We start from the raw sequence: 57671 nt of genomic DNA, 5'->3' as shown, positions 1-57671 counted from the left end.
GAAATCGGCTGGGATCTCTACTACTTTGTCGCCATGGCTCATCCAAACGTCTTGAGTTGCTTCAAGGTCTTTAAATAGAGCACATTCACCAGAAACTTTAACCTGAGCGTAGCCAAACTCACGTTCGTTAGAGCCCGCCACTTTGCCTCCTAGCTGTTCCGCCATGGTTTGCATGCCGTAACATACGCCAAGCAAAGGAACACCAGAATCAAACACATATTGAGGCGCGCGTGGAGAGTTCTCTTCCGTTACGCTTTCTGGACCGCCAGATAGGATAATGCCATCTGGGTTGAATTCGCGAATATCCGCTTCTTCTACATCCCAGCTCCATAGTTCACAGTAAACGCCGATTTCACGTACGCGGCGTGCTACTAATTGAGTGTACTGAGAACCGAAGTCCAAGATCAGAATACGTTGGTCATGGATATTTTTAGTCATTTTGAGCAGTCTTTTTAAGGCTAAGTGATTAAAACCGAGGCGAGTGTACTCGCCTCTTCTTAATGCTTCAAGGAAAAAGCAAACGTTTCCGTTAGGTAATTAGTTCCCTAGACGGTAGTTCGGTGCTTCCTTAGTAATTTGAACATCGTGTACATGAGACTCTTGCATACCAGCACCAGAGATACGTACAAATTCAGCTTTCGTACGCATATCTTCGATAGTTGCAGAACCAGTTAGACCCATGCTTGAACGTAGACCACCCATTTGTTGGTGTACGATCTCTTTTAGACGGCCTTTGTATGCGATACGACCTTCGATACCTTCTGGTACTAGCTTGTCCGCTGCGTTGTCAGACTGGAAGTAACGGTCAGAAGAACCTTGAGACATAGCACCAAGAGAACCCATGCCACGGTAAGACTTGTAAGAACGGCCGTTGTATAGAATCACTTCACCCGGCGCTTCTTCAGTACCTGCAAACATAGAACCAACCATCACACATGATGCGCCAGCTACGATTGCTTTACAGATATCACCTGAGAAACGGATACCACCGTCAGCAATAACCGGAATACCATAATCATTAGCCACTTCTGCCGCATCTGCGATTGCAGTGATTTGTGGAACTCCCACACCCGTTACAATACGAGTTGTACAGATAGAACCAGGGCCGATACCCACTTTCACTGCGCTTACGCCAGCTTCGATTAGTGCTTTAGCACCAGCACCTGTTGCTACGTTACCACCGATGATGTCTAGATCTGGGTAAGCAGCGCGAGTTTCGCGGATGCGGTTTAGTACACCTTCAGAATGTCCGTGTGAAGAGTCGATAAGTAGAATGTCAACGCCTGCTTCAACTAGAGCAGCAACACGCTCTTCGTTACCAGCGCCAGCACCAACGGCTGCGCCAACACGTAGGCGACCACGCTCATCTTTACATGCGTTTGGTTTACGTTCTGCTTTGTGGAAGTCTTTCGCAGTAATCATACCGGTTAGTTGGAACTCATCATTCACAACCAATACTTTCTCTACACGAGCTTCGTGCATTTTCTCTTGCACTTCTTCTCGTGTTGCACCTTCTTTAACTGCTGCCAACTTCTCTTTTGGCGTCATTACTGAAGATACTTTCTTAGAAAGGTCCGTCACAAAACGAACGTCACGACCAGTGATAATACCAACAAGCTCATTGCTCTCAGTGACAACAGGGAAACCTGCAAAACCATGCTTTTCAGTGAGTGCAACAACATCAGCGATGGTCGCGTCAGGGTTTACAGTAACCGCGTCAGTTACCATACCAGCTTCGAACTTCTTAACTTTACGAACTTCGGCTGCCTGCTGCTCAATAGACATGTTCTTGTGGATAAAGCCAATGCCACCCTCTTGCGCTAGCGCAATTGCTAGACGAGCTTCAGTAACAGTGTCCATAGACGCTGAAATCATTGGGATGTTTAGGGTGATGTTCTTAGTTAGCTGAGTGCGAAGATCAGCTGTGTTTGGGAGAACGGTGGAGTGTGCTGGCACAAGTAGTACGTCATCGAATGTCAGCGCTTCTTTGGCAATTCTTAGCATTTGCAATATCTCACAATTAGAGGAGTAAAAAGAACAATCCAATCTCATCGTTTCGCATAATGAGGGTAACCTGCGTTAGCAACTAGCTACATTTGGATTAGATATTGCGGAGGGATTATACGGTTAACGCAATCGCTTGACCACAAATTTTTTAATTTTTTTCTTGCAATTACCCCCTTGCTATGTATTATATTGCCGCTAATTTCCATACTCACGTCTAAGAGATTAGCTGTGCTCTCCAAGACCAATCAAAACATCTTTACTGTTTCTCGTCTCAACGCAGAAGTTCGTTTACTCCTTGAAAACGAAATGGGGATCGTTTGGCTCGTCGGAGAGATATCCAACTTTTCAGCTCCTGTCTCTGGTCACTGGTACCTCACTCTTAAAGACTCTCGCGCTCAAGTTAAATGTGCCATGTTTCGTGGTAACAATCGCCGCGTTACTTTCAAACCCGCTAACGGTAATCAAGTCCTAGTAAAAGCTCGTCTGTCTCTTTATGAGCCTCGCGGTGACTACCAATTGATCATCGAAAGCATGCAACCGGAAGGTGATGGCCGTCTTCAACAAGAGTTTGAAGAGCTGAAAATGAAGCTTGCAGCAGAAGGGTTGTTCGCGCAAATCAATAAGCAATCTTTGCCTGAGCACCCTAAACGTGTTGGCGTCATCACATCGAAAACTGGTGCCGCGCTTTACGATATCTTAGACGTATTGAAACGTCGTGATCCTTCCCTACCTGTTGTGATTTATCCGACAGTGGTACAAGGTGAGGACGCAGCCATTCAAATTGCACAAGCCATTGGTCGCGCTAACAGCCGTGATGAATGTGATGTACTAATTGTGGGCCGAGGTGGTGGTTCATTAGAAGACTTATGGTGCTTTAACAACGAGATATTAGCTCGCACGATTGCAGCAAGCCAAATTCCTATTATTAGCGCCGTTGGACATGAAGTTGACGTGACAATAGCTGATTTTGTCGCCGACGTACGCGCGCCTACTCCATCAGCAGCCGCTGAGCTAGTAAGCCGTGATAACAGCCACAAAGATCAAGCTTTAGTTACCCGCCAGCATAAGTTAGCGAGCGCGATGCGTTACTACCTAGCACAACAAAAGCAGCAATCTGCTCAATTAGTGCACCGTCTAGAGAGACAGCACCCAAGCTATCGCTTGCAACGTCAGACGCAACAGTTAGATGAGTTGGACATGCGCTTACAGCGAGCGATGAGTCGTTTTATTGCCTTGCGTCAACAGCGAATCGAGCGTCAACATTATCGGCTGCAATTAAATTCTCCTGTAACACGCCTTGCCGAGCAGAAGTCGAAGCTAGAACGTGTTGAGCAAAAGCTCATGGATGCAATGGATCGCAAATTACTGACTATGCGCCATCAACTCGCGATTGCCGCAGAGAAGTTAGACACCGTCAGCCCACTAGCGACATTGAAACGAGGTTACTCAATTACTCAAACTGAGCAAGGTAAAGTAATTACGCAATCTTCAGATGTAAAGTCGGGAGATGTATTGATTACCCGGTTAGCCGAAGGTGACGTTCGTTCTACCGTTAACTGAATACAAACTCTGGTTAACTGACTTTCTGGAACTCAAATCGGACACGTGATTTTGATTTGAGTTCATTACACACATTACAAAAGTAACTCGCAGCACCGCATGCTTGCAGCTTCTCCAGCTCCGCCTCACAATCAGGGCAAAAACCTACCTTTTTAAAATCCGATTCACACTGTGCACAATGGTATTGTCCTGTCCATTCCAGTTCGACATTGCAAGTCGGGCAAATGTTCTGCTGCATATCCCGTTCCTCTTTCTAAACTAAGCAATTTCGAGTAACGCATGCTACTCAAAATAACGAACAAGTATGTTGATCTTCATCACCGCCCCAACAAGTTTCACGAGGCGTTAACCATACTTGATACGTAGGATCTTATACTGATCGTCTGATATTTACTCCTTGATCAGCGATCACCCCTTAAAAGAATATTTATATAACCACACACCGAAAGCATAAGTTACATATTCTGCATTCCAATTTAAGACAGAATAAAAAACCCTAGAGAGATTTAATTAAACGAAAAGCCAGAATTTAATAAAAAGATCTTATTCAAAAAGCAGTGTTTACATTGGTGTGCATTTCGATAGTTTGAGCGTCGAGCTTAACGAGTTTAACTTGGATAAAAGCAAACTCATTTAAATGGCTCGCATGCGTTCCACCACAAGGGATTACCGCTAATTGACCTTCCCCTAAATCGCACTTCCAATAGCGAGAATCCGTTAATCTATCGCCGTGGCATTCCATGGTGATCATCGCATCTCTTTGAAGCCATTCAACCAGTTGGCCATTCACTTTTTCTGCAATCGCCTGGAGGTCATTCAGCATATCTGCACTGTTTAATCCTCTTTTACGGAGTGTTTTGCCTAAACGGTACGTATCGAGGCACTTGTCTGGAGTGACATAACTAGTAACTTGCGCATAGCTATTAAAGTCATAATAACCATGTGGGTCTTTGCGGTCTGCGTCTTTTCGCCAATAGTCTTCCGATAGTACTTTATTCAACGCCAAATACGCTAAATGTCCTGCAGTGTGGCCTCGACTCACAGCATTTTGATAGTCTTTATCTACCGCTAATGTTACCAAGTCATTAATTGCAAATGATTCCGTACGTGATAAAACATGCACGACGACAAACACCCAACCTTCAGCATCACGCTTTACAGGGATGTCACTACCCACATACAAAGCACCACTCTCCTGCTCCACTGCTCCAACTTGGCAATCTACTACGTCATGCTCAGACCCATTCACCTTCAACGTTCCTTTATCTGCAGGGTGATCCGGCCATATGTGACTAACGGGATGGAACGGCGTGACATCTGTAATAACGTAAGTCACTTCTTCCGTAGATTGAACGAGCTGTATTTGTGCTTCTAATTGCCATGTTTGATGACAAAAACGAGTCTTTGTTGCTGTGATAGTCATTTTTACGATTACTTTTGATAAAAAAATACCCAAGTAGAAACTTGGGTATTCGAATTTCATTATTTATTGCGGTTTTTCACCATCGACATCATACGTTTGCGTTTACGCTCTTGTGATAGCGTAAGCTTATTCGTACGGTTCTCGTATGGGTTATCACTGTTGTGGAAGTTAATGCGAATCGGTGTTCCCATAATTTCCAGAGACTTACGGAAGTAGTTCATCAGATAACGTTTATACGAATCTGGCAATTCACGAACCATGTTACCGTGGATAACAACGATCGGTGGGTTGTAACCACCTGCGTGTGCGTATTTGAGTTTGATACGACGACCACGAACCATTGGCGGTTGGTGATCATCCACAGCCATCTTCATGATACGCGTCAGTACTGACGTACCCACACGCGTTGTCGCCGAGTTATATGCTTCTTGAATAGATTCAAACAAGTGACCAACGCCAGTACCGTGCAGCGCAGAAATAAAGTGGATACGCGCGAAGTCGACGAATCCTAGACGGCGGTCCAGTTCTTTCTTCACGCTTTCTTTCACGTCACTGTCTAGACCATCCCACTTGTTAACGGCGATGACAATTGAGCGGCCAGCATTCAGTGCAAAACCAAGCAAGCTTAGGTCTTGGTCTGAAATATTTTCACGTGCATCAATCACCAGTAGAACGACGTTTGCATCTTCTACCGCTTTCAGCGTCTTAACAACAGAGAACTTTTCAACCGTTTCATTGATACGACCACGACGACGAACACCTGCGGTGTCAATTAGTACGTATTCACGTCCATCACGTTCCATCGGGATGTAGATAGAATCGCGCGTTGTACCTGGCATATCGTATACAACTACACGTTCTTCACCCAGAATACGGTTAGTCAGTGTCGATTTACCTACGTTCGGACGACCGATGATCGCCAACTTAATCGGCTGCTCTTGAAGGCGCTTGAATTCAGCTTCTGCGTCTTCTTCAGTGTAATCTTCAACAAGAGGCTCTTCGTCTTCTAATCCAGTCAGGTCTTCAATCTCACCGTCTTCAGATTCACTTGTTAATAGATCATCAAAGAATGGAGATAAAGCACGCTCAAGCAAAGCGGTCACACCACGGCCATGAGCGGCCGCAATCTGGTACATATCATCCACGCCGAGCTGCCAAAAGTCAGCACACGCCGCATCGGCATCAATACCATCGATTTTGTTTACTACCAGCATCGCTGGCTTTTCAATTTTACGCAGATGAGCAGCAATTGCTTCATCTGAAGGTGTCAGACCAGCACGACCGTCAACAAGGAACAACACAACATCAGCCTCATCAATCGCGGCTAATGACTGTTCTGCCATCTTTGTTTCCACGCCTTCTTCTGTGCCATCGATACCACCAGTATCAATCACAATGAATTCGTGCTCTTCACCAAGTCTCGCCTGGCCATATTTACGGTCTCGCGTTAGGCCTGGAAAGTCCGCAACCAACGCGTCACGAGTGCGAGTCAATCGGTTAAATAGTGTAGATTTACCTACGTTCGGACGCCCTACTAGAGCTACAACAGGTACCATAACAACCTCTACAATAATCTTTCTTCTGTAGTTATAGGTAACGACTTGCTCGATGCCAAATCAAACCAGCTTTTTACCTATAACCACGTCAGGGTTAATAAATTCAAACAACAAAACGGCTCCTAGCTGTCACCAGCCAGGAGCCGAATGTGAATTATATCACGATATTATTCGTTAATGGTTAGTTTCTTTACATCGCCGTTGCGAGTTGTAATCACATAACCATCCGACAATAACGTCGGGCCAACTGCCAAGCCACTATCATCGACAAACTGCTGCGCAACAAATTCGCCCGTTGAACGATCCATCCAGTGAAGGTAACCAAGCGTGTCACCGACAACGAGATAATTGCCAACAATAACTGGCGCTGTAAGTTGTCGGTGCTCAAGCAAGCTGTTTTCCCACAACTCAGTCCCGCTTCGTGAATCAACGGCAACAACATGATCTTTTTCCGTTATCACAAAGATGCGACTACCATCTGTAGAAATGTCTGTCGCAGATGAGTAGTTACGCTTCCAAATCGGGTTCGCTGAACGCAAGTCAATGGCGATAAGTTGACCATTGTATCCAATGGTGAAAAGAGTACCGCCTAGCACAATTGGCGATGAATCAACGTCAACCAAACGATCAATTTCTGTCGCGCCTTTTGGCGTACCAACAGGCTGTTGCCAAATCAACTGGCCACGCTCAACGATAGCAGCTGCGAGTCGGCCATTTGCCGTTCCCCAAAATACACCGCCACCAATTGCAGTCGGAGTACTATCGCCACGTAAAGTTAAGTTCGGCACTTCTGTACTCAATGCCCAGCGTTGCTCACCTGTACTCTCATTAAGGGCTATCAACATGCCTCGGCTAGTATTGATGATAATAAGGCCTGAATCTGCAACTGGCTTCGCCAGTACCTCACCACCAACTTTTACACGCCAAACAATTTCACCTGTTTCTTGGTCAAGAGAGATGACTTCACCATTCTCAGAGCCAATGTAAAGGTTTCCGTATGCCGCTGTGATACCACCAGAGAGACGAGCAATGACATCTTCTTCTAGGTCCGTTTGCCAACGTTGTTTACCATTCTCAGGATCCAGCGCTTTTACTAAGCCATCACGACTTGCCACGAACAATGTATCATTCGCAAATACAGGGGATAGCTTTGAAAAGTAATGACCGACACCATCGCCAACCGATGTGCTCCACTCACTACTGGTTGTAAACTGACTGTCTACCTGAGGTAGTGGCGCCATTACAATGGTGTCTTTCTCACCTGCACAACCGGCAAGTACTCCCATTGTTAACGCCCCTAGCAAGGCTTTCTTAAAGACTCTTTTCATCCAATGCGGTCCTTATTTCGCCAGATCGTCCAATTTCATTTGTAGTGTCGGGCTTGCATCTGCCGCTTGCTGAGCTTCAGTATACGCAGCGTACGCAGCATCTTTGTCACCTTGGCGAATCGCAATATCGCCACGAAGTTCAGCAATACGGCCTGTCCATGCTGTATCAGTGACGTTACTTAGCTCTGCCGTTGCAGCGTCGAAGTTACCCATTTCCGTCTCAATACGCGCAATGCGGTAACTAATCAATGGTAACAACGCAGCATCTTGAGTGTTGCTTTGCGCCCACTTCAGTTGCTCCAATGCAGCAGAAAGGTCTTGAGCTTCAACTTGTGCTTTAGCAAGTTGTAGTGCAGCCAATACTGAATATTCTTTTACTTCATTTGACTCAATGAAAGCTTTCACGTCAGCTTGAGCATCAGTGCCTTTGTCTTGCAAAGCATTCATTGCTGTCGTGTAGCTTTGAGAAGCTGCTTCACTCGCCTGAATCACAGAATCCTGGTAGTAACGCCAGCCGAATAGACCACCTAAACCAACAACCGCACCGATGATGACGGCTTTGCCGTTTTCCTTCCACCAGTCTTTAATGGCTTCAACTTGTTGTTCTTCAGTATCGTAAAGTTCCACTTCCTGTCCTCTTAAAACATGTAAATGGCAGCTTAGCTGCCATTGTTCCTATTTCGTTTAAAGGCTCCACATTTGGGAGCCTTAGCTTACGAACTAGGATGTAATTTTGTTAGATTACTAAAAGACTTAAATCAGTGCTGCGATCTTTTCTGCAACTTCTGCTTGGTTGTAAGTCTCTTGCTCACCACCAGCTAAGTCTTTCAATACTACGGTATTATCCGCAACTTCGTTTTCGCCCAGAACCAATGCTACAACAGCACCAACTTTGTCTGCGCGTTTAAACTGTTTCTTGAAGTTACCGCCACCGAAGTGATTCATCACACGAACGCCTGGAACAGACTCGCGAAGCTGTTCTGCTAGCTTCATTCCTGCCATCATGGTGCCTTCACCCGCTGTGACTACGTACACGTCAACACTGCGACGAACGTCGGTCAGTTCCAACGTTTCTAGCATCAGTACTAGACGCTCTAGGCCCATTGCAAAGCCAACCGCTGGTGTTGGTTTACCACCTAATTGCTCTACAAGGCCATCGTAACGACCACCGCCACATACAGTGCCTTGAGCACCTAGGCTCTCAGTGATCCACTCAAATACCGTGCGATTGTAGTAATCCAGACCACGAACTAGACGTTCGTTAACTGTGTATTTGATACCTGCGGCGTCTAAAAGTTCACATAGACCTGCGAAGTGTGCTTTAGATTCTTCACCCAAGTAATCTGAAAGGCGAGGCGCATCACCTAAAATAGCTTGAACGTCTGGGTTCTTCGTATCCAGAACACGCAATGGGTTCGTGTGCATGCGACGCTTACAATCTTCATCTAGCACATCAATATGTTGCTCAAGGAATGCAACCAGTGCAGTACGGTAGTCTGCGCGGTCTTCTTGAGAACCGATAGAGTTCAGCTCAAGACGGACATGCTCATTGATACCTAGCTCACGCCATAGACGCGCCGTCATCATGATAAGCTCTGCATCAACATCTGGACCATTTAGACCAAACACCTCAACACCACACTGGTGGAATTGACGGTAACGACCTTTCTGCGGACGTTCATGGCGGAACATAGGCCCCATGTACCACAGACGCTGTTCATCACGGTTGATCAGGCTGTTTTGGATACATGAACGTACACAACCCGCCGTACCTTCTGGGCGAAGTGTTAGGCTGTCGCCGTTACGGTCATCAAAAGTGTACATTTCTTTTGAAACGACGTCTGTTTCTTCACCAACAGCGCGGCTGAATAGGTTTGTTTCTTCAACGATTGGCATGCGCACTTCGTTATAACCGTATGCGCTAATTACATTTTTCACTGTGTTTTCTAATTTTTGCCACAGTGGCGACTGAGTTGGGAGGCAATCGTTCATGCCTCGAATTGCTTGAATTGTTTTTGCCACAATACTTACCGTAATTCTCGTTGAGATTAATCTTGTACTTTAACTTCGATGCGGTTTTCGCCATTCATCATAGCTGCTTTCGCACGGATCTTAGCTTCTAGCTTATTCACAAGGTCATCGTTATCAAAGCGCTCTTTCTGGCGTTTACCATCTTCGTAGAATGCGCTCTTCTTGTTACTACCTGCTAGACCTAAGTGAGAAACTTCTGCTTCACCAGGGCCGTTTACCACACAACCGATGATAGACACATCCATTGGCGTGATGATGTCTTCTAAACGTTGCTCCAGTGCATTCACCGTACCAATCACATCGAATTCTTGGCGTGAGCAGCTTGGGCACGCAATAAAGTTGATGCCTCGAGAGCGAATGCGCAGAGATTTAAGGATGTCAAAACCGACTTTGATTTCTTCAACTGGATCGGCAGCCAAAGAGATACGCAGCGTATCGCCTATCCCTTCAGATAACAGCATACCTAAGCCAACAGATGACTTAACAGCGCCAGCTCGAGCACCACCCGCCTCTGTGATACCTAAATGAAGAGGCTGATCGATTTTCTTCGCCAGCAGACGATATGAATCCACCGCAAGAAAAACGTCTGAAGCTTTCACGCTAACTTTAAATTGGTCAAAGTTAAGACGATCGAGATGGTCTACGTGACGCATCGCCGATTCAACCAAGGCTTCTGGCGTTGGCTCACCGTATTTCATCTGTAGGTCTTTTTCCAAAGATCCACCATTGACACCAATACGGATCGGGATGTTTTTATCGCGAGCGCAATCGACAACAGCGCGAATGCGTTCTTCATTGCCGATGTTACCTGGGTTGATACGTAAACAGTCAACTCCGTACTCCGCAACTTTCAGCGCGATACGATAGTCGAAATGAATATCAGCCACTAATGGTACAGAAACTTGCTGTTTAATCAGTTTGAAAGCTTCTGCTGCGTCCATCGTAGGTACAGAAACTCGAACGATATCTGCGCCGACTTTTTCTAGTGCTCGGATTTGAGCGACTGTCGCTTCTACGTCAGTCGTGCGAGTGTTAGTCATTGACTGTACTGCAATTGGCGCACCATCACCAATTGGCACATCACCCACATAGATACGCGTCGATTTACGACGAATAATTGGAGATTCGTGTTGCATAATTTTTTATAACGGTAGAGTGAATCTAGCTACTTTGCCTGAAGTATACCCAGAAAGGTCGACAGGTTCACTTGCAAATGTCATTGTAACCCCTTCCGGTGCGCCTAATATCACTTTAAATGGCGCTTTTCCGGTAAGTTCTACATCTTGTCCTGGCTTATGAGTACCACTTACCAGCGTTTTACCATTGGTGTCTTTTACTTGAATCCAACAGTCCGCTTTAAACTTCATAGTAAGAAGTGTCATGCCTTCAGGTACTACTGGCGCAGGCTGTTCCTCTTCCGCCGCTTCAATCACGGCAACAGGTTCTTCAGAATCTACGCTTGTTGTATTTTCAGTTTCAGTCAGCAAAGGATCCGCCCCTTGCTCAACGGATGCTTCAGTCGATTCAGCAACGCCTTCATTAGTTGAAGCAACTTCTTCAGGAGTGCTTGCGATTAACTCTTCAGCCGTCATCAAATCGATATCAGCTAATTCTTGAGCAGTGGGCTGCGGCGCTTCAACACTTGAATCCGTTACTTCCTTAGTTAGGCTATTCTCTTGTTGGTTTTGCCACCACCATGCCGCTGAAATGCCAATAATGACCAGCCCGATAACCCAAGTAAGGAGCATAATACGGCTATTGTGCTTCTCGTCTTTTGTTTTACGAGAGAAGCTTTGCATTTCAATTTCTTGCTCTTGAGGCTGAGCATCGGCAGTCTGCTCTAACGCCGTCAAAACCACCTTCTCATCAAGACCCACGAATTTAGCGTAAGAGCGTAAGTAACCACGCGTAAATGTCGCGACTTGTTGAGATTCAAATCGGTTATTTTCAATATCTTCAATCACAGAAATGCGAAGCCTCAGGCGATCGGCAACTTGCTTTTGGCTCATTCCCAAGGATTCACGTTTGTTTTTCAGTAATGTGCCAGCTTCAATAGAGAGTGGCACTTCATTCGTATTTTCGTGTTCTGTCATAATGGCGGTATTTAATCTGTTTTAGTGGCTAACGTGGTCATGTATTTTCGTTATTGTTCTTAAGCCTCTTTAAAAGATAGCTAGCCTAAACGCGTTAACCAAAAATAATAATTTTAAGAAACTCTCAGCGATCTGAGTGCGAATACCCGTTTTGCAAAAATCAGCAAAACGTATGTGAGAAAGTGCTGAGAATTATCGGTGTCATCGTTAGTGTTACATATCATGATAAGCGAATGCGCAACGAAGACAAAAACTCTTTACACTCAAACTAACAGATAGCTCAAGCTTTTGTCCAAACTTTGACAAAGGAATTCGAAATTATACCCAAATAACCTTAGGTTGAAGAGTGATAGTCCCAAATCTTGGCGAAAATGTCCTAAACAATAAACAAAATAGCCAGAGCGAATGGCTCTGGCTATTTTTGAATTCCGGTCGTTTATACAGCTTTCACTTCAATGGTATCGGCACCGCGTGACGCTTTCAGCATTGCCGTACGTTTAGTTCGGTCAATTACATCACCGACCAACTGACCACATGCGGCATCAATGTCATCACCGCGCGTTTTACGAACCGTAACTGTGTGCTCGTATTGCATCAATGTTTTTTGGAAGCGATCAATACGTGAGTTACTTGGTTTCTTGTAAGGTGAACCTGGGTACGGGTTAAACGGAATCAAGTTAATCTTACATGGTGTGTCTTTCATCAATTCAGCCAGTTCACGAGCATGGTCCATGTCATCGTTCACATGATCAAGCAACACGTACTCGACTGTTACCTTGCCACGGTTTGCATTCGATGAAGCAATGTAACGACGAACGGATGCTAGGAAATCTTGAATATCCCAACGATCGTTAATTGGCATGATTTCACTACGCAGCTTATCGTTTGGCGCATGAAGAGAGATCGCTAACGCAACGTCGATTTTGCCCGTCATCTGATCAAGACCAGAAACGACACCTGATGTTGATACGGTTACGCGACGCTTCGACAAACCAAAGCCAAGGTCATCCAGCATTAACTCCAATGCAGGAATCAAGTTCTTCATATTAAGAAGCGGCTCACCCATGCCCATCATCACGACGTTCGTAATTGGGCGACGGCCTGTTTCTTTCTCAAGACCAATTTCACGTGCAGCACGCCACACCTGACCGATGATCTCTGAAACTTTCAAGTTACGGTTAAAGCCCTGCTGTGCTGTTGAGCAGAACTTACATTCCAATGCACAACCTACTTGAGAAGATACACAAAGCGTTGCGCGATCATCTTCTGGAATGTAAACCGTTTCTACATCCTGATCACCAACCTTCATTGCCCACTTGATCGTGCCGTCTGAAGAATGCTGAGCTTCTGCTACAGTTGGTGCTTTAATTTCACACTTGTGTAAAAGCTTTTCGCGCAGCTTCTTGTTGATGTTTGTCATTTTTTCGAAGTCATCTACACCGAAATGGTAGATCCACTTCATAACCTGATCGGCACGAAACGCTTTCTCGCCAAGTTCTTCCGCGAAAAACTGACGCATGCCTTTGCGATCAAAGTCGAGTAGATTGATTTTTTCAGTGGTCATGTTGCCTCTCAATGACTGAAACAAGAATAAGGGCGCGAATTGTACAGCCTTTATGCAGCTACAACAAGGGGTGTAAGACCCTGAGTTTGCTAAGGCATTAAAATAAAAACGATTAAATTTTAATCAGACTTTACGGTGAGAATAATGATTAGACAACCGACAACAAAAGCGTAGAAGTGGTACAGAGAAAACAGTGAGAACAAACACACGTAACTAAGCTTTCACCCCTGTAAGATGCTCAGATTAGCCAACATCTTCGCGAATAATTACGAATGAACTCGCAGGTGAAATGGAGAACGCGGAATAAAAAACCTCGGACAATTCCGAGGTTATTACGAACTAGATCATCACGCAAAAGTGATGCATGAACGAGTTAGCGAGAGAAAACTTCTGATTCAGGGAAGAAAAACTCAATTTCACGAGCGGCAGACTCAGGGCTATCTGAACCATGAACTGAATTGTGACGCATGCTGAGTGCGTAATCAGCACGCAAAGTGCCACATGCCGCGTCCTCTGGGTTGGTTTTACCCATTAGCTCGCGGTAACGTGCAATCGCATTTTCGCCTTCCAATACCTGAACCATAATAGGACCAGATGTCATGAACTCTTTTAGAGGAGGGAAAAACTCTTTACCTTCATGCTCTGCATAAAAGCCGCTTGCCTGATCTTCTGTCAGGTGAACCATTTTGGCAGCGATGATACGTAGGTCAGCCTTTTCAATACGATTGTAGATTTCACCAATTAGGTTTCGCTCTACAGCATCAGGCTTAATGATTGAAAATGTTCTTTCTAGAGCCATAAAATTTCCTTTCTGTACTTGTAATAATAGTTGTGCTTTTAAAGTGACTTACTGGGTAAGAGCAGCACTCAAACAAGAGAGTGCTGCAATCAATCTTATTTTCCAGCTTGCTCATTGAGGAAGCGAGCAAGTGTACGAACACCCATACCCGTTGCTCCCGCAGCCCATTTATCAGAAGCGGCTTTACGATACGTACCCGCACAGTCGAAATGTAACCAGCCTTTTTTGTAGTCCTCAACGAAGTAAGACAAGAATGCAGCTGCAGTACTTGCACCCGGAGAATAATCACCAGAGCTGATATTCGATAAATCGGCAAAATTAGATGGCAGCATTTCTCGATGGAAATCAGCAAGTGGTAGCGGCCACAAGCCTTCTTTTTCCTGGTTTGCCGCCGTAAGCGCTTGATGCGATAGCTCATCATCAAAGCTCATTAGCGCATGGTAATCGTTACCTAACGCATTCTTCGCTGCGCCTGTTAGCGTCGCGCAGTCAATGATTAACTCAGGCTTTTGCTCACTGGCGTAGATAAGACCGTCTGCAAGCACCAAGCGACCTTCCGCGTCGGTATTCATAATCTCAACGGTTTTGCCGTTTTTGTAAGTGATGATGTCGCCAAGCTTAAGGGCACGGCCAGAAACCATGTTCTCAGCACAACACAAGATCAGTTTTACGCGCTTGTTTAAACCGCGCAAGATAGCTAATCCTAGGCCACCAGTTATAGTACCCGAGCCACCCATATCTGCTTTCATTGCACTCATGAAGGTAGAAGGCTTCAAGCTGTAACCACCGGAATCAAAGGTGATGCCTTTACCCACAAGACATGCGAATACAGGTGCGTTTTCGTCACCAGTTGGGTTGTAGTCTAACTGAAGCATCGCAGAAGTACGCTCAGAACCACGGCCTACTGCGTAAATACCTTCCCAACCTTCTGCCAACAAGTCTTTGTCTTTGACGATACGAGCTGTCACCGTGCCTTTCGGCGCAACAGATTTGATGAATTCAGCAGCCATTGTCGCTAGCTGACGAGGAGCAACTTCTTCTGCCGTTTTGTTGATAATATCGCGGGTAAAATCAGTCGAAGTAATACGAGCTTGAAGCTCTGCTTGCTCTTCATCAGACAATGCTGCCCACTCAACTGAGCCATGTTTTTTAGGGTTACGGAACCCTTGGTGGAAAGCCCATACGCTCTCTAGATCCCAGTTATCACCAGAAAGAAAAATAGAACGAATTCCTTGGCCATCTAGCTGACGAGCTGCACGTTGAATTGCGCCGAGATCATGACCTTCACCTAAGTGAATAGTTGCGCCGTTTTCAGCGAATGAAAGCAGTGCTTTTTCACCCCAATGTGGTGCTGCCGACTCTTGACTTAAAAATACAGACATCTGTGTAGACATGGTTTCTCCTTGTCTTATAGCAGCGTTGCCTACGCTGCTTCTTTTTAATAACTCACGGATGTTAGCATTATGTAGGGCAAAAATGTCAATTGGATAAAAAAACGGACCTAAAGGTCCGCTTTTTTTAGTAAGAATTGTTAACTAGGCTGTGTTTTACAGACTTAGTCTGCTTCGTCCATCCAGCACATGATAACGGCTTCTAGAATCTTTTCATTAGAACGGTTTGGCTCATCGTCAAACTCATCTAACTCCATGATCCATTGATGAAGATCGGTAAAACGCACTGTTTTTGGATCGACATCTGGAAACTTGTCACAAAGTTCAATCGCGATATCGCGAGAATCTGTCCATTTCATTGCTCATCTTCCTTTTGCTTCTTCCCTATATTGGGAAGATAGTTTTAGTGATCTTCTGAAGCGTGGTTTAGTGTGTATTTAGGAATTTCTACCACCAAGTCTTCATCAGCAATTCTCGCCTGACACCCTAGGCGTGACTCAGGCTCTAGACCCCACGCTTTATCTAGCATGTCGTCTTCTAGTTCTTCACTTTCTTCGAGTGAATCAAAACCTTCACGGATGATTACGTGGCAGGTAGTACACGCACATGACTTCTCACACGCATGTTCAATACCGATACCGTTTTTTAGCGCTACGTCTAGAACGGTGTCACCAGAGTTTGCTTCCAACACTGCACCTTCTGGGCACAAATCGTCGTGTGGTAATACAATAATCTTAGGCATAACTACTTATCTCTTATATATCGTCTACTGATTGACCTGACAACGCAGCTCGAATCGATTTATCCATACGGCGTGATGCGAAATCTTGGCTCGCTTTATCGGTATCTTTAATGCCCTGCTCTATCGCATCTGCATCATCACCATTACGCAGCTCAATCAAGGCTTCGATGGCTTTAATCAAGTTTTGTTTCTCTTGTTCTGATAGTAAGTCATCACCATCAGCTTGCATCGCTGCAATCAAACCTTCTATCACTCGGTCGGCTTCAACACGCTGCTCAGCTAAGGCACGAGCTTGCATGTCTTCTTTTGCGTGCGTCATTGAATCACGCAACATATCCGCCACTTCATTGTCACTTAAGCCGTAAGAAGGTTTTACTTGAATCTCTGATTGAACACCAGTGCTCTTCTCCATTGCCGTAACAGAAAGAAGGCCATCAGCGTCAACTTGGTAAGTCACGCGAATATGTGCCGCACCCGCTGCCATCGGAGGAATACCTTTTAACGAGAAGCGAGCAAGTGAACGACAGTCATCAACCATTTCACGTTCACCTTGTACCACATGAACACTCATCGCCGTTTGGCCATCTTTGAATGTGGTAAATTCTTGCGCACGCGCAACGGGAATCGTAGTGTTGCGGGGGATGATCTTCTCGACCAAACCACCCATGGTTTCAATACCGAGCGACAGTGGAATCACATCAAGAAGCAACATTTCAGAGTCAGGTTTGTTACCCGCTAGGATATCAGCTTGAATACCCGCACCGATTGCAACAACTTCATCTGGGTTAATGCTTGTCAGAGGTGTGCGACCAAAAAACTCGCCTACCATTTCACGAACCAACAATGTACGGGTTGAGCCGCCAACCATGACGACCTCGAGTACTTTATCTGCGTCGACATCCGCATCTTTTAATGCGCGACGACAAGACATCAGTGTTTTCTTCACTAGCGGACGAATCAGATCTTCGAACTGCTCGCGAGTCACGGTGCCTTTCCAGCCAAAAACGTCAACGTCAACACTGTCTTGCTCAGAGAAAGCAATCTTAGCTTCAGTAGCAATGTTCAACAGTATACGGTTCTTTTCTGCAGAAAGCGGCGCTTCTAGACCCGCTTGCTCCATTAAATAATCGGCAAATAGATGGTCGAAGTCGTCACCGCCTAATGCAGAATCGCCACCTGTTGCTAATACTTCAAATACGCCTTTCGATAAACGTAGGATAGAGATATCAAAAGTACCGCCACCTAGATCGTAAACCGCAATCACACCTTCTTGACCAGAGTCTAGGCCATAAGCAATTGCCGCAGCGGTTGGTTCGTTAAGTAGACGGAGAACATGAAGACCAGCTAATTTCGCCGCATCTTTTGTACCTGCACGTTGCGCGTCATCAAAGTAAGCAGGAACGGTAATAACTACACCAGCTAACTCACCACCTAACGTATCTTCAGCTCGCTTACCCAATACTTTTAGGATGTCCGCAGATACTTCAATCGGGTTTTTGTCACCTTGAGGTGTTTGCAGAATTGGCAGGCCGTTTTCACTCTCTTTAAAACGATAAGGAAGTGAAGAGTAACGGGACTGAATGTCCTTTAATGAACGACCGATCAAACGTTTTACAGAGATAATCGTGTTCTCTGGTTCAAACTCTGCTTTGGCTTTGGCTTCGTGGCCGACCGTTAACGTTTCCTCAGCGTAATTAACGACTGAAGGTAAAATAGTACGGCCCTGCTCGTCCGCAAGTGGAGTTGCATCGCCGCTACGTACAGAAGCAACCAAAGAGTTAGTAGTACCTAAGTCGATACCCGCTGCTAACTTATGCTCATGAGGTGCCGAGCTTTGGCCCGGTTCTGCGATTTGAAGTAGTGCCATGATAGGTCCTTGTCACGCTTACTAGCCGAGGAGTTTGTCTTCGACTAGCTCAATTTCGTTCTTTAGTTTGGCAATGAATTTTAGCTTACGAACTCGGTCTGCGGCTTCAGTCCATAGACCATCATCAAGCTCTTGCTCGACGCTTGCCAGATGCTGTTTGTACATTTTGCTGACCTTAGAGTCGAAGTCAAAAAGCGCCGATTCAGGATCGGACTTGTCAGCAATCTCTTCCAGTTCTTCGCGCAGTTCCATTTGCTCCATTAAGAACATCGGATCTTGCATTGTTTGCTGTTCACCTCGGATCTCAACACCTTGCTCTGCGAGGATATACTCGGCGCGAGAAATAGGATTTTTCAGAACTTGATAGGCATCGTTGATTTGCGCCGCCTTTTGCACCGCCATCAAACGGTCACGTTCTGAGCCCGTTGCAAAGTTATCCGGGTGGAAGCGTTTTTGTAGTTCTCGGAACTGAGAAGAAAGAAGGCTACCATCCAGCTTAAACTGACTTGGTAGCCCAAATAATTCAAAGTGATTCATTAAGTTCGGGTCCTAGTAAAGCCTTCCGGACTCGTTTGCCCAGAAGGACAATCAATTAGACGTTGAAGCTTTCACCACAACCACATTCACTTTTCGCGTTAGGGTTGTTGAATTCAAAACCTTCATTCAACCCTTCTTTCACGTAATCCAATTCAGTACCATCTAGGTACACTAAGCTCTTTTGATCGATGATAATTTTCACTCCAGAGAGTTCAAATACTTCGTCTTCTTCATTGAGCTCATCAACAAACTCAAGTACGTATGCCATGCCGGAACAGCCAGTCGTCTTCACTCCAAGACGTAAACCGATACCTTTGCCTCGGTTATCTAGGAATGCTCTTACGCGACTTGCCGCTGATTCTGTCATTGTGATGGCCATACTGCACCTTAGTCTGTCTAAATTTCGATTGGAATGGGAGCGTCAAAGCTCCCATTATATTACGGAATAATTATTCTTGGTGTTTTTTCTTGTAGTCAGCAACCGCTGCTTTGATTGCATCTTCAGCAAGAATAGAACAGTGAACTTTCACTGGTGGAAGCTCTAGCTCTTCAGCAATCTCAGAGTTTTTAATTGCTGCCGCTTCATCAACTGACTTACCTTTTACCCACTCAGTTACTAGTGAGCTTGATGCGATTGCACTACCACAACCGTATGTTTTGAACTTCGCATCTTCGATGATACCTTCAGGTGTCACTTTGATTTGAAGCTTCATTACGTCACCACACGCAGGAGCGCCAACCATGCCGCTACCTACTGATGGATCTTCTTTATCGAATGAACCAACGTTACGTGGGTTCTCGTAGTGATCAATTACTTTTTCGCTGTATGCCATGATAAATTACCTCGAATCCTCTATTTCAATCCCTGAGATTAATGGTGAGCCCATTCAACAGTGCTCAAATCAATCCCTTCTTTGTACATATCCCATAGAGGAGACATGTCGCGTAGCTTAGTCACTGCAACGCGGATTTGTTCAATTGCGTAATCAATTTCTTCTTCAGTCGTGAAACGACCAAACGAGAAACGAACCGAGCTGTGAGCCAATTCGTCATCCATGCCTAGGGCACGAAGAACGTAAGAAGGCTCAAGGCTTGCAGACGTACAAGCACTACCAGAAGATACCGCTAGATCTTTAAGCGACATTAGTAGTGATTCACCTTCTACGAATGCGAAACTGATGTTTAGGTTGTGTGGTACACGCTGCTCAAAGTCACCGTTTACCGTCACTGCTTCTAAGTCTTTCACGCCATCAAAAAGACGGTTACGAAGCGCTAAAGCATGATCGTAATCTTTTTGCATGTCTTCTTTTGCAATACGGAATGCTTCACCCATACCTACGATTTGGTGAGTAGGTAGTGTACCAGAGCGGAAACCACGCTCATGACCGCCACCGTGCATTTGCGCTTCAAGACGAATACGAGGCTTACGACGTACGTAAAGTGCACCGATACCTTTAGGGCCGTATACTTTGTGAGCAGAAAGTGAAATTAGATCAACTTTCATCTCTTGAACGTCGATTGGTAATTTACCTGCAGATTGCGCAGCGTCCACGTGGAAAACAATTTTACGCTCACGGCACAGTTCGCCGATCGCTGTAATGTCTTGAACCACACCAATCTCGTTGTTTACATGCATAATAGACACAAGCACGGTGTCATCACGCATGGCTGCTCTAAGCTTCTCTAGATCGATCAAGCCATTTGATTCTGGCTCAAGGTAAGTCACTTCAAAGCCTTCACGCTCAAGTTGACGACATGGGTCAAGAACGGCTTTGTGCTCTGTTTTACAAGTGATTACGTGCTTGCCTTTCTTCGAGTAAAAGTGCGCTGCACCTTTAATCGCAAGGTTGTCTGATTCTGTCGCACCAGATGTAAATACGATTTCGCGAGGATCTGCATTTAGAAGGTCAGCAATTTGCTCACGAGCAGTATCGACCGCTTCTTCTGCCTGCCAGCCGTAACGGTGCGAACGTGACGCTGGGTTGCCAAATGTGCCATCCATTGTCATGTACTGAACCATTTTTTCAGCAACACGTGGATCAACTGGACATGTAGCGGAATAATCAAGATAAATCGGCAGTTTCATTCTCTACTCCAATGTAAAAAGCTGACCGCTAAGAGCGGACGTTTACACCGATGGGCGCGGCGGTTGTATTTTTGTTTGATAGCCCATGGGTTACCGCCAGATCAATGTCCTGACGATCAGAAATTTCGAGTACTTCATTGTCTGTCATCAACTCACCAAGAGTGATGTTATTCAAAAAGTCACTAATGCGAGAGCTTAGGTCACGCCACAGCGTGTGAGTAAGGCAACGTGTTCCACCTTGGCAATCTCCTTTACCTTGGCATTTGGTTGCATCTACTGACTCATCAACGGCAGCAATCACGGTACCAATAGCGATACTGTGAGCGTCGGCACCAAGTCGGTAACCACCACCAGGACCACGAACGCTGGCAACGAGACCTGCCTTACGCAATTTTGAAAATAGCTGCTCTAAGTAAGAGAGCGAGATCCCTTGACGCTCTGAAATATCAGCCAGAGGTACAGGGTTTAGTTGCGAATGCAGTGCCACATCCAGCATGGCTGTCACCGCATATCTTCCTTTAGATGTAAGTTTCATACCACACCGTATCCACATGGTTTGTAATGGTTAAGATTTTTCCATACCTGAGTAATTTGGTCAAGTATTTATTTGACCATTTTACTCAGGTATTCATCCTCACACCTAAAGTGGTTATTATTCACTCAGAACTTCTTTTCTATCGAAGTCAAAACGCCTCGTAGAATATTAAGTTCTTGGGTTTCTGGTCGAGCACGAGAGAACAAACGGCGCAACTTATTCATCACCTGTCCAGGTTGCTCTTTGTTAATAAACTGGGTCTCAACCATCACCTTTTCAAGATGCTCGAAGAACATTTCGAGTTCTCGATGACGCGGGTATTCTTCCGATTCATTTGGGGAAAACTGGCTTTGCTCTAAGTTCAAGTGTGCAACTCGCACTTCGTAACTGAGAGTTTGTACAGCCATCGCTAGGTTAAGCGAGCTGTACTCAGGATTAGCGGGAATACAAACATGGTAGTGGCACTTTTGTAACTCTTCGTTTGTCAAACCAGTTCTTTCTCGGCCAAACACGAGCGCAACCGGATGCTTTCGGCCTTCAACTGCAAATTTCTCACCGCATTCACGTGGCTCGAGCATTGGCCATTCTAATGTACGAGAGCGGGCGCTAGAACCCACAACAAGGCCACAATCTTCAACCGCTTCTTCTAATGTGCCGACAATCTTTGCATTTTGAGCAATATCACCAGCACCCGCAGCTAAAGCAAGAGTTTGTTCATCCACTTCACATTGTGGATCGACTAATACTAGTTGGTTTAAACCCATCACTTTCATTGCTCGAGCTGCTGAGCCAATATTGCCTGAATGAGAGGTACCTACGAGTACAATTTTTACTTGATCCAACATCTGTGTTTGCTACCTAAATTAAAACCGCAGAATGTTATCATAGTTTTTTAAGACACCCTAGAGGCAAGCAGACCTCTCTTCTCATTCTTGGTTATTGTTCTCGTCCGCAGTATGATCTGTACACTCAGTCGGCCGCAATTAGAGTAAAAAATAACCACTTCCCTTTTTGATTATCTCTGGTATACTCGCCGCCGCTTTCATTTGTTCTTTAACATCCGTTGGGAAATTCGTATGCATCCAATGCTAAACATTGCTATTCGCGCTGCGCGAAAGGCAGGCAATCATATTGCTAAATCATTAGAAAACACTGATAAAGTAGAATCTACTCTTAAAGGCACTAATGACTTTGTCACTAACGTAGACAAAGAAGCAGAATACATCATCATCGATACTATCAAGCAGTCTTACCCTGAGCACTGTATCGTTGCTGAAGAACAAGGTCTTATCGAAGGTAAAGATAAAGACGTACAATGGATCATCGACCCACTGGATGGCACCACTAACTTTGTAAAAGGTTACCCAACTTTCGCGGTTTCTATCGCTGTTCGTATTAAGGGCAAAACTGAAGTTGCTTGTGTTTACGATCCAATGCAAAACGAGCTATTCACTGCACAACGCGGTGCCGGCGCTCAACTAAACAGTGCACGTATTCGTGTTGCTCAACTAAAAGACCTTCAAGGTACTGTTCTAGCAACAGGCTTCCCATTCAAGCAGAAACAACACGCTGAGTCTTACATCAAGATCGTTGGTGCGCTATTCACTGAATGTGCTGATTTCCGTCGTAGCGGCTCTGCTGCTCTTGACCTTTGTTACGTGGCTGCTGGCCGTGTTGATGGTTACTTCGAGCTAGGCCTAAAACCTTGGGATATGGCAGCAGGTGAGCTTATTGCTCGTGAAGCTGGCGCAATCCTAACAGACTTTGCTGGCGGCACTGACTACATGAAGTCTGGTAACATCGTTGCTTCAAGCGCTCGTGGCGTAAAATCTATCCTTAAGCACATCCGCGAAAACGGTAACAGCGCGATCCTTAAGTAAGATTTGAAAGTCATATATAGCCCGTCACGCTGATGACTTTAGAAAGCCCCGCTCATTGAGCGGGGCTTTTTTATTTCGAACAATCAGCCTGTTTGTAGAAACGGTCGTAGTCAGATAAGTGGTCTATTTTTACGTGCTTAACCTTCCATATTTGTTCCTTCATTAAAAACTGCAGCGAAACCGTGACTGGCTGGTATACATCACCAAAGCCGTTTACAGAAAGACATCCAACTCCTCCATCCTCACTGTACTCTTCAAAGTAAGACAGCTCTGTAACCAAACTTGATGGGATAGATGATAAAAATGGAAATTGATGACCAAATTTTATTGGGTGAGACTTAATACTGTTCAGCTCTTCAATCGATAGATTTGGTCCTGCCATAGCTTCTACCACCTCTATATACTGCATCTTGTATAAATTATTACGTATATCAAGGTAAGTATCGTGGAGTGGACTTGCGATGCAGGGCGTTGAAACACTTAGTAAAACCGGAATAGGTAGAATTCTATTTAGCATAACCAACTAAACCCCAGCTTCACGGAGCGCTTGATCAATTTTACTCGGCTTAAATCTGTACTTACAAAGCCCCCACTCGCACTGCTCTAAAAGCTCACGGACATTTACCTGCCCAGTAACTCCAAAGGAAACAACACCAAAAAGAGAAACACTCCCACTGTATGTCAAAACACCATCACGAGTAGTTTTAAAAGTAACAGAAACGGCTTTTAATTTTATGCCCAGCTCTTCAACCATTTCTTTTGAAACTTCAAACTTAGTAAATCCAAGCTCACCAGATAAAGTTACTTTACCTGACTCATCAACTGCTAACTTGAACCTTTTCCCTCCAGTAACTAGCTTGGTGGTAACACCTTTATTGTGCTTGTAAGAAATCTCTACAAACTTCAGTAACTGTACTTTTATTTCAGCTTGCCTTGACATTATTTCCTCCCGAAATTGTTGAACATACTTCCGATATTCAACTCAATCAAAAAACTACAATTCAAGCTGGAAGTACCTCAAAAAAAAATGAAACTTTCAAATCTATCAGGCATAAAAAAACCGCTGATTGCTCAGCGGTTTTTGTTTTCGGTTCTCAATCTGCCTTATGGCATCTCGTCGAACTCTGCACCTTCTTTTTCTACTTGAGGTGGCATCAAGTGCTCTTTCTGGATACCCAGTTTCAGAGCCAGTGCTGATGCTACGTAGATAGAAGAGTAAGTACCTACAGTGATACCGAGTAAAAGTGCGGTTGCAAAGCCGTGAATCATAGCACCACCCTGCATGAACAGTGCAATTACCACGAACAAAGTCGTACCAGATGTAATCAATGTACGGCTCAACGTCTGAGTGATTGAGGCGTCCATAATGTCTGAAGGTTCACCCTTACGCATCTTACGGAAGTTTTCACGAATCCGGTCAAATACAACGATGGTATCGTTGAGTGAGTAGCCCACAACCGTCAGTAGCGCAGCTACGATGGTCAGGTCAACTTCAATTTGTAGAAACGAGAAGACACCTAGCGTGATTATTATATCGTGAGCCAATGCCATTACCGCACCAGCCGCTAGACGCCATTCAAATCGCATCGATACATAAAGCAGAATACAGATCAGCGATACCAAGATCGCTAGACCACCAGCTTCTGTTAGCTCATCACCAACATTGGGACCTACGAACTCAATACGACGCATTTCTACGCTTTCGCCAGTACCATCTTTGATAGCACCAATGATTTGGTTACCTAGCGTTTCACCAGAAACGTCATCACGTGGACGAAGACGGACCATGACTTCACGAGCACTACCGAAGTTTTGTACTGTCGCATCGCCAAAGCCTTTTGAATCTAGTGCTGCACGAATCTCTTCAAGGTTTGCTGGCTGTTCAAAACCGACCTCGATAAGCGTACCGCCAGTGAAATCTAGACCCCAATTAAGCCACTTGGTTGACAAAGTGAAGATAGAAGCAGCAATCATTATAATTGAAAAAACGAATGCTACTTTCGACCAACGCATAAAGCCGATCGTCTTCTCTGCTTTTAGAATTTGAAACATATTAATTCCCAGCCTTAGATCGACAATTTATCAACGCGTTTGCCACCGTAGATCAGGTTCACGATACAACGTGTACCAATAATGGCGGTGAACATTGAAGTTAAGATACCGATAGATAGAGTAACTGCGAAACCTTTCACCGCACCTGTACCGACCGCAAATAGAATGATTGCAGTAATTAGTGTTGTGATGTTCGCATCAGCAATCGTGCTGAATGCATTCGCGTAACCTTGGTGAATTGCTTGTTGTGGACTGCGTCCATCACGAATTTCTTCACGGATACGCTCGAAGATCAGTACGTTCGCATCAACCGCCATACCGACTGTTAACACGATACCGGCTATCCCTGGAAGCGTCATGGTAGCGCCTGGAATCATCGACATAACACCAATGATAAGCACCAAGTTTGCCATTAGAGCGATGTTTGCAATCAAACCAAAGCCGCGGTAGTAAAGCAGCGTAAATAGCATTACGGCAACCATACCCCAGATACATGCTTGGATACCCATATCGATGTTTTGCTGGCCCATTGATGGACCAATGGTACGTTCTTCAACGATAGAGATAGGTGCAATCAGTGCACCAGCACGTAGTAGAAGTGCTAGGTTGTGTGCTTCTGCAACAGAGTCGATACCTGTGATACGGAAGTTACGACCAAGAGCCGATTGAATCGTTGCTTGGTTGATGACTTCTTCATGCTTATCCAGAATAACTTTGCCTTCAGGCGTACGACGGCCACTGTCTTTGTATTCTGCAAACACGGTAGCCATTAGCTTACCAATGTTCTTCTTAGAGAACGCAGACATCTTATTACCACCTTCGCTGTCTAGCGAGATGTTAACTTGTGGACGACCATATTCATCAACACTTGAGCTTGCATCTGTGATGCTTTGACCGCCAAGAATAACGCGCTTCTTAAGCACAACTGGGCGACCATCACGGTCCATCTTGATTTCACTACCTGCTGGCGCACGACCATTTGCCGCTGCCGATAGGTCAGCTTTATCATCAACTTCACGGAATTCAAGCGTTGCCGTAGCTCCGAGAATTTCTTTTGCACGAGCAGTGTCTTGAACACCAGGCAGTTCAACCACAATGCGACTAGCACCTTGACGTTGAACCAATGGTTCCGCAACACCTAGTTCGTTGACACGATTACGTAAAATCGTAATGTTTTGCTCAACAGCATAGTTACGGATCTCTTGTAAACGTTGCTCAGTAAAGGTGGCAGTAAGAGCGTAACGGCCATTTGAATCAGAATCGACAAAAATCATGTCCGGGTGATTCTTTTCTAGCGTTGCTTTCGCTTCTGCTAATTGCTCTTCGTTACGCAACAACACTTCTACCGCTTCTTTTCCAGAAGGGCGGATTGCACGGTAACGAATCTTGGCGTCACGAAGTTCGCTACGGAAAGCTTCTTCTTGTTGACCAACAAGCTTTTCCATCGCTGCATCCATATCCACTTCCATTAAGAAGTGAACACCACCGCGAAGGTCAAGACCTAGCTTCAATGGTGACGCGCCAATCGCTTCTAGCCAATCGGGTGTAGAAGGTGCAAGGTTAAGTGCAACAATTGTGTCTTTGCCTAGCGCTTCGCTGATGACATCACGAGCACTGATTTGTGTGTCAGTGTCGTTAAAACGAACAAGAATTGATCCATCTTCGAGAGCAATGGATTTATGAGAAAGTTGCTCTTTGTTAAGAGCAGTAGTGACAGCATCCAGCGTTGACATATCTACAGAGGCGCCACGCGCCCCTGTAACTTGAATAGCCGGATCTTCACCGTAGATATTTGGAAGTGCGTATAACGCAGCGGTGATGATGGCAAAAAGCACCATCAAGTACTTCCATAATGGATAACGGTTTAGCACAGCGAGGATCCTTTAGCTGTTTTATAGAGACTTAAGCGTACCTTTTGGTAGCACTGCAGTGATGAAGTCTTTCTTGATTACTACTTCATTGTTCGCGTTAAGCTCAATTGAAATGTAGTCATTGTCTTCAGCAATCTTAGTGATTTTACCCACTAGGCCACCGCTAGTTAAAACTTCGTCGCCTTTGCCCATAGAAGCCATTAGGTTTTTGTGTTCTTTTACGCGTTTCGCTTGTGGGCGATAAATCATGAAGTAAAAGATCACTGCGAACATGCCAAGCATGATTAGCATTTCAAAACCACCGCCTGCTGGCGCGCCTTCTGCTGCTGCGTGAGCCTGAGAAATAAACATTAAAACATCCTCATTATATTTTATTGATAATCAAACAAATTGGGCTTTCGCATTTTAGATTCAAGTCTGAGAGTAACTAATAGAGATCGCTCTCTCAAAAATAACGTGCGTTAGCCTACTTTATTAGCAAAAGCCTCTGGCGACATGCCAAAGGCTTTAATTCTTTTAGTTTTTCAATTACTGCTCTTTTGCTAGTGGTGGCACTTCACGGCCACGACGCTCATAGAACTCAGTAACAAATTCATCGAAGCGATCTTCATCAATTGCTTTACGAATGCTTTCCATCAGACGTTGGTAGTAACGCAGGTTATGGATTGTATTCAAGCGAGCGCCTAAGATTTCATTACAACGCTCTAAATGGTGAAGGTACGACTTGCTGTAGTTTTGACAAGTGTAACAGTCACAATGCGGATCCAATGGTGTTGTATCCGTTTTATGTTTCGCATTACGGATCTTGATCACACCACCAGTCACAAATAAGTGACCATTACGTGCGTTACGCGTTGGCATTACACAGTCAAACATGTCGATACCACGACGAACACCTTCAACCAAGTCTTCTGGCTTACCTACGCCCATCAAGTAGCGAGGTTTGTCTTCAGGAAGTTGAGGACAAGTATGCTCAAGAATACGGTGCATGTCTTCTTTAGGCTCACCTACTGCCAAACCACCAACCGCATAACCGTCAAAACCGATTTCCGTTAGACCTTTTACCGACACATCACGTAAATCTTCGTAAACACCACCTTGAACAATACCAAATAGGTTGTTTGGGTTTTCTAGCTTCTCGAAGTGGTCACGTGAACGCTGTGCCCAGCGTAATGACATTTCCATCGATTTCTTCGCTTCATCATGTGTCGCTGGGTATGGCGTGCACTCGTCAAAAATCATAACAATATCAGAGCCCAGGTCTTTTTGAATTTCCATCGACTTTTCTGCGTCCATGAAAATCTTGTCACCGTTTACTGGGTTACGAAAATGTACACCTTCTTCAGTGATCGTACGCATCTTACCAAGGCTGAATACTTGAAAGCCGCCTGAATCAGTAAGAATAGGACCGTGCCAGTTCATAAAATCGTGCAGGTCACCGTGCATTTTCATCACTTCTTGACCAGGACGTAGCCACAGGTGGAACGTATTACCTAGCAGAATTTCTGCACCAGTACCTTTTACTTCTTCTGGTGTCATACCTTTAACGGTACCGTAAGTACCTACTGGCATGAACGCAGGAGTTTGAACAGTGCCGCGTTCGAAAGTCAGTTGACCACGACGTGCATTGCCGTTTTTCTTCTTAAGATCGAATTTTAATTTCACGATGCCTCCGGGTGTCAGAGAAACAGTCTGACTGAGTGTTTAGGGCTCTACCCTACTTTAAGGAGCGGTCGCTTTTCCTTGCGAGAGACAAAGCAATGGATGCTTTATTTCCTAGCTTACTGCTAGCACTCGTAAATCTATTTTTAACTACGCCGTTTTCTTCTTGATGAACATTGAATCGCCATACGAGAAGAAACGGTATTTGTTTTCCACCGCATGTTTGTAAGCATTCATGGTGTTCTCGTATCCAGCAAATGCACTCACCAACATGATCAATGTTGATTCAGGCAAGTGGAAGTTTGTGATCAAGCAATCCACTAGCTGATATTCGTAACCAGGGAAAATAAAGATTTCAGTATCGCCAAAGAATGGGGCCAGCTCAGTCCCTTTTTGCAATGCGTCTTGCGCTGCACTTTCAAGTGAACGCACAGATGTGGTACCAACAGCAATAATTCGTCCGCCACGCGCTTTCGTCGCTTTAATTGCGTCGACGACTTCTTGTGGTACTTCTACGTACTCGGCATGCATGTGGTGATCGTTGATATTTTCCACTTTTACTGGCTGGAATGTACCCGCCCCAACGTGCAAAGTAACGTAAGCAAACTCTGCACCTTTCGCTTTGATTTTCTCCAAGAGAACATCATCAAAGTGAAGGCCCGCCGTCGGTGCCGCAACCGCACCTGGCTTTTGATTATATACCGTTTGGTAACGCTCTTTATCTGCATCTTCGTCTGGACGGTCGATGTAAGGAGGAAGCGGCATATGGCCGATTTCTTCCAGAATTTCTAGTACCGTCTTATCAGAACTAAATTTCAGTTCAAATAAAGCATCATGGCGTGCAACCATTTCTGCTGAATATTCATCATTCTCGCCAACAATAATGGTTGTACCTGGTTTTGGTGATTTAGAGCAACGAACGTGCGCGAGGATGCTTTTCTCATCCAACATGCGCTCCACCAGCACTTCTAATTTACCGCCCGATTCCTTGCGGCCAAAAAGACGAGCAGGAATAACACGAGTATTATTAAACACCACTAAGTCACCGGGTTGAACTTGGCCCAATACATCAGTAAATGTGCCATCAATGAGCTCTCCGGTATTGCCGTCCATTTGCAGCAGTCGGCTAGCGGTACGCTCTGGTTGAGGGTAGCGAGCGATGAGTTCATCTGGAAGGTCGAAATGGAAATCTGATACTTGCATGTTACTTGTCTTATCTATTGGTCAAATCACGTCTAGGCGACGATAAAATTGCGACGAGTTTTTCGCAGCAGACTAGTATATGTTTACATGCTGCAATAGCAAGCAAATCACCAGAATATAGCAGTAAAAGCCATGGTGAAGAGTGTAATAAAACGTGAAAAGCCTCGATTACTTGGCACTATTTTTAATTTGAGCCCCAAAGAGAGAACATGAAAAAAGCAAAGCAACGTATACCGCTGCTTATTAGTTTGGCATTCCAATCGCCCTATCAAACCTCACGCTTTCGCCACAAGAATAACGGCACGAATAAACCCAATAACCAAAACCCTAGACTGCCACCTTCATCATCTGAGCCTTTGAAATCACAGTTATTGGTCGCAATGCCATCGTGACACTCTTTATTGTCACCACTTTCATTGTTAGCACTTTTGATAAAATTCGGCGCAATGATGTAACGACTTGGTGGCGCATCGGCAGTGATGTAAGACTGTACCCAGTCGTAATAGTGGCTCACCTTGGTGTAGAAACTTGGGATCGTCAAAGAGCCACACGTTGGTAGAATAAGGGGGCCGCCACTAACAATACCAATTTGTTTGCCGGTCGCCACATCGACCAACGGGCCACCACTGTCACCTTTACATGCAGAGTTGCCATATTGAGTATGGCTATCTGGCTCCAATACATGGTTTTGTGTTGGTAGCGTACAAATTTTGGTTTGGTTGTCTCTTGAATCAATGATCCCCGGAAAACTGCTGCCAATTTCTAAACGCTCATAACATTTGTCGATGGGTAAAAATGTGCTAATGGTGGTTTTGAGCGTATTAGAAGGTTCAGAAGCATCCGGCTGAGTAGCCCCCCATCCAAACACTTGCACATTTTCGACACGTTGATTGGTCAGGTAATTATCGTTCCAATCCGCCACCAAACGTGCTTCGATACTCTCCATGTCAACTTTACTCGCTAGGTCAGCAAAGTTCGCGTTTGCCACTGGGCGCGTGAGATACAGCAACGCGATGTCTGAATCTAAACCGGTTTGGATAGGTTTCACGTTGCCATTACTGTCGGTCTCAGCTTTTGAAATCCGGGTGTAATCCGGATGAACCACAACGTGAGACACCGGATAAAAGTTATCAAGCCCTGCAGAATTAAGTTCATACGCATTCGCATTCACCGACAGCTCACCCGGCGGGGTCACATAGTAGGTTGCTTCATTGGTTCCTTGTCCCATCACCACACAGTGCGCCGCAGTCAGTACCCATTGCTCTGTCAGCATCGTTCCACCACACAGCGGAAACTCTGCCATGTTACTTGCTCGCAAAGTAACGCGGTCAACAGGATCGGTTTGTTCATCTCCTAACACAATCGCCTGTGTTGATGGCACACTGAATGCCGCCACTGCCAGCGCAATAAGTTTGTTACACGTTGTTCGTTTCATCTAGGTTGCTGTCTTCAATTTGGTAAGCCTGGACGTATCTTCTTCGAGAGAAGAATCTTGGAAAATCCAGCGAATAAAAATGTGCGATTCAATTCATTGGATTACCTTGGGAACACATTCAATATCAACTAAAAATGCCAACTGACTCGCACACAAACCGACTTATTCAAATTAATAAAAACACCAATAAAACACAGATTACGCAGCCCATCAGCATTGTGCTATTTAATTGATGAAAAACGAGTTAGCTCCCAGATATACAGAAAAATATTCTCTATATTTAAGAGAAGGACAATGCCGCTGGAGGTCTCTATGATCAAGGTTGAAGACATGATGACTCGTAATCCTCATACCTTACTGCGCACGCACACCTTGCGTGATGCAAAAAGCATGATGGATGCGCTTGATATTCGACACATTCCGGTTGTTGATGCCAATAACCACTTACAAGGCTTGGTGACTCAACGCGACATTCTTGCTGCTCAAGAATCGAGCTTGCACCCAGATGAGGCTGAACAATCTTTTACTTTAGACACACCGCTCTACGAAATGATGCACACCAATATCATGACGGCAGAGCCTATCGCGGGGCTCAAAGAGAGCGCTATCTATATGCAAAAGCATAAAGTTGGCTGTCTACCTGTTGTCACCAAAGGTCGATTGGTCGGCATCATTACTGACAGTGACTTTGTGACCATTGCGATTAACTTATTGGAACTGCAAGAAGAAGTGGAACCTGAAGAAATCGAGCAGGAAGAGTAGTACGCAAGCGTATTCTCTTTGTTGTAAGTTTCGTTTTTACACCGGTTAAACGAAAAAAGAGCGGCAGGGTTGCCGCTCAAAATGCCATTACTGACGCTGATTAAGGAAGTGTTTCTCTGCCAATTAGAATTGGTCTTCTTCGGTCGAACCTGTCAATGCTGTCACTGAAGAGTTACCACCTTGGATAGTATTGGTCATTCTATCGAAGTAACCTGTACCTACTTCTTGTTGGTGCGCAACAAACGTATAGCCTTTTTCAGCTGCTTGGAATTCAGGACGCTGAACTTTCTCAACATAATGACGCATACCTTCACCTTGAGCGTAAGCGTGCGCCAGTTCAAACATGTTGAACCACATGTTGTGAATGCCTGCTAGCGTGATGAATTGGTACTTGTAGCCCATGTCTGCCAACTCTTGTTGGAACTTAGCAATGGTTTCTGCATCTAGGTTCTTCTCCCAGTTGAAGGACGGCGAACAGTTGTACGCCAACAATTGATCTGGGTATTCAGCGTGAATTGCTTCTGCAAACTTACGTGCTTCTTCCAAACATGGCGTAGCCGTTTCACACCAAATCAAGTCTGCATATGGTGCGTAAGCCAGGCCGCGAGAAATCGCTTGGTCGATACCCGCGCGAACGCGGTAGAAACCTTCTTGAGTACGCTCACCTTCGATGAAGTCTTTATCATATGGGTCACAATCTGAAGTAATGAGATCCGCCGCATTCGCATCAGTACGAGCAATAACTAATGTTGTTGTACCCGCTACGTCAGCAGCCAAACGAGCTGCAACGAGCTTTTGTACCGCTTCTTGCGTAGGAACTAATACCTTACCACCCATATGGCCACACTTTTTCACCGATGCTAACTGGTCTTCAAAGTGAACGCCCGCGGCACCGGCTTCGATCATCGATTTCATTAGTTCGTAAGCGTTAAGCACACCACCAAAGCCCGCTTCAGCATCCGCTACGATAGGTAGGAAGTAATCAATACCACCTTCATCTTCAGGCGTCTTACCAGCAGCCCACTGAATTTGGTCTGCACGACGGAATGAGTTGTTGATACGCTTTACTACTGACGGTACAGAATCTACTGGGTAAAGAGATTGGTCTGGATACATCGTCGAAGCGGTGTTGTTATCCGCCGCTACCTGCCAGCCTGACAAGTAAATCGCTTCAATACCTGCTTTAGCTTGTTGAACCGCTTGACCACCCGTTAGCGCACCAAGACAGTTTACGTAACCTTTTTTCGCACTACCGTTGACCAGTGACCAAAGTTTGTCTGCACCACGTTGTGCAATTGTGTTTGCAGGCACCATAGAGCCACGCAGTTCCACCACTTCCTCGGCAGTGTAAGTACGCTTCACATTTTTCCAGCGTGGGTTAGTTGCCCAGTCTTTTTCCAGAGCTTCAATTTGTTGGCGGCGAGTTAAGTTAGTCATTGGTCTATCCCTCTTTATAATTTGCACTTTATGCGTGTGCGTTGAGTTTCCGTTCTCAGGCAGTACTTCCCTATCTGCCTTGAAAATCCTTCACGTTATTGGTGTTACAGTTATTCTTTATTAATCCAGGTAGTCATAACCAGGAACTGTCAAAAAGTTGGTCAGTTCATCGCTCGTCGTGAGCCTTGCCATTAAGTCTGCTGCTTCTTCAAATCGACCCGCATGGTAGCGCTGCTCGCCAATTTCTTGCTTCACAACTTCAATCTCCTCTTTGAGATAGAGCTCGAACAGCTCTTTAGTGACCTTTAATCCGTTGTCTAGCGACTTGCCGTGTTGAATCCATTGCCAGATAGAGGCGCGTGAGATTTCTGCCGTTGCTGCGTCTTCCATCAGTCCGTAAATCGGCACACAACCATTGCCAGAAATCCAAGCTTCGATGTATTGCAGCGCAACGCGAATATTGTGGCGCATTCCGCCTTCAGTGCGCTCGCCTTCACAAGGCTCAAGCAGTTCAGCTGCTGTAATAGGCGCATCCTCTGCACGGCTCACATCCAACTGGTTGGTGCGTTCACCCAGCACAGCACTAAAGACTTCCATAGCAGTGTCAGCCAAACCTGGATGAGCCACCCAAGTACCGTCGTGGCCGTTGTTAGCTTCTAACGATTTGTCAGTCTGGATCTTGTCTAATACTTTTTGATTCTCTTTCGGGTCTTTAGCTGGGATAAATGCGGCCATTCCTCCCATCGCGAAAGCACCTCGTTTATGGCAAGTACGTACCAATAATCGCGAGTAAGCGTTTAAGAATGGCTTGTCCATCGTTACCACTTGGCGATCTGGCAGTACTCGGTCTGAGTGTTTTTTCAATGTTTTGATGTAGCTAAAGATGTAATCCCAGCGACCACAGTTCAAACCAACGATGTGTTCTTTAAGCGAGAACAGAATCTCGTCCATTTCAAATACCGCTGGTAAGGTTTCAATCAGCACAGTCGCTTTGATCGTGCCTGTATCCAAACCGAAATAGTCTTCCGTGAAATGGAACACTTCGCTCCACCACTTCGCTTCGTGATGCGATTGCAGTTTTGGAAGGTAGAAATAAGGGCCGCTGCCTTTTTGAAGTAACGCTTTGTAGTTGTTATAGAAATACAGAGCGAAATCGAATAGCGCACCAGGAATGATCTGACCGTGCCACGTAACGTGTTTTTCTTTTAAATGAAGGCCGCGAACACGGCAGATCAACACCGCTGGGTCATCTTCCAGCTGATAATGTTTGCCATTGCCAGGATTGGTGTAACTGATGGTGCCATTAACAGCATCGCGCAAGTTAATTTGACCATCTAGCACTTTACTCCATGCAGGAGACATTGAATCTTCGAAGTCTGCCATGAACACTTTTACATTCGCATTCAGTGCGTTAATCACCATCTTGCGGTCAGTTGGTCCGGTAATCTCCACACGGCGATCTTGCAGATCTTGTGGGATTCCTAGGATCTTCCAACTTCCTTCACGGATGTCTTGTGTCTCTGGTAGAAAATCTGGTAGCTCACCAGCATCAATACGTGATTGCTTCTCTTCTCTTGCTTCCAGCAACTGTTCAACACGTCCGGCAAATTTTTCACACAGTAGAGATAAAAAGGTTTGGGCTTCAACAGGGAAAATTGCTTGATGTTCTGGAGCAACGACTCCATTCACCTCAAGCATGCCTTGGGTTTGCTTTAGTTGTTGTGTTTTTTGTTCTGTCTGAGCAAGCATAATCATTCATCCTTAACGTGCTTTATCAATCTTGGGCAGTCAGCGTAAAGCTACATTTGTAAGTTATGAACAACAAATTACATCCTTTAACTTTGTGTTCAACTCGTCTAGCCATGCCGATAGATTGCGTAATGCTACGTGTATTTTCAATCTAGACATAAGTCGTATCGGCCTTTAAATAAGCTATATCAACAAGGGGTTTAGTGAAACCCCCAATATAAACAAAACAGAAAATTCAAAGTTTTATTCCGCAAGGTAAAAACCATCTATCAAGCGCCTTATTTTGTAAGTTATTACGTAATAAAATTACATTAAATTTAAAGTCGTTTTATCATTTCAAACAAGCGTATGAATATAGACTGGTAAACAAACACCTTGTATTCACAAGGGCTGAAGAGATGTATTTAAACAGGGGTCAAACAAGGTATGCAGGGCTTTGTGTAAAATTAACATTGTGAAATTTCACTATTTTATGAAAGCTTCATCAAAGAAGAGCTGTAAAATTTTACAAGTCAAAGTTTACCAACAGAATAAAATACTAGAAAGCGCACTGTTTCCAGTGCGCTTTTAGATAAATAATGGAGAAGTAAGGGCTAATACTAATAGCTAAAGCAGCTCTGAAACGACTTCTGCAAGTTGATTAAATGTTTTCGTTCTTGACGAGCTCGGACGCCAAACTAAGCCGATTTCGCGATAAGCTTGTTTACCAGGAGGATCGATCACGACTAAATTCTGGTTATGCAGCAAGCCATGGTCGATAGCCATTTGAGGAATGAACGTTGTTCCCAAACCATTCGCAACCATTTGCACCAGTGTATGGAGGCTGGTTGCCGTAAACGGATTGATTTTTTCTTTGTCTGTTAATTTACACGCTGATACCGCATGTTCCGTTAAGCAATGTTCTTTCTCTAGTAGAAAGACGGATTCGTCAGGTAAATCCGCGTAACGAATCGGCACAGGGACCGATTGGGCTTGATTAGCGCTTATAACCATTCGAAACGGATCCTTACCCACTACTCGGCTTTCCATCCCATCAATTTCGACTGGTAACGCTAAAATAAGCACATCCAGCTCACCATGTCTGAGCGCTTGAAGTAAGTTTGTCGTCGTGTCTTCTCTTAATAAAAGATTCAGTTGTGGAAAACGGTAGTTCACCTCTTGTACCAAATCACACAGTAAAAACGGAGCAATTGTTGGTATACATCCTACTTTTAGCTGGCCTTGCATATCGTCGCCTTGGCACATACGTCCAAGCTCGACCAAATCTTGCCCTTTTGCTAACAGCTCTCGCCCCTGCTTTACTACCATTTCTCCTGTTTGGGTAAAAACCAGTGGACTTTTCTTATCTTTCTTTTCATATAAGGGACAACCTATCAATTCCTCTAAGTTTTGAATACCCTTACTTAAAGTCGACTGACTGACAAAACAACGCTCTGCAGCGTCACTAAAATGTCTTGTTTCATGCAGTGTGACTAAATAGTGTAACTGCTTCAAACTGGGCCATTTATTCATAATTGTATTTGTATCTACCGCCGTTCCAGTGATCGAGTTAAGAGTTTTGTTATTATCGTTTTTTTCGATTAACTCAATCTATTTATTTCGCTTTTTTCAATACTACAATCTGTACTATAGTTTGTCTCGTACAAACACGAACCAAACCGACACAACTGAATTCGGTTTGGAGCTAACCATACTTTTTAGGAGCAAAAAAATGGTACTAGTAGGTCGTCAAGCCCCTGATTTTACTGCAGCAGCTGTTCTAGGTAACGGTGAAATCGTTGAAAACTTCAACTTTGCAGAGTTCACTAAAGGTAAGAAAGCAGTAGTATTCTTCTACCCACTAGATTTCACTTTCGTTTGCCCATCTGAGCTAATCGCATTCGACAACCGTCTAGCTGACTTCCAAGCTAAAGGTGTTGAAGTAATCGGTGTTTCTATCGATTCTCAGTTCTCTCACAACGCATGGCGTAACACTGCTATCGAAGATGGCGGTATCGGTCAAGTTAAGTACCCACTAGTTGCTGACGTTAAGCACGAAATCTGTAAAGCTTACGACGTTGAGCACCCAGAAGCAGGCGTTGCTTTCCGTGGTTCTTTCCTAATCGACGAAGCAGGCGTTGTACGTCACCAAGTAGTTAACGACCTACCACTAGGCCGTAACATCGACGAAATGCTACGCATGGTTGACGCTCTTAACTTCCACCAGAAGCACGGCGAAGTATGTCCTGCACAATGGGAAGAAGGTAAAGCAGGTATGGACGCATCTCCAAAAGGTGTTGCAGCGTTCCTATCTGAGCACGCAGCTGACCTAGGCAAAAAATAATAGACCTTCACCCTAGCTCAACGGGTGTGATGGTTGGATGTATATAAAGCAATAAGCTAATGCGGAAAACCGCAAACGCCAATCAGTCTAAGTAAAGTCCTATCAAAGCCCAGAGCCTCTGCTCTGGGCTTTCTTTTTCCTTCAGATAAACCGCCAAAATGAGGTAACGCTTTAGCGTAAACTTTACCTCTATTTATCATCTCCTCCATACAGATTCTGCTTACTGGCCCTGTTAATATCTTAGCCACAACACTTATTTGTAACGTTAGCAGGATGAATGAACGTGGTTACTCACCTAGAAGTCTGTATTGATAATATTGAATCTCTGCACTACGCCATTGCTGGCGGCGCCACTCGGATTGAACTTTGCTCCTCTTTGGCTTTAGGCGGACTAACACCCAGTTATGGTTTTATGCAGCAAGCGGCTAAGCTTTCGAGTGTTCCAGTTTATGCCATGATCCGCCCACGCCAAGGTGACTTCTTCTACAATGAAGAAGAGATCGAAATGATGCGTTGGGATATTGAAGCGGCTCACCAATCAGGCTTGAGCGGTGTCGTGTTCGGCGTGCTCACTCAAGACGGTGATATTCATATGCCTTACGCGGCTGCGCTGTGTGAATTTGCTCAAGCGCTTGGCTTAGGCGTGACCTTCCATCGTGCCTTTGACCAGTGTCGTGACGCTGAAAAAACTTTGGAAGAAGTGATCAGCTTAGGTTGTGAACGTATTTTAACCTCCGGTCTTGCGCCTTCAGCACCACAAGGGATCGATGTGCTTAGAGCTTTGGTTAAGCAAGCCCAAAGACGCATAGCAATCATGGCGGGGGCTGGCGTTAATGCGAGTAACGTACGTGCGTTAGTAGAAGACACTCAAGTTCCTGAAATCCATCTGTCAGGCAAAACCACACGCCCTAGCCAAATGACCTTTGTTGCTGAACAAAGCAAAATGGGCGCATCCGATGTCGATGATTTTTTAATCCCCATCACAAGTACACAAGCCATAACCGATGTCGTAGCAACTCTCAAATAGACCACCGTAACCTCACGCGCATAGCTTTTGAGTGCTAACATATTGTTTATCAAGGAGTGAGGAAAGGTGTATGTCTAAATTGAAGAAAAAGGAATACGAAAAGGAGCTCAAAAACCTTCAAGTTGAGCTCGTAAAACTTCAAGAGTGGGTCAAACACAAAGGGTTAAAAGTGGTTGTTCTGTTTGAAGGCCGTGATGCTGCGGGCAAAGGCGGAGTGATAAAGCGAATTACAGAAAAGCTAAACCCGCGTGTTTGTCGCGTAGTGGCTCTGCCTGCACCGACCGAAAAAGAAAAAACGCAATGGTACTTCCAACGTTACGTCGCTCATTTACCATCTGCTGGTGAAATCGTTTTATTTGACCGAAGTTGGTATAACCGAGCAGGTGTCGAAAAAGTCATGGGGTTCTGTACTCCAGACGAATACGAGGAGTTTTTACGCTCTTGCCCTGAATTCGAGAGAATGTTGCAACGCTCTGGGATTATTCTGATTAAGTATTGGTTTTCGGTTTCAGACGAAGAGCAGGAAAAACGTTTTCTAGGTCGAATTAATACGCCGATCAAACGTTGGAAATTCAGCCCCATGGATTTGGAGTCACGTCATCGCTGGGCGGAGTATTCGGAAGCAAAAGATAAGATGTTTGCCTATACAGACACGAAAAGCTGCCCTTGGTGGGTCGTCCCTTCAGATGACAAAAAGAAAGCGCGCTTGAACTGTATCAGTCATTTACTAAGCCAGATTGATTACAAAGCACTTGAGTACTCACCCATCGAATTACCTGAACTCAATAAAGAAGGTTACGTCAGAGCGCCCATTGATGATCAGACCTTCGTTCCTGATAAATATTGACGTGCTTTCCTTCTCTCTAATAAATAGACCAGCCTAAAAGCTGGTCTATTTATTGAAGTCAGTTACTTCAGTACGTCATCAATACTTTGATCACCTAGATGGCGTACATCTTTCCCTTTCACGAAGTAAATAATGTATTCACAGATGTTCTGGCAGCGGTCCCCCACGCGTTCAATCGCGCGCGCCGACCACATCACTTGCAGAATATTAGGGATATTTTTTGGATCTTCCATCATGTAAGTCATCAACTGACGAATCACCGCTTCATACTCGGCGTCTAGTTTGTCATCTTGTTTATGCACCTCTGCTGCCGCTTCTACATCCATGCGGGCAAACGCATCTAAAACCTGATGCAGCATATTAATTGCCTGACGGCAGAGAGGCTCTAACGACACTTGGAATTGTCGTTCTTTTGATGATGGGCTTTCAATGGCAACGTAAGCAATGCGTGTCGCCACATCACCGATGCGTTCTAAATCCGTGATCGTTTTGATGATAGCCATGATTAAGCGCAAGTCTTTTGCCGTTGGCTGACGCTTAGCAATAATGCGTGTACAGGCGTCATCGATCGAGACTTCCATCGCATTCACTTTATGATCGTCACGCACAACCTTACGCGCCAGTTCGATGTCTTCTTTATGCAAGGCTTGAATAGCATACGAAAGCTGCTGCTCTACCAAGCCTCCCATGGTTAATACATGAGTACGAATCGATTCTAGCTCTACGTTAAATTGTCCTGAAATATGACGTCCAAAGTGCATGATGTTCCTTATTCCGTATAGAGTCGCGACTTAACCGTAGCGACCCGTAATGTAATCTTCGGTCTGTTTCTTCATTGGCGAAGTGAAGATCGAGTCCGCGTCAGAGTATTCAATTAACTTCCCCATATGAATGAATGCAGTATGATCGCTCACTCTCGCCGCTTGTTGCATGTTATGGGTAACGATAACCACAGTATATTGAGTCTTCAGCTCATTGATAAGCTCTTCAATGGTTAAAGTTGAGATTGGATCCAACGCTGATGTTGGCTCGTCCAATAACAGGACTTCCGGCTCAATCGCCACCGCCCGCGCAATGACCAAGCGCTGTTGCTGACCACCAGATAAGCCAAATGCGTTCTCATGCAAGCGGTCTTTTACCTCATCCCACAACGCCGCCGAGCGCAAGGATCGCTCCACTGCGTCATCTAAACTGCGGCTGTTTTTTACACCTTGTAAGCGTAAGCCATAAACTACGTTTTCATAAATTGACTTAGGAAATGGATTGGGTCTTTGAAACACCATCCCCACTCGGCGTCGAAGTGTCGCAACATCGACATTAGGATGATAAACATTCTTGCCGTGGAGACGCACTTTACCTGTGACTCGACACCCTTCCACTAAGTCGTTCATGCGATTGATGCAACGTAATAACGTCGACTTTCCACACCCTGAAGGACCGATAAAAGCGGTGACTCGCCCTTTGGGAATTCGCATCGAAATATCATGCAGCGCCTGAGTTTGACCATAGAACAGATTAAGGTTCTCGATTGAGATGGCTGTTTGTTCATCCGTTAAATTATGAACATCCAATGGTGGCTCATAACCTAATGTACTATCAAAATTAAACATACTTAATCTTGTCCTAACGTTCTGTATTTTTCTCGTAAATTATTGCGAATACTGATTGCTGTTAAGTTTAGCCCGACAATCACTGTCACGAGTAAGAAAGAGGTAGCATAAACTAATGGTCGCGCCGCTTCGATGTTGGAGGTTTGAAAGCCAACATCGTAAATGTGAAAACCTAAATGCATGAACTTTCTATCCAAATGCACATAAGGGAATTGTCCGTCAACCGGTAAACTGGATGCCAATTTCACGACCCCCACCAGCATCAGTGGCGCTACTTCGCCAGCTGCACGCGCAATCGCAAGGATCAAACCTGTGATAATAGCTGGCGTCGCCATAGGCAAAACCACGCGCCATAGCGTTTCGAACTGAGTTGCACCAAGTGCCAGAGAGCCATGTCGTACGGAGCTCGGAATTCGAGTTAAACCTTCTTCTGTCGTCACAATCACAACTGGAAGCGTCAGCACGGCAAGAGTTAGTGCTGACCATAACAAACCCGGCGTACCAAAGGTTGGTGCCGGTAGCTTCTCCGCATAGAATACGTTGTCGATAGAGGCACCAATCGTATAAACGAAGAAACCTAAACCAAACACGCCATAAACAATCGATGGAACACCCGCTAGGTTTATAACCGCAATACGAATAACTCTGGTTAGAGCGTTATTCTTAGCGTATTCATGTAGATAGATAGCGGCGATCACCCCGAGTGGCATCACAATGATCGACATGATGAGTACTAAGAAAACCGTACCAAATATCGCAGGGAACACGCCTCCTTCGGAGTTAGACTCTCTTGGATCTTCAGATAAAAACTTCCAAACCTGTTTTCCCCAATGCATGACTTTATCAGGCAGTGACATTTGGTTTGGATACCAGTAGTCCAAAATGTCTTCGAGCGGAATCGATACTTGTGACCCCGTCATATCCTCGACAATCAAGGCATAGTCAGAGAGCTGAAGTCGTAAACCATCAAGTTGCAAATCTAACGTCGCAAGCGCTTTTTCTATCTGCTCTTTTTTCGTCAGGTTTTCGTTTAAGAAGCTTTCTGTCAGCGTGTCATTCAATTCATGCTTGCGCTTTTCTAATCGCAACTGCTCTAGCTTCCAACCAAGCTCTTTAAGCTGATCGACCACCAAAGAATCAATCTCATGGCGCAGAGTTTCTGCATCATCAAGCTTTTTATTTAGTACCGATTGAATATCACTGGTGTATATATTATCACCATCTTGAAACGCCACCAGCTTACCAAAGAAATAACCACCGCTACTGCGCTCTATCACCGCCCACTCTTTTGGCATCGTGGGCTCATCCAACTGCATTTGCAATACGGAGATAAAATCGGCGGGATACAACTCTCGGTTAGCGATTTTGATGTTGAGTCGCGTGGCAAAATCTTCATCCTCTTCTAACTGTTGTGCTGCGCTTTCAGGCAAATAACTCTTCGGTACAAAGCTGCGCTCATACACTTGACCAATCAGAATAGTATTTTCATGTAGCACTTCGCCTTGTACAGGAGTCAGCGCTGCAACATTCCACTGATACAAAGGCGCTGGCCAAAAGTAAGTCAGGCCTTTCCAGCCGATAAGGAGTAACAACCCTAATACCGACAACAAACTGATGCTGACTGCACCGCCTGTTAGCCATATCCACGGTGCGCCAGAACGAATCCAATTTAACACGTTATTACTCGCTCTTTATTCAAACCATTATTACAACGCACGGTACTTATCTCTCAGTCTCTGACGAACCCACTCCGCAAGCGCGTTTACTGCAAACGTAAACACAAATAAAATCAATGCAGCTAGGAACAGCAGGCGATAATGCGAACTTCCAACTTCCGACTCTGGCAACTCAACGGCGATGGTCGCCGACAGGCTGCGCAATCCTTCCAAAATATTCCAATCCATTAATGGCGTATTGCCCGTTGCCATTAATACAATCATGGTTTCGCCAACAGCGCGTCCCAGGCCCATCATAATGGCAGAAAAAATACCTGGGCTTGCAGTAAGCAAGACAACATAGATTAAAGTTTGCCAAGGCGTGGCCCCTAATGCCAAAGAGCCATCCGATAAATGCTTCGGTACAGAGAAAATGGCATCTTCGGCAATGGTAAAAATCGTCGGGATAACAGCAAACCCCATCGCTAACCCCACCACCAATGCATTGCGTTGATCGTAACCAATACCATGCTCGGTTAAGAATAAGCGCATATCGCCACCAAAGAACGTCTGCTCAATCGTAGGCGAAATCCACACTCCAAGCCCAATCAGTACCAATATGACAGGCATGAGCACTAAAGCATGCCAACCATTAGGCAGACGATTCCGCAAAGGTTGCGGTATTAATGCCCATAGCCCGCCCATAATCATGGTGCTCAAGGGCAAAACAAACAGCATAACGACGATCGTAATCAAATGATCTTCGACAATAGGCGCGAACCACAATCCCGCGAGGAAACCTATGATCACCGTCGGCAGTGCTTCCATTAGCTCAATCGACGGTTTTACTACACGACGCATGCGTGGCGACATAAAGTAAGCCGTATAAATAGCACCTAGCACTGCGAGCGGTACTGAAAACAGCATCGCAAACATCGCCGCTTTTATCGTTCCAAACGCAATAGGTACTAGGCTGAACTTAGCCTCAAAGTTATCGCTCGCCGAAGTCGATTGCCACACAAATTCAGGCTCAGGATACCCTTCGTACCACACTTCTTGCCATAATGAAGACAATGAAACTTCCGGATAGGCATTGTCCACTTCCGCAACATTTAACGCATTATTTTGCCAAGTGATTAAGTAGCGTTCATTGTTAGACATTGCTGCGATTGCGGGCGCTTGATGGTACGCACGCTTAAACAACACCAGTTTTTCACTGGTTGTATAATGGCTTTGCAACGTGCCGTTGGTGTAAAAGCTATAAAATCCTTTTCGATGAGAATCCGGCAACAAATACTTAAGCTCTGATGCCAATTTAAAATCACGAATATGCGTTAACGTGCGTTTTTCTTCTTGCAGCGTATCAAACCATTGCGACACCCGACCATCGTTGTGCGTCACCAAAAGCGAGTAAGCACCAGCCAATAAGTCTATCGTACGAACGGAATGCTTCTTATCACCTTGAGTGAGATCGACCACCTCTCGCACAGCAAATTTACGTGCGGTTTTCTTTAACACGATCAACTCAGAGCCATCGCGCAAATAAAGCGTTTCACCGTCAGGTGTCAACAACATTTGCTGAGGCGTATTAAAGCCTGAAGAGAACGTAAAATCGATCGTTGTAGGAGACGTACCCAAAGACGAAGCCACTTGCCAGCGAGCTTTCACTTCACCACTTTGCGTCTGCCAAACAACCGTTGGTAAGGGCGTCGAAGCTGCAAATACAAACTGAGTCACAGGATCTTGAGGCGTACTTAGTGTCAGATCCATGCTGGTGTCTAGCTCAATCACTTCCGGAGGACGTGTATTTTCTCTCAATGTAGCATTAAATTCTGGCTTGAAAAGGTTCGCTTTACCCTGCCCATCAACAAATCCATACCAACCTAGCCCAGGAGCAGATTGAGAGAAAGCAACGGGTTTCTGGGCGATTTGCTGTGTATACACCGCAGGTTTCGTAGGATCGTCCATCGACAAATATTGAATCTCACCACTTTGGGTTAGAACGAACGCGAGCTGAGCGTAATCATCCACTGAAATCGCAAGTGGTGTTTCAATATGAGTGGCTCGAATGGCTTGGTTGGTTTTGATCTCCGCATCAGAAAAAAGCGGAATGATCACCATGGCGAGGTAGACAAAGATCAAAATAAGCGCCGCGAGTACGCCGACACCACCAGATGTCACTGCAAGTCGAACTAAACGATCTTTTATCAGTCGTTTCTTATCTTTTTCCTGCAATGAAAACTCGGCTTGTGCCATTTAAATCTCTACCTTTTTTGACTTAGTACTAGAATATGTCGTTAAGATGACAATTATATTACAGATCACATTAAACACCTGAAAAGAATACAACTCTTATGCAATGCGTGGTATGAAATAAATCTGTAATGAAAATCTCATAATGTTCTCACTCATCCATTTTTCCAAGATGAGTACGTAATACTTCACTTTTGGCTAGGTAAGGTTATGAGCGCAGAAAAACTATATATAGAAAAAGAACTGAGTTGGTTGTCTTTCAACGAACGAGTATTACAAGAAGCTGCCGATAAAACCGTCCCTTTGATCGAACGTATTCGCTTTCTTGGGATCTTTTCCAACAATTTAGATGAATTTTACAAAGTACGCTTTGCGGACGTGAAGCGCAGAATCCTAATCAGCCAAGAGCGCGGTGGCAGTGATAGCCCTAAACGACTGTTAACCAAAATGCAGTCGAAAGCACTAAAGCTTAACGAACAATTTGATGAGCTTTACAGCGAGTTGATTCGAGAAATGGCGCGACGTCGCATTTTCTTGGTCAACGAGCAACAACTGGATGAATCGCAACAAAAGTGGATCGCGAAATACTTCCGTAGAGAGGTAATGCCGCATATCACTCCCCTCCTAATGAAAGACGAGATCGATGTTCTGCAATTTCTCAAAGACGAGTACGCTTACATCGCCGTAGAACTGCGTAAAGAAGAACATTACCAGTACGCTCTGATCGAAATTCCGACCGATCACCTTCCCCGCTTTGTGATGGTACCAGAACAGAAAGGAAAGCGTCGAAAAACCATCATCTTACTTGATAATATTATCCGCCACTGTTTGGACGAGCTGTTCAAAGGCTTTTTTGATTATGATGAGCTTAGCGGCTATGCGATGAAAATGACGCGTGACGCTGAATACGATTTACGCAATGAAATCGAGTACAGCTTGCTTGAACAAATGTCAGAGGGTGTCAATCAGCGACTGACAGCAAAGCCCGTTCGCTTCGTCTACGAACGCGATATGCCGCCTCAAATGTTAGAGTTTCTGTGTAACAAACTTAATATCTCTAACTACGATAACCTTATCCCCGGCGGACGCTATCACAACTTTAAAGACTTCATCGGCTTTCCAAATGTTGGACGAGAATATCTTGAAAATAAACCTCTCCCGCCAATGAAATGTGCCGATTTCGAAGGTTATGCCAACAGCTTTGACGCGATTAAAGCGAAAGATATTCTGCTCTATTATCCCTACCACACTTTTGACCACATTAGTGAGTTAGTGCGCCAAGCCTCCTTCGATCCCAAAGTACTTAGTATCAAGATTAACATTTATCGCGTCGCGAAAGATTCTCGCTTGATGAACTCTTTAATTGATGCGGTGCACAACGGCAAAAATGTCACTGTGGTCGTCGAACTGCAAGCTCGCTTTGATGAGGAAGCCAATATCGAATGGTCAAAAGTATTAACTGAAGCGGGTGTGCACGTCATCTTTGGTGCGCCTGGTCTTAAGATTCACTCAAAGCTACTGATGATTAGCCGCCGCGAAGGTGAAGAAATTATTCGCTACGCACACATCGGCACAGGCAACTTCCATGAGAAGACGGCACGAATTTATACCGACTTCTCCCTGCTTACGGCAGATCAAGAAATCACTAATGAAGTCCGTAATGTCTTCGGTTACATTGAGAATCCATACCGACCAGTGAAGTTCAATCACCTTATGGTATCTCCTCGTAATTCTCGAACCCAAATCTACCGCTTAATTGATAATGAAATTGCGAATGCCAAGCTAGGGAAAAAAGCCGCTCTTACGATCAAGGTCAATAACCTAGTCGATAAAGGCATCGTCAATAAGCTTTATGGAGCAAGTACTTCCGGTGTAAAAATAAACATGATCATTCGAGGTATGTGCTCATTAGTACCGGGCATTGAGGGGATCAGCGACAATATTCGCATCATCAGTATTGTTGACCGCTTTCTTGAGCACCCTCGCGTGGTGATCACCCACAATGATGGCGATCCGCAAGTTTATATCTCCTCCGCAGACTGGATGACAAGAAATATTGATCACCGTATCGAGGTAGCAGTACCAGTCCGTGATCCACGTTTGAAACAGAGAATTATTGATATAACGAATATCCATTTTACCGATACAGTAAAGGCTCGTTTAATAGATAAAGAAATGAGTAACGCTTACGTACCACGAGGTAATCGCAAAAAAGTTCGCTCTCAAATCGCTATCTATGACTATCTTAAAAATATAGAAAAGCAAACTAGAAAACAAAATTCAGATGCCTCAAATACTTGAACAAGATACTCGCTACATTGCCGCGATAGACCTCGGCTCAAACAGTTTCCATATGGTGGTGGCCAAAGTTGTTGGCAGTGACCTACAACTGGTTAGTCGTCATAAACAACGTGTTCGCTTAGCATCAGGACTCGACAGTGAATTGAACTTAAGTCACGCCGCAATGGAGCGTGCGCTAGAATGCTTAGCCATGTTCGCTGAAAGGTTGCAAGGGCTTGATGAGTCAAATGTACGTATCGCCGCCACACACACACTAAGACGCGCTAAAAATGCCCACCTTTTCATCGAGCGTGCAAAAGAAGTGATGCCTTTCCCAATAGAAATTATCCCTGGAGAAGAAGAAGCCCGCCTGATTTACTTAGGTGTCGCGCACACTCAAGTAGAATCCAACTCCAAACTAGTCATCGATATCGGAGGTGGCAGTACCGAGATGATTATTGGACAAGAATTTGAGCCTGAGCTTCTCAACAGTAAACAGATGGGATGCGTCAGTTTTACAGAGCAATACTTTAAAAACGGCAAACTGTCAGGCAAAAACTTCAGTAAGGCGATGTTAGCGGCCGAACAAAAACTCGAGTCCATCGCCTCAACATATCGTAAAAAGGGCTGGGATATTGCTCTCGGCTCATCAGGAACCATCAAAGCGATTCAAGAAGTGCTAGTAGGATTAGGTTTTGAAGATGGCCTGATCACAGCGAGTCGACTGGATACACTTATCGAAACTCTGTGTAAATTTGATTCAATTGAAGATATTGAACTGACTGGTCTAACAGAAGAACGTAAACCCGTATTCGCAGCAGGCGTAGCGATTTTGTCCGCGATTTTCAAAGCGCTTCGCATTGAGCAGATGTTTTTCTCCGATGGTGCTCTGCGCGAAGGCCTGTTGTACGAAATGGAAGAGCGTTTTGCGCGCTCCGATATTCGCATGCGCACCACAGAAAATTTAGCCAACAAGCACCGGGTCGACTTAGAGCATGCCGCTCGTGTTAAGGGGCATGCACGTGAGATGTTATGTCAGGTACGCTCTGAACTAGGCATTAAGAAAAAGAGTGAGTTATTTGACTTACTAGAGTGGGCAGCGTTGCTTCATGAAGTCGGATTAAGTATTAACTTGCGTAGTTTCCATCGCCACTCTTTTTATATTCTGTTGCACTCCACCCTACAAGGCTTCAACCGTGAGCAGCAATTAGTGCTTGCAACATTAGCTCGCTTCCAGCGTAAAGCGCTCAAATTGCAAGAACTACCAGATTTCAACCTCTATAAACAGAGTGACGTTATAAGCCTCATCAAAATATTACGACTTTCTATCGTATTAAATGGGCAGCGTAATGAAGATCCATTGCCTGATATCACCTTATCTATCAAAAATGACGAATGGATTCTCACATGCACAGATGAAGCATGGCTAGAAAACAATAAATTACTTCACGCGGATTTACAGGAAGAACAAGAACGTTGGGACAGCGCGAAGTGGACACTCACTTTCTGATCTCGTACTGTCCATACCTAAATAAAAAGTCGGCTTACAGGCCGACTTTTTTTAACTCTTCTTCTGCAAAGTCTGCCGTAATGGGCACATAACCATCTTTCTCAACCAACGCTTGTCCCTGAGCAGAAAAGATAAAGCGAATAAACTCAGCTTCAATTGGTGTTAATGGGTAATCAGGGTGCTTATTCACGTAAACATATAAGTAACGTGATAGTGGGTACTTACCACTAACAATATGTTCTCGCGTTGGAGTCACGTAGTCATTTCCCATTTTAGCCACAGGGACTAAGCGCACGCCTGCCACTCGATAACCAACACCGGAATAACCAATTCCACTGATGGTTGACGCTACAGCTTGCACTACTGACGCGGAGCCTGGCTGCTCGTTAACTCGAGTCTTGAAATCGCCGCCACACAAGGCATTACTTTTGAAGTAACCATAAGTTCCAGAAACGGAGTTACGACCAAACAACTGTACGTTTCGCTTTGCCCACTGTGATTCAAGACCGAGTTGCTGCCAGTTTGTTACAAATTGACTTTCGCCACAGCGTAGCGTGGCAGAAAACAAAGCATCTAATTGACTAAAGTTAAGACCTTGAATTGGATTATCTTGATGAACAAAAATACCGATTGCATCGATGGCTACCCTAAGCGCCGTTGGCTTGTAGCCATGTTCACGTTCAAACGCTTCTATCTCTCTTAAACGCATAGGGCGACTCATGGGACCAAACTGAGCTGTTTGTTCGGTCAATGCTGGAGGGGCAGTAGAAGAGCCAGACGCTTGGACTTGCGCATTAATATTCGGGTAAATGGATTTAAACTCTTCAACCCAAAGCGTTGTCATACCCGCAAGTGTATCGGAGCCAACAGAGAGCAAGTTCCCGACAATCCCCGTCGTTTTATGATAACTCGGCAATGGTTTATCTTGAGCGGCAGCCATAAAAGAACAAACAAGCGCGAATAAACTGAATGTTTTTGCTAATCGTAAAGCCATTATTTCACCACCAAACGCTCAGGCAATACGAAAGAAAACTTACTACCCACGCCTACTTCACTGTGAATTTCTAAATGAGAGTCATGGTGACTCAGCGCGTGTTTTACAATGGCAAGCCCTAAACCACTTCCACCAGTATCACGTGATCTTGCTTTATCCACTCGATAAAAACGCTCAGTAAGTCGGTGGAGGTGCTGAGGTTCAATACCATCACCACTATCTTCCACCTCTAAGCATGCGCCTTGAGAGGTCTGGAACCAACGAACATTAATGTTCGCACCAGGCGGTGTGTATTTGACGGCATTATAAACGAGGTTAGAGATAGCACTACGTAACTGGTCATCATCGCCCAGCACGCGTAGGCTAGCATCAACATCAAATTTCAATTTATGTTGGTTGTCCCCACTAAGGCTAACCGCCTCTTTTTCTAACACTTCAAGCATCGCGGGCACATTCACGACTTCCTCAAGCTCATGCATAGGTGCCGCTTCAATTTTAGATAGTGTCAGTAGTTGGTTCACCAAACTGTTCATGCGGTTAAGCTGCTCCGTCATGACACCATGAGCTTTGCTCCACATAGGACCCACGACCATATCAGGATCTTCTGTCATCTCAAGATAACCTTGTAGCACCGTCATTGGTGTACGCAGTTCATGAGATACGTTGGCAAAGAAGTTGCGACGCATTCCCTCAAGTTGTTTTAACTGGCTAACATCACGCACCACCATCAAATGTTCACCTTCGGTATACGGTACGATACGTAGTTCTAGCATGCGTTCGACATTGAGTGGTGAACGCATTTCTAATGGCTCTGAAAAGTCTTTCTTGTTGAGGTACTTGATAAAATCAGGTGTACGAATGAGATTGGAGATAGGTTGACCTGAATCTTCTGGCCAATGGAAGCCCAGTAAGTGCTGAGCCAGCTTGTTGCACCAAACAATATTGCCTTCAGCACGGAATACCACTACCGCATCGGGTAGCGATTCTGCACCATTTCGGAATCGACGAATAAGATTAGTAAGCTCTTTTCGTTTGCGGCGTTGGCGCTGTTGTAAGCGATACAACCCATTGAACAAAGATTCCCAGTTACCGCTACCAGATGGTGGCGTGAGGCGTTTTTCATCCCATAACCAAGAAGATAAACGTACTTGGTTATGCAAATGCCACACAAGCTGCAATGCCGTAGCAGCCAAAAGCAACCACGGCATATAACCGAATATCCAACCTACTATCACCCATGGGGTGTAAAAAAAAGCCAGCTCCCAAGCCAGCTTTTTCCACGTTAATCTTTCAACCACTCATAACTCCAGAAATGGTACCGATAAGCTGCGTGTTAATTTATGCCTTCGTCGAGAAGCGGTATCCAGCACCACGAACAGTTTGGATCAGCTTATCATGCCCTGCAGCTTCCAATGCTTTACGCAGGCGGCGAATGTGAACATCAACCGTACGGTCTTCGACATACACGTTAGTGCCCCAAACATTGTTTAATAGCTGCTCACGGCTGTATACGCGTTCTTGATGCGTCATGAAAAAATGAAGCATCTTAAATTCTGTAGGGCCCATGTCTAATGGCGCATCATTAGCCGTAACACGGTGCGATACAGGGTCAAGCTTCAATCCCTGTACATCAATTACATCTTCTAGTGCAGTAGGGGTAACGCGACGAATCACCGCTTTTAGGCGTGCAACCAACTCTTTAGGAGAGAATGGCTTAGTAATGTAGTCATCCGCACCGACTTCTAAACCGCGCACTTTATCTTCTTCTTCACCACGAGCGGTAAGCATCACAACTGGAATGTTGCGCGTTAATTCCTCTCGCTTCATATGTTTGATGAAGTTAATGCCACTACCGCCTGGTAACATCCAATCCAGTAAAACTAAATCAGGGAAGGGTTCAGCCAGTTTGGTTACTGCAGTATCGTAATCTTCCGCTTCTACCGCTTGGTAACCTTTCTGCTCAAGTACGAAGCACAGCATTTCGCGAATAGGAGCTTCGTCTTCAACAACCAGAATCCTTCTAGACATAATTGAGTAACCTTATGTTCGTTGAGCTAATGAATTTAAGAGACAAAGCGCCTCTCTATGCATAAGCATTATCACTACCAATTATGACACTTTTGTGACCTTTGAAAACAAATTTTCATATAACTTTCTTTTGAGGTTCATTCGGATATTTTTCATTTCTATTAAGACATCAGCACAAAAATTCCCTATGATTAGTCCCTTGTCATCAAGCCTAGAGAAGATTTATGTGGTTTAAAAACTGTCTGGTATACCGCGTTAACCGCGAGGTTACTTTTAACGCCGAACAACTAGAAACTCAGCTGTCTGAATTCCGATTCACCCCGTGTGGCAGTCAAGACAAACAGAAATTTGGCTGGGTCAGTGCAATGGGTAGACATGGCGATATGATGACTCACGTGTCAGAAAACCGCATTCTGATTTGCGCCAAGAAAGAAGAGAAAATGCTACCTGCCTCTGTGATCAAAGAATCATTGAATGCAAAAGTAGAAGCAATGGAAGCGCAAGAAGGTCGTCCTCTGAAGAAGAAAGAGAAAGACAACCTGAAAGATGACATCGTAATGGATTTACTGCCGCGCGCATTCAGCCGCAGCAGCCACACTCACGTGCTCATCATGCCAAAAGAAGGTTTTATCCTTGTTGATGCAAGCAGCTATAAAAAAGCAGAAGATGTATTAGCATTGCTTCGTAAAACCATGGGTAGTCTACCTGTTGTTCCTGCTATTCCAGAAGTGGCGATTGAAACTACGCTAACCGAGTGGGTGAAAAGCGGTGACACACCTCAAGGTATCAGCATGATGGACGAAGCTGAGCTAAAATCCGTACTTGAAGAAGGTGGTGTGATTCGCTGTAAGAAGCAAGAGCTAACCACTGATGAAATCCGCAACCACATCGCTGCGGATAAAGTCGTGACGAAACTTGCGCTTAATTGGCAAGATCGTATTGAGTTCATTATGACGGAAGATGCAGGCATCAAACGTCTAAAATTCTCTGATGAATTGAAAGATCAAAACGATGATATTCCACGTGAAGATCAAGCAGCTCGATTTGATGCAGACTTCTCTCTAATGTGTGGAGAGTTCAGTGCTTTCCTTCCCAACCTATACGATGCGCTAGGCGGCTTACCGAATCCTAACGCTTAATTTTGTATAAAGGTTAACCATAACGCCCTCACTTTTTTTGAGGGCGTTTTTCTATCTGAAGCACAATTACCCTAGTCACAGTTCACATTTTGACGTAAAATTTGCGCCCCATTTCCATTAGGTGGAATTGGCCTGACTTGTGATCAGATAAAAGAGAATTGAGCAATGACAACTGAGAAAGCATTCGTGCCTGAGCTACTATCTCCAGCGGGCAGCCTGAAAAACATGCGTTACGCATTCGCCTACGGGGCAGATGCAGTTTACGCTGGCCAACCTCGCTACAGCCTTCGCGTACGTAACAACGAGTTTAACCACGAGAACCTAAAAATCGGTATCGATGAAGCCCACGCCCTAGGCAAAAAGCTTTATGTGGTATGTAACATTCAACCACACAACTCGAAGCTAAAAACGTTCATCCGTGATCTTAAGCCAATCGTAGAGATGGGTCCTGACGCATTGATCATGTCAGATCCAGGCCTAATTATGATGGTTCGTGAAGCTTTCCCAGAAATGCCAATTCACCTTTCTGTACAAGCGAACGCTGTAAACTGGGCGACCGTTAAGTTCTGGGCAGCGAATGGCGTGGAACGTGTGATCGTTTCTCGCGAGCTATCTCTAGAAGAAATCGAAGAAATTCGTGAGCATTGCCCTGAAACTGAACTTGAAGTATTCGTTCACGGTGCATTATGCATGGCTTATTCTGGTCGTTGCCTACTTTCTGGCTATATCAACAAACGTGACCCTAACCAAGGCACTTGCACTAACGCATGCCGCTGGGAATACAAAGTTGAAGAGGGTAAAGAAAACGACGCTGGTGACATCGTAGAGAAATTCGACCCGACGGAAGCACAGCCTGTCGAAGTACAAGACGAGCGTCCTGAAACCACAATTGGTCGCGGCAAACCAACAGATGAAGTCGTTCTACTTTCTGAAGCACACCGTCCAGAAGAAAAAATGGCAGCTTACGAAGACGAGCATGGTACTTACATCATGAACTCTAAAGACCTACGAGCGGTTCAGCACGTTGAACGCTTAACTAAGATGGGTGTTCACTCATTGAAAATTGAAGGTCGTACTAAATCGTTCTACTACTGCGCACGTACCGCTCAAGTTTATCGTAAAGCAATTGATGATGCTGTAGCAGGTCGACCATTCGATGAAAGCCTAATGGGTACACTAGAAAGCCTAGCTCACCGTGGCTACACTGAAGGCTTCCTACGCCGTCATACACACGATACTTACCAAAACTACGATTACGGTTACTCAGTCTCTGATGCTCAACAGTTTGTTGGTGAATTCACTGGCAAACGTCGTGGTGACATGGCTGAAGTAGAAGTAAAAAATAAGTTTCTTGTCGGTGATAGCCTTGAACTAATGACGCCAAAAGGCAATATTGTTTTCACGCTAGAGGCAATGGAAAACCGCAAGTCAGAGTCTATTGAAGACGCGAAAGGAAACGGTCACTTTGTATTCATTCCAGTACCAGCAGAGCTAGATTTAGAATATGGCCTATTAATGCGTAATCTAAACTCAGGGCAGGACACCCGTAACCCGACTGGTAAGTAACCATGGCCTTGCTCATTACTGATAAATGCATTAACTGCGACATGTGTGATCCCGAATGCCCCAATGGGGCAATCAGTATGGGAGAGAGCATTTTCGAAATTGATCCAGCGCTATGTACAGAGTGTAAGGGGCATTACGAAAAGCCGACCTGTCAGTCAGTGTGTCCAATTACAAAATGCATAATCACTGATCCGAACCATGTCGAAACTGAAGAGCAGTTGCTTGAAAAATTCGTGATTATTCAAGGGTTAGCATAAGAGCAATTAGGTTCAACTTTGGCATCAAAGTTGAACCTTTTCTCAACCTGATTTTTCAATAGGGATAATATTGCAGAACAGCTCTTTTTCAAAATGATACTCTAGTCTCTCACGCCAATTTTCCGCTTGAGAAACAGGTATTAAATAAAAGTTTTCTCGGCTCGTATCAGTAACGAAAGCCATTCCATATTGCATCAGCTCATAATGCACATCATTAACAAAACCCGGATCAAGGCGTTGACGCCCAGTCAGGTGATTCACATCCTCTCGAGTCAAAGAGACTCCTTTAGTATCACTGCTAAATCTGTGTCTTAACCACTCTGCAAATTCTTTTGCACAAATCATAGTCATGGTTTTGTCCTTGATTTACTCTTCTAACAGGAAAAGGGCATATCCCTGCCTTACACACTTGTCTGCGTTGTTATCGCTTTTTAGCCAACTGACAGACATATTGCTAAGAAACCAGAGTATCGTGACGAAAGATCTTTTTCTAAACAGAGAAGTTACAACTTACCCATACTACAACTCTTTGTTTAATTTAGATTTCTATAATATGTCCCCAAAACTAATTGGGTTAGTTTTTGTATTGGTACTATTCAATGTAGACAAAAGTATGATGTTTCTCCAGTTTCATAAAAGAGATCACCAAGTACAGATAAACCTGAAGAGTAACACTAATTAGGATTGATAAGCGGCAAGCATTGAGGTGGAACGACTTTTTTTCGTTTGGGCTTAGAGGTTGTTTTTACCCGTGGAGGGGTATCAATAGGTTTTGCTTTCGGGGCCCAACTTGCAAGCTCAACACCGCAGCCATCGCCTACTGGAGGTGGTGCTTGATCAACACAATAGTCGCTCGAATCAGGACAAGACAACCTGACGTGAAAGTGGTAATGATGCCCCCACCATGGACGTACTTTACGTAACCAAGAACGATCTTTGCCGTTTTCTTGCAAGCAAAGTTGCTCCTTAATAACAGGATGTACAAAAATTCGTGCAACATCCTTACTTTTTGAAGCGTACCGAATTAGCTTAAAGTGCCGTTCTTCCCAGCGATGATTAAGTATGGAATAACCTTTTAAATCCACCACACTCATGGGCTTAGGAAGTTGTAATTCGTTATAAGAAAGCGGTTGGTCAGCAAGTCTTAACCAGATATCGATATCTAACCCGGTTTGATGACTAGAATGACCAGAGGAGAACCTTCCACCTCTAGGTAAAGACAAATCACCAATCAACAGAGTGGTGTTGAGATTTTGATGAGCTTTAAGCGCCAGATTTTCAATAAACTCTATCGTTTTAGGGTGCCCATAGTAGCGCTTCGTTTTACTACGTAAGACTTGATAACCAACGCCATCGAGAGGCAAGGGTAATGCACCATCTAAACAACCGTTAGCATAACTACCAATAGAGGAGGAAGAGTTTCGGGTAGGATTAACCGCAGACTCCCAAGGAGTAGAACATACTGAAGCTGAGAAACATAAACCCAAAGTTACAATGAAACTCAGCCTCATAGCCTTTAACCTTTAGTAGTGTTCGCCATTATCGTAATAAGCTTTAGGAGATAAGGCGGAAAAGATAACTGCAACATCAATATCGGCACCAGCGATACCGCGCACTTGTTGCGTAATAAGCTTGGCAACTTCATCTTGCACTTCCTGGCCACGGTCGAACCAAAGCACTTCGACAAAAGGATATGCAGCACTCACCTCACCCTCATTGAAAAACGTAGTGTAGATATACTCAAAAGTAAAATCCTCACGCGGACAGTCCATTAGAGGCTGAAGTTCATCCGTAAGGGGTTTTGATAATGCCTGAACAGCTTGTGGCTCTACAGCACGGAATCGAAAATGTGGCATAAACTTACTTCCTAATTATTAGCATCAATGCATGATGATAACAGGAACCAAGTCAGTAATCATCCAAGCCAATGTAACCACTGACCTTTCAATAGATTGTGAATCAGATGTGCTCGATAACGAAGAAAAAGCGTTATGAAAATTCGAAGGTAAAACAGAAAGAGCAAAGCGATACATCAACATTTAATAATTACATTACTAGAAAATAAAACTATCTGAAGCAAAGGTATGCCATATTCGTTGGATAAACATACACCTGACGCCGAAACTATACGTTAGGAATAAAAGAGCCCCTGACCTAAGCCAGAGGTTATGAACATGGGGGATAGGTGAAGTGGACCAATATCCCGGAGATATGAACTTTCAATCCCCCGATACTTTGGTATCAGAGGAATCGACAGCTCTCCAACTAGTCAGATTCTCTTTTCTTCAGATGCAAAAAAGCCCCAGCATTACTGCTGAGGCTTTAGAGTATGGCAGGGGTGGAGAGATTCGAACTCCCAACACGCGGATTTGGAATCCGCTGCTCTGCCAATTGGAGCTACACCCCTGTAATTCGTGTTTATTGAGACGACGCTCAAATAAGTGGCGGAGTGGACGGGACTCGAACCCGCGACCCCCGGCGTGACAGGCCGGTATTCTAACCAACTGAACTACCACTCCGCAGTGGTATCACTCGCTTTAATAAGCAAGTGTCCGCTTTTGTCTTCACTTTTCGAAAAAGTGAAAATAAAACTAAAGCCTGGCGATGTCCTA

At 44.8% G+C, this 57671-nt stretch carries 53 protein-coding genes, 2 tRNA genes and 2 pseudogenes (1 of these 57 running past the window's edge); 11 read left to right on the top strand and 46 right to left on the bottom strand.

Going from position 1 to position 57671, the window contains the following annotated elements:
• Positions 1–438, bottom strand: partial view of a glutamine-hydrolyzing GMP synthase gene (guaA, locus tag KJB35_RS08690; protein WP_005383721.1) — the start only. The gene continues 1116 nt to the left of window position 1, outside the view; the window shows 438 of its 1554 coding nt (coding positions 1–438); its start codon is at positions 436–438; its stop codon lies beyond the left edge, outside the window.
• 99 nt (positions 439–537) lie between these two features.
• A complete protein-coding gene (guaB, locus tag KJB35_RS08685) occupies positions 538–2004 on the bottom strand; it encodes an IMP dehydrogenase (RefSeq protein WP_017633908.1) in 1467 nt (488 codons plus the stop codon).
• Between the two features lie 231 nt (positions 2005–2235).
• Between guaB and xseA the strand changes: the two genes are divergently transcribed.
• A complete protein-coding gene (gene xseA / locus KJB35_RS08680) occupies positions 2236–3567 on the top strand; it encodes an exodeoxyribonuclease VII large subunit (protein ID WP_017633909.1) in 1332 nt (443 codons plus the stop codon).
• 13 nt (positions 3568–3580) lie between these two features.
• Here the strand turns inward: xseA and KJB35_RS08675 are convergent, their stop codons facing one another.
• The 20 genes from KJB35_RS08675 to trmJ all read right to left on the bottom strand — a co-directional run bounded on the left by KJB35_RS08675 (position 3581) and on the right by trmJ (position 22364).
• Complete coding sequence (locus KJB35_RS08675; protein WP_005381691.1) at positions 3581–3805, bottom strand: zinc ribbon domain-containing protein; 225 nt, start codon at positions 3803–3805, stop codon at positions 3581–3583.
• Between the two features lie 309 nt (positions 3806–4114).
• Positions 4115–4990, bottom strand: coding sequence for a metal-dependent hydrolase (locus KJB35_RS08670; protein ID WP_033905865.1), 876 nt, complete (start codon positions 4988–4990; stop codon positions 4115–4117).
• 59 nt (positions 4991–5049) lie between these two features.
• A complete protein-coding gene (der, locus tag KJB35_RS08665) occupies positions 5050–6546 on the bottom strand; it encodes a ribosome biogenesis GTPase Der (RefSeq protein ID WP_213908026.1) in 1497 nt (498 codons plus the stop codon).
• A 167-nt stretch (positions 6547–6713) separates the two neighbouring features.
• Positions 6714–7874, bottom strand: coding sequence for an outer membrane protein assembly factor BamB (gene bamB, locus KJB35_RS08660; protein ID WP_005381696.1), 1161 nt, complete (start codon positions 7872–7874; stop codon positions 6714–6716).
• A gap of 12 nt (positions 7875–7886) precedes the next feature.
• Entirely contained in the window at positions 7887–8501 is a 615-nt protein-coding gene (locus KJB35_RS08655) for a YfgM family protein (RefSeq protein WP_005381697.1), read from the bottom strand.
• Between the two features lie 126 nt (positions 8502–8627).
• The gene (gene hisS / locus KJB35_RS08650; protein ID WP_005381698.1) at positions 8628–9896 is read right to left on the bottom strand and encodes a histidine--tRNA ligase; all 1269 of its coding nucleotides are present in this window, start codon (positions 9894–9896) and stop codon (positions 8628–8630) included.
• A 26-nt stretch (positions 9897–9922) separates the two neighbouring features.
• Positions 9923–11041 (bottom strand): flavodoxin-dependent (E)-4-hydroxy-3-methylbut-2-enyl-diphosphate synthase, encoded by a 1119-nt coding sequence (gene ispG / locus KJB35_RS08645; protein ID WP_005381699.1) that lies wholly within the window; start codon positions 11039–11041, stop codon positions 9923–9925.
• A gap of 6 nt (positions 11042–11047) precedes the next feature.
• On the bottom strand, positions 11048–11998 hold the full coding sequence (gene rodZ, locus KJB35_RS08640) for a cytoskeleton protein RodZ (protein WP_005381700.1): 951 nt from the start codon (positions 11996–11998) through the stop codon (positions 11048–11050).
• Positions 11999–12434: 436 nt separating this feature from the next.
• Entirely contained in the window at positions 12435–13562 is a 1128-nt protein-coding gene (locus tag KJB35_RS08635) for a bifunctional tRNA (adenosine(37)-C2)-methyltransferase TrmG/ribosomal RNA large subunit methyltransferase RlmN (RefSeq protein WP_017633913.1), read from the bottom strand.
• Positions 13563–13935: 373 nt separating this feature from the next.
• Complete coding sequence (gene ndk / locus KJB35_RS08630) at positions 13936–14361, bottom strand: nucleoside-diphosphate kinase (protein WP_213908027.1); 426 nt, start codon at positions 14359–14361, stop codon at positions 13936–13938.
• A 95-nt stretch (positions 14362–14456) separates the two neighbouring features.
• Positions 14457–15755 (bottom strand): aminopeptidase PepB, encoded by a 1299-nt coding sequence (gene pepB / locus KJB35_RS08625; protein WP_017633915.1) that lies wholly within the window; start codon positions 15753–15755, stop codon positions 14457–14459.
• A gap of 161 nt (positions 15756–15916) precedes the next feature.
• Positions 15917–16111 carry a Fe-S cluster assembly protein IscX gene (gene iscX, locus KJB35_RS08620; protein WP_005381711.1) on the bottom strand — a complete coding sequence of 65 codons (195 nt, stop codon included), beginning with the start codon at positions 16109–16111 and terminating at the stop codon, positions 15917–15919.
• A 44-nt stretch (positions 16112–16155) separates the two neighbouring features.
• Positions 16156–16494, bottom strand: a complete 339-nt coding sequence (gene fdx / locus KJB35_RS08615) for an ISC system 2Fe-2S type ferredoxin (protein WP_005381713.1) — start codon at positions 16492–16494, stop codon at positions 16156–16158.
• Positions 16495–16507: 13 nt separating this feature from the next.
• Entirely contained in the window at positions 16508–18361 is a 1854-nt protein-coding gene (gene hscA, locus KJB35_RS08610; RefSeq protein WP_017633916.1) for a Fe-S protein assembly chaperone HscA, read from the bottom strand.
• Between the two features lie 21 nt (positions 18362–18382).
• Positions 18383–18898 carry a co-chaperone HscB gene (hscB, locus tag KJB35_RS08605; RefSeq protein ID WP_005381716.1) on the bottom strand — a complete coding sequence of 172 codons (516 nt, stop codon included), beginning with the start codon at positions 18896–18898 and terminating at the stop codon, positions 18383–18385.
• 55 nt (positions 18899–18953) lie between these two features.
• Entirely contained in the window at positions 18954–19277 is a 324-nt protein-coding gene (gene iscA, locus KJB35_RS08600) for an iron-sulfur cluster assembly protein IscA (RefSeq protein ID WP_005381717.1), read from the bottom strand.
• Between the two features lie 70 nt (positions 19278–19347).
• Positions 19348–19731 carry a Fe-S cluster assembly scaffold IscU gene (gene iscU / locus KJB35_RS08595; protein ID WP_005381718.1) on the bottom strand — a complete coding sequence of 128 codons (384 nt, stop codon included), beginning with the start codon at positions 19729–19731 and terminating at the stop codon, positions 19348–19350.
• Positions 19732–19769: 38 nt separating this feature from the next.
• Positions 19770–20984, bottom strand: coding sequence for an IscS subfamily cysteine desulfurase (locus KJB35_RS08590; RefSeq protein WP_005381719.1), 1215 nt, complete (start codon positions 20982–20984; stop codon positions 19770–19772).
• A gap of 28 nt (positions 20985–21012) precedes the next feature.
• On the bottom strand, positions 21013–21519 hold the full coding sequence (gene iscR, locus KJB35_RS08585) for a Fe-S cluster assembly transcriptional regulator IscR (RefSeq protein ID WP_213908028.1): 507 nt from the start codon (positions 21517–21519) through the stop codon (positions 21013–21015).
• A 125-nt stretch (positions 21520–21644) separates the two neighbouring features.
• Positions 21645–22364, bottom strand: coding sequence for a tRNA (cytosine(32)/uridine(32)-2'-O)-methyltransferase TrmJ (trmJ, locus tag KJB35_RS08580; protein ID WP_005383693.1), 720 nt, complete (start codon positions 22362–22364; stop codon positions 21645–21647).
• 231 nt (positions 22365–22595) lie between these two features.
• Here trmJ and suhB point away from each other — a divergent pair, with 231 nt between their 5' ends.
• On the top strand, positions 22596–23399 hold the full coding sequence (suhB, locus tag KJB35_RS08575; protein WP_005381722.1) for an inositol-1-monophosphatase: 804 nt from the start codon (positions 22596–22598) through the stop codon (positions 23397–23399).
• Positions 23400–23469: 70 nt separating this feature from the next.
• Here the strand turns inward: suhB and KJB35_RS08570 are convergent, their stop codons facing one another.
• The 8 genes from KJB35_RS08570 to KJB35_RS08535 all read right to left on the bottom strand — a co-directional run bounded on the left by KJB35_RS08570 (position 23470) and on the right by KJB35_RS08535 (position 31622).
• Positions 23470–23781, bottom strand: a complete 312-nt coding sequence (locus tag KJB35_RS08570; protein ID WP_017633920.1) for a hypothetical protein — start codon at positions 23779–23781, stop codon at positions 23470–23472.
• Between the two features lie 141 nt (positions 23782–23922).
• Positions 23923–24339: a hypothetical protein gene (locus KJB35_RS08565; RefSeq protein ID WP_017633921.1), complete on the bottom strand. Its 417-nt coding sequence runs from the start codon at positions 24337–24339 to the stop codon at positions 23923–23925.
• A 164-nt stretch (positions 24340–24503) separates the two neighbouring features.
• Positions 24504–25451 (bottom strand): protein translocase subunit SecF, encoded by a 948-nt coding sequence (gene secF, locus KJB35_RS08560; protein ID WP_005383689.1) that lies wholly within the window; start codon positions 25449–25451, stop codon positions 24504–24506.
• Positions 25452–25465: 14 nt separating this feature from the next.
• Entirely contained in the window at positions 25466–27322 is a 1857-nt protein-coding gene (secD, locus tag KJB35_RS08555; protein WP_285356712.1) for a protein translocase subunit SecD, read from the bottom strand.
• Between the two features lie 21 nt (positions 27323–27343).
• Entirely contained in the window at positions 27344–27673 is a 330-nt protein-coding gene (yajC, locus tag KJB35_RS08550; protein WP_005381725.1) for a preprotein translocase subunit YajC, read from the bottom strand.
• Positions 27674–27850: 177 nt separating this feature from the next.
• Positions 27851–28987, bottom strand: coding sequence for a tRNA guanosine(34) transglycosylase Tgt (gene tgt, locus KJB35_RS08545; RefSeq protein ID WP_005381727.1), 1137 nt, complete (start codon positions 28985–28987; stop codon positions 27851–27853).
• A gap of 147 nt (positions 28988–29134) precedes the next feature.
• The gene (gene queA / locus KJB35_RS08540; RefSeq protein ID WP_025768859.1) at positions 29135–30187 is read right to left on the bottom strand and encodes a tRNA preQ1(34) S-adenosylmethionine ribosyltransferase-isomerase QueA; all 1053 of its coding nucleotides are present in this window, start codon (positions 30185–30187) and stop codon (positions 29135–29137) included.
• A gap of 268 nt (positions 30188–30455) precedes the next feature.
• A complete protein-coding gene (locus KJB35_RS08535) occupies positions 30456–31622 on the bottom strand; it encodes a trypsin-like serine protease (protein ID WP_017820563.1) in 1167 nt (388 codons plus the stop codon).
• A 312-nt stretch (positions 31623–31934) separates the two neighbouring features.
• Between KJB35_RS08535 and KJB35_RS08530 the strand changes: the two genes are divergently transcribed.
• Positions 31935–32384 (top strand): CBS domain-containing protein, encoded by a 450-nt coding sequence (locus KJB35_RS08530; RefSeq protein WP_017820562.1) that lies wholly within the window; start codon positions 31935–31937, stop codon positions 32382–32384.
• Positions 32385–32507: 123 nt separating this feature from the next.
• On the opposite strand, the gene aceA is transcribed toward KJB35_RS08530, so the two are convergent.
• The 3 genes from aceA to KJB35_RS08515 all read right to left on the bottom strand — a co-directional run bounded on the left by aceA (position 32508) and on the right by KJB35_RS08515 (position 37082).
• Positions 32508–33821, bottom strand: a complete 1314-nt coding sequence (gene aceA / locus KJB35_RS08525; RefSeq protein ID WP_005381733.1) for an isocitrate lyase — start codon at positions 33819–33821, stop codon at positions 32508–32510.
• 120 nt (positions 33822–33941) lie between these two features.
• Positions 33942–35570 carry a malate synthase A gene (gene aceB / locus KJB35_RS08520; RefSeq protein WP_213908030.1) on the bottom strand — a complete coding sequence of 543 codons (1629 nt, stop codon included), beginning with the start codon at positions 35568–35570 and terminating at the stop codon, positions 33942–33944.
• A 606-nt stretch (positions 35571–36176) separates the two neighbouring features.
• On the bottom strand, positions 36177–37082 hold the full coding sequence (locus tag KJB35_RS08515; RefSeq protein ID WP_005383681.1) for a hydrogen peroxide-inducible genes activator: 906 nt from the start codon (positions 37080–37082) through the stop codon (positions 36177–36179).
• Between the two features lie 199 nt (positions 37083–37281).
• On the opposite strand from KJB35_RS08515, the gene KJB35_RS08510 reads away from it, so the two are divergent.
• The 3 genes from KJB35_RS08510 to ppk2 all read left to right on the top strand — a co-directional run bounded on the left by KJB35_RS08510 (position 37282) and on the right by ppk2 (position 39767).
• Complete coding sequence (locus KJB35_RS08510; RefSeq protein WP_213908031.1) at positions 37282–37893, top strand: peroxiredoxin C; 612 nt, start codon at positions 37282–37284, stop codon at positions 37891–37893.
• Between the two features lie 283 nt (positions 37894–38176).
• Positions 38177–38920, top strand: coding sequence for a copper homeostasis protein CutC (locus KJB35_RS08505; RefSeq protein WP_152665678.1), 744 nt, complete (start codon positions 38177–38179; stop codon positions 38918–38920).
• Between the two features lie 70 nt (positions 38921–38990).
• Positions 38991–39767: a polyphosphate kinase 2 gene (gene ppk2, locus KJB35_RS08500; protein ID WP_047102160.1), complete on the top strand. Its 777-nt coding sequence runs from the start codon at positions 38991–38993 to the stop codon at positions 39765–39767.
• Between the two features lie 62 nt (positions 39768–39829).
• On the opposite strand, the gene phoU is transcribed toward ppk2, so the two are convergent.
• The 5 genes and pseudogenes from phoU to KJB35_RS08480 all read right to left on the bottom strand — a co-directional run bounded on the left by phoU (position 39830) and on the right by KJB35_RS08480 (position 45288).
• Positions 39830–40528, bottom strand: a complete 699-nt coding sequence (gene phoU / locus KJB35_RS08495) for a phosphate signaling complex protein PhoU (protein WP_005381744.1) — start codon at positions 40526–40528, stop codon at positions 39830–39832.
• Positions 40529–40558: 30 nt separating this feature from the next.
• Entirely contained in the window at positions 40559–41377 is an 819-nt protein-coding gene (gene pstB / locus KJB35_RS08490; RefSeq protein ID WP_005381745.1) for a phosphate ABC transporter ATP-binding protein PstB, read from the bottom strand.
• A gap of 2 nt (positions 41378–41379) precedes the next feature.
• Positions 41380–42756: pseudogene (pstA, locus tag KJB35_RS08485) on the bottom strand (phosphate ABC transporter permease PstA); the annotation flags it as partial.
• Between the two features lie 65 nt (positions 42757–42821).
• Positions 42822–43053 (bottom strand): annotated as a pseudogene (locus KJB35_RS28435) (phosphate ABC transporter, permease protein PstA); the annotation flags it as partial.
• Positions 43054–43083: 30 nt separating this feature from the next.
• Positions 43084–45288, bottom strand: a complete 2205-nt coding sequence (locus KJB35_RS08480) for an ABC transporter permease subunit (protein ID WP_225466713.1) — start codon at positions 45286–45288, stop codon at positions 43084–43086.
• 207 nt (positions 45289–45495) lie between these two features.
• Here KJB35_RS08480 and ppk1 point away from each other — a divergent pair, with 207 nt between their 5' ends.
• Entirely contained in the window at positions 45496–47586 is a 2091-nt protein-coding gene (gene ppk1 / locus KJB35_RS08475) for a polyphosphate kinase 1 (RefSeq protein ID WP_005381748.1), read from the top strand.
• On the top strand, positions 47570–49075 hold the full coding sequence (gene ppx, locus KJB35_RS08470) for an exopolyphosphatase (protein ID WP_005381749.1): 1506 nt from the start codon (positions 47570–47572) through the stop codon (positions 49073–49075). Before ppk1 ends, ppx begins: the two co-directional genes overlap by 17 nt.
• Positions 49076–49109: 34 nt before the next feature.
• On the opposite strand, the gene KJB35_RS08465 is transcribed toward ppx, so the two are convergent.
• From KJB35_RS08465 to phoB, 3 genes are read right to left on the bottom strand one after another with little or no spacing between them, the layout of a single operon-like run.
• Positions 49110–50069, bottom strand: a complete 960-nt coding sequence (locus KJB35_RS08465; protein ID WP_085569938.1) for a PstS family phosphate ABC transporter substrate-binding protein — start codon at positions 50067–50069, stop codon at positions 49110–49112.
• Positions 50069–51367, bottom strand: coding sequence for a phosphate regulon sensor histidine kinase PhoR (phoR, locus tag KJB35_RS08460; protein WP_005383667.1), 1299 nt, complete (start codon positions 51365–51367; stop codon positions 50069–50071). The genes KJB35_RS08465 and phoR overlap by 1 nt, the downstream gene beginning before the upstream one ends.
• Before the next feature lie 40 nt (positions 51368–51407).
• Positions 51408–52097, bottom strand: a complete 690-nt coding sequence (phoB, locus tag KJB35_RS08455) for a phosphate regulon transcriptional regulator PhoB (RefSeq protein WP_005381752.1) — start codon at positions 52095–52097, stop codon at positions 51408–51410.
• Positions 52098–52321: 224 nt separating this feature from the next.
• Here phoB and rdgC point away from each other — a divergent pair, with 224 nt between their 5' ends.
• The 3 genes from rdgC to KJB35_RS08440 all read left to right on the top strand — a co-directional run bounded on the left by rdgC (position 52322) and on the right by KJB35_RS08440 (position 55059).
• Positions 52322–53236 (top strand): recombination-associated protein RdgC, encoded by a 915-nt coding sequence (gene rdgC, locus KJB35_RS08450; RefSeq protein WP_005381753.1) that lies wholly within the window; start codon positions 52322–52324, stop codon positions 53234–53236.
• A 165-nt stretch (positions 53237–53401) separates the two neighbouring features.
• Positions 53402–54802, top strand: coding sequence for a tRNA 5-hydroxyuridine modification protein YegQ (gene yegQ, locus KJB35_RS08445; protein ID WP_005381754.1), 1401 nt, complete (start codon positions 53402–53404; stop codon positions 54800–54802).
• A 2-nt stretch (positions 54803–54804) separates the two neighbouring features.
• Positions 54805–55059, top strand: coding sequence for a YfhL family 4Fe-4S dicluster ferredoxin (locus tag KJB35_RS08440; protein WP_005381763.1), 255 nt, complete (start codon positions 54805–54807; stop codon positions 55057–55059).
• 42 nt (positions 55060–55101) lie between these two features.
• Here KJB35_RS08440 and KJB35_RS08435 read toward each other — a convergent pair whose 3' ends face one another.
• The 5 genes from KJB35_RS08435 to KJB35_RS08415 form a co-directional block, all read right to left on the bottom strand.
• On the bottom strand, positions 55102–55410 hold the full coding sequence (locus KJB35_RS08435; RefSeq protein WP_005381765.1) for a hypothetical protein: 309 nt from the start codon (positions 55408–55410) through the stop codon (positions 55102–55104).
• A 323-nt stretch (positions 55411–55733) separates the two neighbouring features.
• Positions 55734–56570 (bottom strand): penicillin-insensitive murein endopeptidase, encoded by an 837-nt coding sequence (gene mepA, locus KJB35_RS08430; protein ID WP_017633932.1) that lies wholly within the window; start codon positions 56568–56570, stop codon positions 55734–55736.
• A 12-nt stretch (positions 56571–56582) separates the two neighbouring features.
• A complete protein-coding gene (locus tag KJB35_RS08425; protein WP_005381768.1) occupies positions 56583–56915 on the bottom strand; it encodes a DUF1904 domain-containing protein in 333 nt (110 codons plus the stop codon).
• 474 nt (positions 56916–57389) lie between these two features.
• Positions 57390–57466, bottom strand: a tRNA-Trp gene (locus tag KJB35_RS08420).
• Between the two features lie 35 nt (positions 57467–57501).
• Positions 57502–57578 (bottom strand) — tRNA-Asp (locus KJB35_RS08415).
• Between the last annotated feature and the right edge of the window lie 93 nt (positions 57579–57671).

It is taken from the genome of Vibrio sp. D431a (assembly GCF_030248655.1).
Classification (GTDB): Bacteria; Pseudomonadota; Gammaproteobacteria; order Enterobacterales; family Vibrionaceae; genus Vibrio; species Vibrio alginolyticus.
This window is presented reverse-complemented; position numbering and strand designations above follow the sequence as displayed.

Excerpts from the sequence above, each read along its gene's own strand:
- ispG (WP_005381699.1), bottom strand. The coding sequence starts at position 11,041 with ATGCAACACGAATCTCCAATTATTCGTCGTAAATCGACGCGTATCTAT.
- guaB (WP_017633908.1), bottom strand. The coding sequence starts at position 2,004 with ATGCTAAGAATTGCCAAAGAAGCGCTGACATTCGATGACGTACTACTT.
- KJB35_RS08635 (WP_017633913.1), bottom strand. The coding sequence starts at position 13,562 with ATGACCACTGAAAAAATCAATCTACTCGACTTTGATCGCAAAGGCATG.
- bamB (WP_005381696.1), bottom strand. The coding sequence starts at position 7,874 with ATGAAAAGAGTCTTTAAGAAAGCCTTGCTAGGGGCGTTAACAATGGGA.
- aceA (WP_005381733.1), bottom strand. The coding sequence starts at position 33,821 with ATGACTAACTTAACTCGCCGCCAACAAATTGAAGCTCTGGAAAAAGAC.
- KJB35_RS08465 (WP_085569938.1), bottom strand. The coding sequence starts at position 50,069 with ATGGCTTTACGATTAGCAAAAACATTCAGTTTATTCGCGCTTGTTTGT.
- hscB (WP_005381716.1), bottom strand. The coding sequence starts at position 18,898 with ATGAATCACTTTGAATTATTTGGGCTACCAAGTCAGTTTAAGCTGGAT.
- suhB (WP_005381722.1), top strand. The coding sequence starts at position 22,596 with ATGCATCCAATGCTAAACATTGCTATTCGCGCTGCGCGAAAGGCAGGC.
- KJB35_RS08480 (WP_225466713.1), bottom strand. The coding sequence starts at position 45,288 with ATGGCACAAGCCGAGTTTTCATTGCAGGAAAAAGATAAGAAACGACTG.
- KJB35_RS08515 (WP_005383681.1), bottom strand. The coding sequence starts at position 37,082 with ATGAATAAATGGCCCAGTTTGAAGCAGTTACACTATTTAGTCACACTG.
- ppx (WP_005381749.1), top strand. The coding sequence starts at position 47,570 with ATGCCTCAAATACTTGAACAAGATACTCGCTACATTGCCGCGATAGAC.
- phoU (WP_005381744.1), bottom strand. The coding sequence starts at position 40,528 with ATGCACTTTGGACGTCATATTTCAGGACAATTTAACGTAGAGCTAGAA.
- ppk1 (WP_005381748.1), top strand. The coding sequence starts at position 45,496 with ATGAGCGCAGAAAAACTATATATAGAAAAAGAACTGAGTTGGTTGTCT.
- hscA (WP_017633916.1), bottom strand. The coding sequence starts at position 18,361 with ATGGCACTACTTCAAATCGCAGAACCGGGCCAAAGCTCGGCACCTCAT.
- rdgC (WP_005381753.1), top strand. The coding sequence starts at position 52,322 with ATGTGGTTTAAAAACTGTCTGGTATACCGCGTTAACCGCGAGGTTACT.
- ndk (WP_213908027.1), bottom strand. The coding sequence starts at position 14,361 with ATGGCTCTAGAAAGAACATTTTCAATCATTAAGCCTGATGCTGTAGAG.
- pepB (WP_017633915.1), bottom strand. The coding sequence starts at position 15,755 with ATGTCTACACAGATGTCTGTATTTTTAAGTCAAGAGTCGGCAGCACCA.
- KJB35_RS08425 (WP_005381768.1), bottom strand. The coding sequence starts at position 56,915 with ATGCCACATTTTCGATTCCGTGCTGTAGAGCCACAAGCTGTTCAGGCA.
- KJB35_RS08535 (WP_017820563.1), bottom strand. The coding sequence starts at position 31,622 with ATGAAACGAACAACGTGTAACAAACTTATTGCGCTGGCAGTGGCGGCA.
- rodZ (WP_005381700.1), bottom strand. The coding sequence starts at position 11,998 with ATGACAGAACACGAAAATACGAATGAAGTGCCACTCTCTATTGAAGCT.
- ppk2 (WP_047102160.1), top strand. The coding sequence starts at position 38,991 with ATGTCTAAATTGAAGAAAAAGGAATACGAAAAGGAGCTCAAAAACCTT.
- iscR (WP_213908028.1), bottom strand. The coding sequence starts at position 21,519 with ATGAAACTTACATCTAAAGGAAGATATGCGGTGACAGCCATGCTGGAT.
- secF (WP_005383689.1), bottom strand. The coding sequence starts at position 25,451 with ATGTTTCAAATTCTAAAAGCAGAGAAGACGATCGGCTTTATGCGTTGG.
- KJB35_RS08565 (WP_017633921.1), bottom strand. The coding sequence starts at position 24,339 with ATGTCAAGGCAAGCTGAAATAAAAGTACAGTTACTGAAGTTTGTAGAG.
- KJB35_RS08530 (WP_017820562.1), top strand. The coding sequence starts at position 31,935 with ATGATCAAGGTTGAAGACATGATGACTCGTAATCCTCATACCTTACTG.
- fdx (WP_005381713.1), bottom strand. The coding sequence starts at position 16,494 with ATGCCTAAGATTATTGTATTACCACACGACGATTTGTGCCCAGAAGGT.
- KJB35_RS08510 (WP_213908031.1), top strand. The coding sequence starts at position 37,282 with ATGGTACTAGTAGGTCGTCAAGCCCCTGATTTTACTGCAGCAGCTGTT.
- KJB35_RS08435 (WP_005381765.1), bottom strand. The coding sequence starts at position 55,410 with ATGACTATGATTTGTGCAAAAGAATTTGCAGAGTGGTTAAGACACAGA.
- iscA (WP_005381717.1), bottom strand. The coding sequence starts at position 19,277 with ATGGCCATCACAATGACAGAATCAGCGGCAAGTCGCGTAAGAGCATTC.
- KJB35_RS08670 (WP_033905865.1), bottom strand. The coding sequence starts at position 4,990 with ATGACTATCACAGCAACAAAGACTCGTTTTTGTCATCAAACATGGCAA.
- yegQ (WP_005381754.1), top strand. The coding sequence starts at position 53,402 with ATGACAACTGAGAAAGCATTCGTGCCTGAGCTACTATCTCCAGCGGGC.
- iscX (WP_005381711.1), bottom strand. The coding sequence starts at position 16,111 with ATGAAATGGACAGATTCTCGCGATATCGCGATTGAACTTTGTGACAAG.
- KJB35_RS08440 (WP_005381763.1), top strand. The coding sequence starts at position 54,805 with ATGGCCTTGCTCATTACTGATAAATGCATTAACTGCGACATGTGTGAT.
- phoB (WP_005381752.1), bottom strand. The coding sequence starts at position 52,097 with ATGTCTAGAAGGATTCTGGTTGTTGAAGACGAAGCTCCTATTCGCGAA.
- KJB35_RS08590 (WP_005381719.1), bottom strand. The coding sequence starts at position 20,984 with ATGAAACTGCCGATTTATCTTGATTATTCCGCTACATGTCCAGTTGAT.
- mepA (WP_017633932.1), bottom strand. The coding sequence starts at position 56,570 with ATGAGGCTGAGTTTCATTGTAACTTTGGGTTTATGTTTCTCAGCTTCA.
- KJB35_RS08675 (WP_005381691.1), bottom strand. The coding sequence starts at position 3,805 with ATGCAGCAGAACATTTGCCCGACTTGCAATGTCGAACTGGAATGGACA.
- iscU (WP_005381718.1), bottom strand. The coding sequence starts at position 19,731 with ATGGCATACAGCGAAAAAGTAATTGATCACTACGAGAACCCACGTAAC.
- yajC (WP_005381725.1), bottom strand. The coding sequence starts at position 27,673 with ATGTTTATTTCTCAGGCTCACGCAGCAGCAGAAGGCGCGCCAGCAGGC.
- aceB (WP_213908030.1), bottom strand. The coding sequence starts at position 35,570 with ATGCTTGCTCAGACAGAACAAAAAACACAACAACTAAAGCAAACCCAA.
- queA (WP_025768859.1), bottom strand. The coding sequence starts at position 30,187 with ATGCAAGTATCAGATTTCCATTTCGACCTTCCAGATGAACTCATCGCT.
- KJB35_RS08570 (WP_017633920.1), bottom strand. The coding sequence starts at position 23,781 with ATGGCAGGACCAAATCTATCGATTGAAGAGCTGAACAGTATTAAGTCT.
- trmJ (WP_005383693.1), bottom strand. The coding sequence starts at position 22,364 with ATGTTGGATCAAGTAAAAATTGTACTCGTAGGTACCTCTCATTCAGGC.
- pstB (WP_005381745.1), bottom strand. The coding sequence starts at position 41,377 with ATGTTTAATTTTGATAGTACATTAGGTTATGAGCCACCATTGGATGTT.
- der (WP_213908026.1), bottom strand. The coding sequence starts at position 6,546 with ATGGTACCTGTTGTAGCTCTAGTAGGGCGTCCGAACGTAGGTAAATCT.